The organism is Agromyces sp. GXQ0307 (assembly GCF_044769845.1).
Classification (GTDB): domain Bacteria; phylum Actinomycetota; class Actinomycetes; order Actinomycetales; family Microbacteriaceae; genus Agromyces.
The window spans coordinates 961783-1002207 of sequence record NZ_JBIZVY010000002.1 but is presented as its reverse complement, the minus strand read 5'-3'; the positions used below and the strand labels follow the sequence as shown (position 1 = coordinate 1002207).

General features: G+C 69.7%; 38 protein-coding genes and 2 tRNA genes (1 of these 40 only partly in view). 22 read left to right on the top strand and 18 right to left on the bottom strand.

Annotated elements, in window-relative coordinates:
- Nucleotides 1-290 precede the first annotated feature (290 nt).
- The 4 genes from ACIQH8_RS09970 to ACIQH8_RS09955 all read right to left on the bottom strand — a co-directional run bounded on the left by ACIQH8_RS09970 (nt 291) and on the right by ACIQH8_RS09955 (nt 2138).
- A tRNA-Gly gene (locus ACIQH8_RS09970) sits at nt 291-362 on the bottom strand.
- Between the two features lie 253 nt (nt 363-615).
- On the bottom strand, nt 616-1074 hold the full coding sequence (locus tag ACIQH8_RS09965) for a hypothetical protein (RefSeq protein ID WP_400997832.1): 459 nt from the start codon (nt 1072-1074) through the stop codon (nt 616-618).
- Nucleotides 1075-1463: 389 nt separating this feature from the next.
- Nucleotides 1464-1898, bottom strand: coding sequence for a hypothetical protein (locus tag ACIQH8_RS09960; RefSeq protein WP_400997829.1), 435 nt, complete (start codon nt 1896-1898; stop codon nt 1464-1466).
- 105 nt (nt 1899-2003) lie between these two features.
- Nucleotides 2004-2138, bottom strand: coding sequence for a hypothetical protein (locus tag ACIQH8_RS09955; protein ID WP_400997826.1), 135 nt, complete (start codon nt 2136-2138; stop codon nt 2004-2006).
- Nucleotides 2139-2379: 241 nt separating this feature from the next.
- On the opposite strand from ACIQH8_RS09955, the gene ACIQH8_RS09950 reads away from it, so the two are divergent.
- Together ACIQH8_RS09950 and ACIQH8_RS09945 are read left to right on the top strand one after the other, a co-directional pair.
- Nucleotides 2380-2895 (top strand): RNA polymerase sigma factor, encoded by a 516-nt coding sequence (locus tag ACIQH8_RS09950; RefSeq protein ID WP_400997823.1) that lies wholly within the window; start codon nt 2380-2382, stop codon nt 2893-2895.
- Complete coding sequence (locus ACIQH8_RS09945) at nt 2877-3851, top strand: hypothetical protein (protein WP_400997820.1); 975 nt, start codon at nt 2877-2879, stop codon at nt 3849-3851. Before ACIQH8_RS09950 ends, ACIQH8_RS09945 begins: the two co-directional genes overlap by 19 nt.
- A gap of 63 nt (nt 3852-3914) precedes the next feature.
- On the opposite strand, the gene ACIQH8_RS09940 is transcribed toward ACIQH8_RS09945, so the two are convergent.
- Entirely contained in the window at nt 3915-4037 is a 123-nt protein-coding gene (locus tag ACIQH8_RS09940; RefSeq protein ID WP_400997816.1) for a hypothetical protein, read from the bottom strand.
- A gap of 277 nt (nt 4038-4314) precedes the next feature.
- Between ACIQH8_RS09940 and ACIQH8_RS09935 the strand changes: the two genes are divergently transcribed.
- Nucleotides 4315-4755 carry a hypothetical protein gene (locus tag ACIQH8_RS09935; RefSeq protein WP_400997813.1) on the top strand — a complete coding sequence of 147 codons (441 nt, stop codon included), beginning with the start codon at nt 4315-4317 and terminating at the stop codon, nt 4753-4755.
- A 42-nt stretch (nt 4756-4797) separates the two neighbouring features.
- Here the strand turns inward: ACIQH8_RS09935 and ACIQH8_RS09930 are convergent, their stop codons facing one another.
- Entirely contained in the window at nt 4798-5073 is a 276-nt protein-coding gene (locus tag ACIQH8_RS09930; protein ID WP_400997810.1) for a hypothetical protein, read from the bottom strand.
- Between the two features lie 108 nt (nt 5074-5181).
- Here ACIQH8_RS09930 and ACIQH8_RS09925 point away from each other — a divergent pair, with 108 nt between their 5' ends.
- From ACIQH8_RS09925 to ACIQH8_RS09910, 4 genes are all read left to right on the top strand, one after another.
- Nucleotides 5182-5514 carry a PadR family transcriptional regulator gene (locus ACIQH8_RS09925; protein ID WP_400997808.1) on the top strand — a complete coding sequence of 111 codons (333 nt, stop codon included), beginning with the start codon at nt 5182-5184 and terminating at the stop codon, nt 5512-5514.
- A 110-nt stretch (nt 5515-5624) separates the two neighbouring features.
- Complete coding sequence (locus ACIQH8_RS09920; protein ID WP_400997805.1) at nt 5625-6287, top strand: hypothetical protein; 663 nt, start codon at nt 5625-5627, stop codon at nt 6285-6287.
- A 95-nt stretch (nt 6288-6382) separates the two neighbouring features.
- The gene (locus tag ACIQH8_RS09915) at nt 6383-6895 is read left to right on the top strand and encodes a hypothetical protein (protein ID WP_336573425.1); all 513 of its coding nucleotides are present in this window, start codon (nt 6383-6385) and stop codon (nt 6893-6895) included.
- A gap of 132 nt (nt 6896-7027) precedes the next feature.
- On the top strand, nt 7028-7669 hold the full coding sequence (locus ACIQH8_RS09910) for a DUF6226 family protein (RefSeq protein WP_400997914.1): 642 nt from the start codon (nt 7028-7030) through the stop codon (nt 7667-7669).
- Nucleotides 7670-8314: 645 nt separating this feature from the next.
- Here ACIQH8_RS09910 and ACIQH8_RS09905 read toward each other — a convergent pair.
- Nucleotides 8315-9328 (bottom strand): LacI family DNA-binding transcriptional regulator, encoded by a 1014-nt coding sequence (locus ACIQH8_RS09905; RefSeq protein WP_400997800.1) that lies wholly within the window; start codon nt 9326-9328, stop codon nt 8315-8317.
- A 138-nt stretch (nt 9329-9466) separates the two neighbouring features.
- On the opposite strand from ACIQH8_RS09905, the gene ACIQH8_RS09900 reads away from it, so the two are divergent.
- The 5 genes from ACIQH8_RS09900 to ACIQH8_RS09880 are packed head-to-tail and all read left to right on the top strand — an operon-like array spanning nt 9467 to nt 20844.
- Complete coding sequence (locus ACIQH8_RS09900) at nt 9467-10816, top strand: MFS transporter (RefSeq protein WP_400997797.1); 1350 nt, start codon at nt 9467-9469, stop codon at nt 10814-10816.
- A gap of 54 nt (nt 10817-10870) precedes the next feature.
- Nucleotides 10871-16003 carry a family 78 glycoside hydrolase catalytic domain gene (locus ACIQH8_RS09895; protein ID WP_400997794.1) on the top strand — a complete coding sequence of 1711 codons (5133 nt, stop codon included), beginning with the start codon at nt 10871-10873 and terminating at the stop codon, nt 16001-16003.
- Complete coding sequence (locus ACIQH8_RS09890; protein WP_400997791.1) at nt 16000-16884, top strand: alpha/beta hydrolase; 885 nt, start codon at nt 16000-16002, stop codon at nt 16882-16884. The genes ACIQH8_RS09895 and ACIQH8_RS09890 overlap by 4 nt, the downstream gene beginning before the upstream one ends.
- A 43-nt stretch (nt 16885-16927) precedes the next feature.
- Entirely contained in the window at nt 16928-18379 is a 1452-nt protein-coding gene (locus ACIQH8_RS09885) for an NAD-dependent epimerase/dehydratase family protein (RefSeq protein ID WP_400997788.1), read from the top strand.
- On the top strand, nt 18376-20844 hold the full coding sequence (locus tag ACIQH8_RS09880; RefSeq protein ID WP_400997785.1) for a glycoside hydrolase family 2 TIM barrel-domain containing protein: 2469 nt from the start codon (nt 18376-18378) through the stop codon (nt 20842-20844). Before ACIQH8_RS09885 ends, ACIQH8_RS09880 begins: the two co-directional genes overlap by 4 nt.
- A gap of 567 nt (nt 20845-21411) precedes the next feature.
- On the opposite strand, the gene ACIQH8_RS09875 is transcribed toward ACIQH8_RS09880, so the two are convergent.
- Nucleotides 21412-21801: a hypothetical protein gene (locus ACIQH8_RS09875; RefSeq protein WP_400997781.1), complete on the bottom strand. Its 390-nt coding sequence runs from the start codon at nt 21799-21801 to the stop codon at nt 21412-21414.
- A gap of 562 nt (nt 21802-22363) precedes the next feature.
- On the opposite strand from ACIQH8_RS09875, the gene ACIQH8_RS09870 reads away from it, so the two are divergent.
- The gene (locus tag ACIQH8_RS09870; RefSeq protein WP_400997778.1) at nt 22364-22741 is read left to right on the top strand and encodes a hypothetical protein; all 378 of its coding nucleotides are present in this window, start codon (nt 22364-22366) and stop codon (nt 22739-22741) included.
- Between the two features lie 162 nt (nt 22742-22903).
- Here ACIQH8_RS09870 and ACIQH8_RS09865 read toward each other — a convergent pair whose 3' ends face one another.
- The 5 genes from ACIQH8_RS09865 to ACIQH8_RS09845 form a co-directional block, all read right to left on the bottom strand.
- Nucleotides 22904-23569 carry a thymidine kinase gene (locus ACIQH8_RS09865; protein WP_400997775.1) on the bottom strand — a complete coding sequence of 222 codons (666 nt, stop codon included), beginning with the start codon at nt 23567-23569 and terminating at the stop codon, nt 22904-22906.
- A gap of 129 nt (nt 23570-23698) precedes the next feature.
- Complete coding sequence (locus ACIQH8_RS09860) at nt 23699-24292, bottom strand: hypothetical protein (RefSeq protein WP_400997772.1); 594 nt, start codon at nt 24290-24292, stop codon at nt 23699-23701.
- Nucleotides 24293-24348: 56 nt separating this feature from the next.
- Nucleotides 24349-24564 (bottom strand): hypothetical protein, encoded by a 216-nt coding sequence (locus tag ACIQH8_RS09855; protein ID WP_400997769.1) that lies wholly within the window; start codon nt 24562-24564, stop codon nt 24349-24351.
- A gap of 312 nt (nt 24565-24876) precedes the next feature.
- A tRNA-Gly gene (locus ACIQH8_RS09850) sits at nt 24877-24947 on the bottom strand.
- A gap of 96 nt (nt 24948-25043) precedes the next feature.
- Nucleotides 25044-26438, bottom strand: a complete 1395-nt coding sequence (locus ACIQH8_RS09845) for a Coenzyme F420 hydrogenase/dehydrogenase, beta subunit C-terminal domain (RefSeq protein WP_400997766.1) — start codon at nt 26436-26438, stop codon at nt 25044-25046.
- 42 nt (nt 26439-26480) lie between these two features.
- Between ACIQH8_RS09845 and ACIQH8_RS09840 the strand changes: the two genes are divergently transcribed.
- The 7 genes from ACIQH8_RS09840 to ACIQH8_RS09810 all read left to right on the top strand — a co-directional run bounded on the left by ACIQH8_RS09840 (nt 26481) and on the right by ACIQH8_RS09810 (nt 33586).
- The gene (locus ACIQH8_RS09840; protein ID WP_400997763.1) at nt 26481-27632 is read left to right on the top strand and encodes a polysaccharide pyruvyl transferase family protein; all 1152 of its coding nucleotides are present in this window, start codon (nt 26481-26483) and stop codon (nt 27630-27632) included.
- 20 nt (nt 27633-27652) lie between these two features.
- Entirely contained in the window at nt 27653-28258 is a 606-nt protein-coding gene (dcd, locus tag ACIQH8_RS09835) for a dCTP deaminase (protein WP_400997760.1), read from the top strand.
- Between the two features lie 6 nt (nt 28259-28264).
- On the top strand, nt 28265-29482 hold the full coding sequence (locus ACIQH8_RS09830) for a hypothetical protein (protein WP_400997757.1): 1218 nt from the start codon (nt 28265-28267) through the stop codon (nt 29480-29482).
- Nucleotides 29479-30546, top strand: coding sequence for a glycosyltransferase (locus ACIQH8_RS09825; protein WP_400997754.1), 1068 nt, complete (start codon nt 29479-29481; stop codon nt 30544-30546). Before ACIQH8_RS09830 ends, ACIQH8_RS09825 begins: the two co-directional genes overlap by 4 nt.
- Nucleotides 30543-31424, top strand: a complete 882-nt coding sequence (locus tag ACIQH8_RS09820) for a 2-nitropropane dioxygenase (protein ID WP_400997751.1) — start codon at nt 30543-30545, stop codon at nt 31422-31424. Before ACIQH8_RS09825 ends, ACIQH8_RS09820 begins: the two co-directional genes overlap by 4 nt.
- On the top strand, nt 31424-31687 hold the full coding sequence (locus ACIQH8_RS09815) for a PqqD family peptide modification chaperone (RefSeq protein WP_400997748.1): 264 nt from the start codon (nt 31424-31426) through the stop codon (nt 31685-31687). The genes ACIQH8_RS09820 and ACIQH8_RS09815 overlap by 1 nt, the downstream gene beginning before the upstream one ends.
- A 90-nt stretch (nt 31688-31777) precedes the next feature.
- Entirely contained in the window at nt 31778-33586 is a 1809-nt protein-coding gene (locus ACIQH8_RS09810) for an ABC transporter ATP-binding protein (protein WP_400997745.1), read from the top strand.
- Here ACIQH8_RS09810 and ACIQH8_RS09805 read toward each other — a convergent pair whose 3' ends face one another.
- Genes ACIQH8_RS09805 through ACIQH8_RS09795 form a run of 3 tightly spaced genes read right to left on the bottom strand, consistent with a single transcriptional unit; the run spans nt 33587 to nt 36726 of the window.
- Nucleotides 33587-34462 carry a hypothetical protein gene (locus ACIQH8_RS09805; RefSeq protein ID WP_400997742.1) on the bottom strand — a complete coding sequence of 292 codons (876 nt, stop codon included), beginning with the start codon at nt 34460-34462 and terminating at the stop codon, nt 33587-33589. It abuts the gene before it with no gap.
- Nucleotides 34463-34508: 46 nt separating this feature from the next.
- On the bottom strand, nt 34509-35675 hold the full coding sequence (locus ACIQH8_RS09800; RefSeq protein WP_400997739.1) for a hypothetical protein: 1167 nt from the start codon (nt 35673-35675) through the stop codon (nt 34509-34511).
- A 43-nt stretch (nt 35676-35718) separates the two neighbouring features.
- Nucleotides 35719-36726, bottom strand: a complete 1008-nt coding sequence (locus tag ACIQH8_RS09795; protein WP_400997736.1) for a beta-1,6-N-acetylglucosaminyltransferase — start codon at nt 36724-36726, stop codon at nt 35719-35721.
- A 69-nt stretch (nt 36727-36795) separates the two neighbouring features.
- Between ACIQH8_RS09795 and ACIQH8_RS09790 the strand changes: the two genes are divergently transcribed.
- On the top strand, nt 36796-37767 hold the full coding sequence (locus ACIQH8_RS09790; RefSeq protein ID WP_400997733.1) for a glycosyltransferase family 2 protein: 972 nt from the start codon (nt 36796-36798) through the stop codon (nt 37765-37767).
- Between the two features lie 39 nt (nt 37768-37806).
- On the opposite strand, the gene ACIQH8_RS09785 is transcribed toward ACIQH8_RS09790, so the two are convergent.
- Nucleotides 37807-38814: a glycosyltransferase family 2 protein gene (locus ACIQH8_RS09785; protein ID WP_400997730.1), complete on the bottom strand. Its 1008-nt coding sequence runs from the start codon at nt 38812-38814 to the stop codon at nt 37807-37809.
- A 61-nt stretch (nt 38815-38875) separates the two neighbouring features.
- Here ACIQH8_RS09785 and ACIQH8_RS09780 point away from each other — a divergent pair, with 61 nt between their 5' ends.
- Nucleotides 38876-39874, top strand: coding sequence for a glycosyltransferase family 2 protein (locus ACIQH8_RS09780; protein WP_400997727.1), 999 nt, complete (start codon nt 38876-38878; stop codon nt 39872-39874).
- On the opposite strand, the gene ACIQH8_RS09775 is transcribed toward ACIQH8_RS09780, so the two are convergent.
- On the bottom strand, nt 39871-40425 hold the 3' portion of the coding sequence (locus ACIQH8_RS09775; protein ID WP_400997724.1) for a polysaccharide pyruvyl transferase family protein. 585 nt of this gene lie beyond the right edge of the window; 555 of the gene's 1140 nt are visible here — the last part of the coding sequence; its start codon lies beyond the right edge, outside the window; the stop codon is at nt 39871-39873. The genes ACIQH8_RS09780 and ACIQH8_RS09775 overlap by 4 nt on opposite strands.

Sequence of the window (40425 nt, the reverse complement as noted above, 5' to 3'; positions counted from 1 at the left end):
GAGTTCGAGACCATCATGACCAACAACCTGGCCCTCGCGGCCTAAACCAACCTGTCACCTATTCGTGCAGCAGACCCATAAGTCGTAGGGTCCGCTCGAATTTGTGACTATTAAGTGACTACGAGAGCCGGTTTGCAATCGAGAGTTTCGGCTCGGTTGTAGTCGAAATCCCTGATCAGCGCCGTGAACCTATCGAGGTGCATCCGCGTGGACTGTTTCCGTGCGATATGTGGGATTGCACGCCTGCTCTTGGAGCATGGAAAGTGCGTCTGATCACGGGATTTGCGAAGAGCCGATGACGGGAATCGAACCCGCGCTGTCTGCTTGGGAAGCAGAAGTTATCCAGTAGTGATTCACTCGGCTTCACTCGGGCTCACGAGCCCCGGAATCACGGGGAGGTGTGAACTCCAGTGAGTCAACGTGATCTCGATTTTGTGACCATTAAGTGACTACGAGGCGACGTCCAGCGTTCCGAGGATGCATGCGCACCAAGTTCGTTCCCGCGCTGAACCGCGGGACCCAGATTGCACCCATCGTCCCATAATGGCCACGCTGAAAGGCGCACTGTTCGCGTATCGAACGGTCGGATAAATTAAAGATCGGTTCGCCAGCCGATCAATCCTCGGCATCTGCAACGGTGAGCTCGGATGCCGTGCGCCTCAGAGCGACCGCACCTACAACGACGGCGAGGGAGGCGAGCAGGCCGAGGAACATTGGCGGGCCACCGACGCGTGCAATGGATCCGGCGTGGATGAAGGTACCTGCCAACACCACGCCCGAAGAAGCGAGGGCGATGGTCAAGATCAACGCCCACCGTTTCCGTCGCGGAGGGCGTTGGTCTGTGGTCGAGGCAGACAATACTTGCCACGCGGCAAGGAGGGCGAGCTCGAACAATGCGAGCGCGACTCCGGTGGCGATGACATAAGGGCGCTCGAGGTACGCATACTCCGGGTAGTCGATTGCAGCCCGGGCAGCAGCGCTAGGTATGACCCAGAACTGCAGCAGGAGGGCGAGGACGAACAGGGCAAGCAGTGTGAAGCGCACTGTGGGAACGTGCTGCCCGGATATGACCATCGGAGAACTCTCTGATCGTGAGCGTCCCGGTTGCGGATCGGCCTGCGCTGCCCGACGGACCGCTACCGGTCAGGTGTCAGGACGGTTCGTCCGCCGGGTTGGGCAGGTAGGCCGTGATGTCGATCGGCTCGGTGAGAGCGAGTTCGATGTCTGCGGGGTCGGTCGGGGCGGTCATGGTGCTCCTTCTTGCAGTTGTCGGCATGGCGCACGGGGGCGCGGTGGCGGCCTTCGCTTCAGCCCTCACAGGCTTGTACTGGGGACATTTCCGACAAAGGCCAGTCCGTTACGCCCTGGACACCGGACCCTGAGACGCGCTCAGGGGCGAACCCGCGCCCAGCGTGGCCGAGATGCCGATGGCCGCCTGCCGGCGTGGGCGGGAGGGTGGCATGTCAGCCGCCGTACCAGCCGGTCAGTTCGAGCGGTTCGCCGTTCGACTCGCAGAGCTCGACGACCGCTCCGACGGAATCGGTGAATGCGTCCTGCGTCGCGCTGTCGCCGGGCGAGAGCGCGCCAGTGGCGGTTGCGGTCGCCTCAACGATTACGCGGAGATGCGAGCCTGGCTCGGTCGTCTCGGCGATGGCGGTGAGCTCTTTGCTCGCAGATCGGACCATGCCATCACGGGTCTCGATACTGGCCTCGCCCTCGGGCGCGGCGATCGCGTTCCAAGCGATGGTCAGCGGGAACGCGAGGTCGAGGCAGGTCTGGCTGGTCGACGCGGAGGAGGATTCAGGCGCCGTAGTCTCGGCCGCCGCCGCAGTGCAGCCAGCCAAGGCGAACGTGGCTGCGACTGCGAGCGGGACGGCAGCGGTGCGGACGAGTTGCATGTGCCAGGTACCTTTCGATCGGTGCTCTCAGTGTGCTCGACTGCGCGGCCCGGCAGACCTGCCCCGCAGAGCTCAGCGAACGTGGGTGTCGCCGGGGCGGCTACGTTACGCGGTCGGTTCGCTGTCGGGTGCGGGCAGGTACGCGGTGATGTCGATCGAGACGATCGACGGCATCCGGACCGCGGACGGGTCGGCGGTCGCTTGGCGGGGGTCGGGAAGGGTCGGGTCGTGCGGAGTCATGTCATCTCGTTCCAGTTCGGCCTCGGCTGCGATGCGGCACTGCACCCTGCCGGGGCGGGGTCGCCTGGGCGACCGTACTCGGGATGTTTCCGCCTGACCGCCGAGCGTTACGCAAGGCGATGGTCCTCACTTTGCAGGCTCACCAGAACGAGACGACGCGAGCCGGTAACGCTCAGCGGTCATCTGGAAACAGTTGAGAATGTGAGGGTGTTCTCCGCTGCTGTGCCGACGTCAGGTCGGCATGGTTGACGGCGCGTTCCAGGAGCTGTTCCGTACGTATCATCCGGTGATCGTGGCGGCGGCGTTCAACCGGTTGAGCGACGTGTCCGACGCCCAGGACGCGGCCGCGGAGGTGTTCGCCCAGGCATGGCGGCGGCGAGACGCGGCCGACCACGTGTTCACGATCGAATGGTTGTACGTCACCCTCCGCAACGTCGTGGGCAACCACTACCGGAGCCGCGCACGACACCTGCGGCGCATCGAACAAGCCGGCAGGCACCACCCCACCCTGGTGGATGGGGCGTCGGACGCGGTGCTGGATGTGCGAGCGGCGGTGAACCGGTTGGAGCTGGCGGATCGGGAGTTGATCTGGATGGCGTACTGGGAGGACCTCTCCCGGGAGGAGATCGCCCGGATCCTCGGCTGCACCCCGGCGACGTTGCGGGTGCGGTTGCACCGGGCACGCAAGAAGCTGCAGGACGCCCTCAGCGAGGACGCAACGAACCCGGAGGAGGTGTCGTGGACGAGTTCGAACTGACCAGACGCCTCGAGCAGGCCCGCCCGGCCCTGCCTCGCCGCGGCGACCCACTCACCCCGGTGGCAGCATCGACCATGCAGGAGATCATGACGGGCCGTGTGCGACCGCAGCGGCCGCGGCGGTCACCGATCTACCTCTCGGTCGCGGCGGCGATCGCGGTTCTCTTGGCCGTCGCGGTCGGGATGCTCACGGCGCGGTCGGCGCCGGTCTATGCCACCGCGACCCCGCCACTGCTCACGGTCACTCCCGTCGAGGGGACGTCGAAGGACCTGCTCATGCGTCTCAGCGAGGAACTGCCCGACACCCCAGCGGCCGAGTCGATCCGGTTCCAGTCCTGGGCTCTGGCGCTGACCATCGGAGAAGAAGGGGTGGTTCAGTCGGTCGCCGTCGAACCCGAGGTCCGCGTCGTCGAGCACCGGCCGGAAGGTTCCCGGATCGAGGTGCGCCGCGGCGAACCCTACGACTCGGACGGCAACAAGACCGAGGTCGACGGGTACCAGGTCGGGGAACTGATCTGGGAGCAGGACTTCCCGCCCGGTGAGTTCCCGTACGTGTTCGCCGAGCCGCCGACGGATGCTGCCGCCTACCCCGAGTTCCTCCAGGCCGGCTCGGTGGTGCCCGACCCGGCCACCGGGGATTACCTGAACCTCGTGCGTGACCTGCTCGGTGAGCGTGCTCTGACCGGTGCGCAGACCCGGGCAACGCTCGAGTTCCTCGCCACGCTGCCCGAGCTCGAGGTCGAGGGACGTGTGACCGATCGGCTCGGACGGACCGGGATCTCCTTCACCACCGACAGCCGAGCCCCCGGCGAGTACGTCGATCGGATCATCATCTCCGACACCGGACTGGGCATCCTCTCCTCCGAGACCACCTACGTGGGAAAGGACCGCACGGACATCCAGGCACCCGCGGTCGTCAGCTACACAGCCTGGGAAACCGGGCAGAACGGAGATTGACCCGCTGCCAGACCCGCGTCTGGCCAAGGCCGTGCGCCGCATTGAGGAATTTCTGCGCTGGGCTTAGAGCAGCTGCGGCAGGAAGACGGCCGCGAGCACCGCGATCGGTATGAGCGCGAGCAGGAGCAGGGCGCGATGGATGCGCCGCCGGCTCACGGTGCCCTTCTCGAGTGAGGAGCGGCTCATCTTGTCGAACTCTGGAAGGAGCGCTTGGTAGGGCGGCTCGGGCTTATTCGAGATTCGTTCGGGCGTTCGGGTGGAGTCGTCTTCGTCTCCCATGCGACCAACTTAGTCACGTCGAACGGGACGACCGACGAGGCCCACCGCCGCGAGGATCCGGCGCGATCGGGCCTGGCCTTCCGCATCGGATGTGTAACGGACCCATGCCCGCTGTCGCGGGGAGGCGTTGTCGAGACACCATCTCGATATGAGGGCGTCACGTTGGAACCACGGTCGGAAGCGAGTGACGCAGGTGGCGGCGGGCGGCCTTGCGGTCGCAGGGTTGTTGACGCTCGCTGGCTGCGGAGCCGGTCTCCCAGGCAGCGGCTTCTTCGGTGACGGGTCGCGAGCCGACCGAGTGGTCAAGGGCACGTTGCCGGGATGGGATGGCCCGGATCCGGACCCCCTCAACGGTCGACCGGTCGTCGGCTGGGTGAGCGAGACCGAGTTCGGGGTGATCACCATGGGTAGCAGCAGCTGTCCGGCTGTCGCCGGCGAGCTGGAAGTGCTCGACGCAGACGAGGTCCAGATCGAGTTCGGTCCGTCACCGCGCAACCCCTGCACGGCAGACATGGCGCCAACGTCTCATGTATTCCAGCTGCCGTCTGCGGTGGACGGACGGCCGGTCACGGTCACGGTGCAGTTCGCAGACTACGAGACGGATTACGTTCTCGAGCTGGAGTAGCGCATCCCTACGCAGCCCAGGCTCGTATCGGTGAGGGGTCGTCTACTCGGCCCCGCGACGGCGACGGCCGAGGGCGAAGCCAACGACGGCAGCAAGTCCGATGAGGCCCACGATCGCCAGGACCGCGCCGACAATGGCTGCCTGCGTTAGGACGATGAACCCGCCGGGGACGAACACCGCGTCGGAGAGCGGCTGGTAGGCGAACCATCCGAAGGACGCTGATGCCTGAGGCGCAAGGAGTATCACCAACGCACCGGTGACTACGAGAACGCCCGAAAGGATGAGTGCGACGAGTAGGGGCGCTGGCATTCGCTGCATGGCGCCACAGTACTGAGCATCGCCGCCTGCACGCTCGCAGTGAGGGATCGCCTGTCGGTTCGTGGGCCAGGGTTCCCTTATTCCAATGAGTGGAGTATTCTCGCTGTCATGAGGTCTGAGATGCGAGAACCGACGTTCTGGACGTTGGTTTCCCTGAGCGGCGGACGCCGGCACGGCTACGCGCTGCTGCAAGAGGTCCGCGACGCCTCGGACGGGCGCGTGGAGCTCAAAGTGGCGACGCTGTACGCGGTCCTTGAGCGCCTGCAGCGCGAGGGGCTCGTGGCCGCGGACGGTGACGAAGCGGTCGACGGTCGGCTGCGCCGATACTTCCGCATCACTGAGCTCGGTGAGCAGGCCGTGGCGGCTGAGCTGGAACGCATGGAGACCGCCGCGCGACTTGCCCGGATCCGGTTGGGCTTGAGATCGGCAACAGCGCAATGAACTCGGCTGGCACGAACGGAAGTAGACGAATGGGTGAGACGGGGCGGGCTGAACGGTACCGGCGGATGCTGCGGTGGTACCCCGCCGATTGGCGCGCCGAGCATGAGGCGGTGGTCGTCGGCATCCTGCTCGACCAGGCCGACGCGCGCGGCGACGTCCGCCCGCGGCTCGGCGACCGGCTTGCGCTGGCCATCGGTGGCCTCCGACACCGGTTCGGCGTGGCAGAGGGCCGGCGGGCTGCCGTGATGGTCCCGCTCGTGCTCGCGGTCGCGTTCCTGCTGTTCTACGTGTCGGTGATCGCCTGGTCGCCCGGGGTCGTCTACCCAGGAGCGTTGGGACCCTTCAGTAATCCGACCGTGATCGTCGCCGGGCTCTTCGTCGTGGCGCTTGCCGCAGCAGCAACAGGGCGCAACGCTGCCGCGCGCTGGATAGCACTCGGCGCCGTTGGCACGCAGAGCTTCCTCTCCCTGCTGGCGGCGCTGTTCGGCTGGCTCGGACCGAGCCTGCCCACGACCGTGCTGATCGTCGGCTTCGGCGTGATCGCCGCCCTGCCCTGGCAAACGCCCCTCGCCACCGCTATCTCACTCAGTGCGCTACTCGCGCTGTTCGGCTACATGCTGATCGGCGACATCGCCGCGGCAGCCCTGCCGATCCCCGGAGCCGACATAGGCATTGCATTCGCGCAGGTGGCAGTGCTCGTCGCCGTCATCGCGGTGATCGCGATCGCAGCCCGACACGCCCGCAGACTCGAGCCGCAAGCGAAGCCATCGTGAGACCTACTCGACGGTGGCTCGTTGAGGGATCGTCCTTGCGCCGACTTCATCGTGTTCGTCGGGCCCTGCGAGCCGAGTGCCACCTAGGGTGATCCATGATGGTCCACCCGATTTCCAAGTCTGCCGTGACAATCGCCATCGTGGGCTTCGTGATCGTGGCCGCATACGCCGTCTTGGGTGCGCTGCAGATTCTCGTGCTCAACCCCATGGCGGCCGCGCCGGACCTCACTCTTGCGGAGATTCAGGCTGCCGTGGCCGAGGCAGGTGAATCGTTGCCGCCCTTCCCGGTCGTCGTTTTCGTCAGTCTCGGTCTCCTCCTTGCAGCCCTCGTCATGCTCTACGCCATCACGGCGCCGGGCCCGCGGCCAGGGGTCGTCGCGGTCATGATGCTGGTCATCGTCGCTCTCGGTGCTCCCGCCTACTTCGCTGCGTCATTCCCTGCCGGTATGGCCCTCGCCGATACCTTCATGATCTCCGGCGGGGACCATTCGCGCTGGTCGGCGTTGCTCTTCCTGACCAGCGCGACTGCCCTCGTTTCCGCGATCGCTCTCGCGATCGTTCTCGCGCTTCGAGCGCGCCGCGCCGCACCTGCTGCCCGCGACCATTGACGCGGCCCGCTGAGAGATCGCCGGCGAGCAGACCGAGTTACGGGGCTTGAACCCGAAACTCACTCCGTGGAGAGATCCTCTCCGGCCGCGATCCGGCGCCGAGCCAACTGAGCCGCGTACCGTCGAGGTGTGATGGGCTACGAGCGACCCGAGCTCCCGGCGAGTGTGTATGTCGATGAGGATGGCGCTCCGATCGAGTACGGCAGGCGGTGGGGCGTGAACGGGCCTCCTGAGGACGCCTACTCGCGCACCAGCAACCTCGATCGCTTCGCGGGCCTGCACACCGTCGCGCGTGCAGTGATCGAGTGGCTGCGGACCGTGTTCGATGTCGAGGTCGAGACCGGCCCGCAGGTGGTAGCGGATCTGCTGCTGCAACCGGGCGATCCGATTCACTCGGTGCGATTGACGCCCAGGTCGACTGAGTCTGCGACGCTGACGTTCGTGCTGACCTCATTCCCCGGTGTTTACCTGCACGCGGGGGTGCTGCACGACTTCCACTTCCCGGTGTGCGGGTGCGACGCCTGCGATGACGATGTCCTTTCCCTCGCCGACGAGCTCGAGTGGACGGTCCGAATGGTCGTCACTGGCCGCTACAGCGAGTCGGTGGAACCGCATGCGAGCGGTTGGCTCGGATACCGCTTGGAAGAACCCGGCGTCCGCACCAACTCGGGTCAATCTCGAACAGACGAAGTACCGGTCGAGCGCCTCGAACGCGCCCGCCACCTCGCTCCCGCCGATGGGCTGTGGCACCCGTGGCCGGCGCTGGCGCGCTGACCAACCTTCGATCACTCAAATCGTCCGCTGCCGGCGACGGCGGTGGACCGAACCGTCGCACCGAGCTCGTCACACGGTCGATTAACCGTGCTCGAGCCGGTGGACACGACGGTGTTGTCAGCTCCGCTGAGGCGAGGGTCCGCTCGAATTTGTGACTATTAAGTGACTACAAGAGCGATTTTGCAATCGAGAGGCGCGGCGCCGTTGTAGTCGAAATCCCTGATCAGCCCCCATGAACCTATCGAGGTGGATCCGCGTGGACTGTTTCCGTGCGTTCTGTGGGATTGCACGCCTGCTGCGGGAGCATGGAAAGTGCATCTGATCAGGGAATTTCCGAAGAGCCGATGACGGGAATCGAGCCCGCGCTGTCTGCTTGGGAAGCAGAAGTTCCTAAGTGGCGGTTCACGGTGGTTCACTCGGGTTCACGAGCGGCGGAATCACGCGGAAAGTGAACTCGAGTGAGTCCGGGTGAGCTCGGCAAAACCGTGAGTTAACCGTGAGCGGCTCCAGGCTCGGGAGCTCCGGCGCTCGTCCGCCGACAAGGCGCACCTGACTTGCGGCGCGAACACTGGTGCCGCCGTCCACCGTGTCGGTCGGCGGGTTTGAGCTCGGCGATCCGCACGCCGCTCCCTGACGACTCAAGCATTACGCGAGCGATACCGCGCCGCGCGGCGCCGTGGATGCGCGCTCGACCAGCGTCGCGCGCAGCTCGGGGGCGACACTCGGCGCGGGGCGCCCCTCGACCGCGCTGAGCGCGAGGTCGGCGAAGAAGCGGCCGAGGCCAGCCGTATCCACACGGATCGTGGACAGGGTCGGCTCCAGCATCGACGCGAGGGGGGTGTCGTCGTGGCCGATGACGGAGAGTTCGCCGGGCACGGAGAGCCCCGTGCGAAGCGCGGCGCCTACCAGGGCGCCGCCCACATCGTCGTTGTACGCCGCCACGGCCGTGACCCCCTGAGCGCGCCAGGTGCTGAGCGCAGCACGGGCCGAGGCATCCGTCAACTCCAGGTCGTCGGTGGGCAGCGCATCGAGGCCGAGCGAGTCCGCGGCCTGCTCGGCGGCACGTCGCCGCAGCCGTACGAGGTCCGCGACGCGCGGGTCGGCTGAGCCGGCGAACGCGATCGTGCGGTGCCCGAGGTCGTACAGGTGGCGGATCTGAAGGCTGGGCCCGTCCTCCGTCCACTCCTCAACGGTCGCATGTTCGGGGTCCGGGATGATGCGTGCGACTCCGGCCGCTCGGATCGCGGCCGCCTGCCCGGGAGCCCAGGGTGTCATCGACATGACCAGGTCGGGTTGCAGGGTCTCCCAGAGCGGGCGGGCGTGGCCCGTGGGATGCGCCGTGTAGGTGATGAGCGCGTAGCCGGCCTCGTCGAGTGCGAGCGAAGCCTCTTCGATATTGCGCCGGAGGTTGAAGTCGAGTGGCCAGTCAGGCAGCACGAGCAGCACGATGCGCGAGCGTCCGCTGGCGAGGGCGCGGGCCGCGATGTTGGTGCGGTAGCCCAGCCGCTTGGCCTCATCAAGCACGCGGGTGCGGGTCGCCTCCGAGATGGTCTGGCCGGGCGTGTCGTTCAGGACGAAGCCCACCGTCGCGCGGGAGATGCCGAGGGAGCGGGCGATATCGGCTGCCGTGACCCGGCGTTGACTGGTCGTCTGCGACATCGGCAACCTCCTACTGACACGATACTTGCGCGCGCTAGTCCCTCAATGTAGCATCGGCTCCACGCACTAGCACGCGCTAGTAGCCAGTCAAGCGAATTTCACAGACACTGTCCCCACTCACCTGACAACGGAGTCCTGATGAATCCCATCGACCGCGACGACGAGCCCATCGTCACCCCGGTGCCCTCCCCGCTGCCCACCGCGACCGTCGACCCCGAGGCGATCGCAGAGGAACACGATGCCGAGCAGCGGCATGACGCCGCGGGCGACCTGCCCAAGGTGAACGCTCGGTACATCTGGTTCATGGTGCTGGCGCAGTTCGGCGTCTTCATGGCCTTCATCACCCCGCTGGCGATCTCGCTGTCGATCCGGCTGAACGAGCTCGCCCCCGGTCGCGAGGAACTCCTCGGCTACATCACCGGCGCCGGCGCGCTCTTCGTCATGCTCACCGCGCCGTTCATGGGCGTGTGGAGCGACCGCACCCGAACGGCCATCGGCCGTCGCCGACCGTTCATGATCGGTGGCATGGTCGTCGGCGTCATCTCGCTCGTCGTGATGGCGCTCGCGCCGAACGTGTTCGTGCTCGGCCTCGGCTGGGTGCTCGCGCAGTGGGGCTGGGGCACGGTGCTGGGTAACCTCCAGAACTCGACGGCCGACCGGCTGCCCGAGGAGCAGCGCGGCAAGGTCGCCGGGCTCACCGGCTTCGCCACGCAGGTCGCGCCCGTCTTCGGCGTGATCCTCACCGTCGGCTTCACCGGCGATGCGCTGCTGCTGTTCCTCATCCCCGGCGCCGTCGGCGTCGTGCTCGTCACGCTCGTGCACGAGGACGACAGCCGGGGTCTGCCGAAGGATGCGCTGACCGTCGTCGGCCTGCTGCGCAAGTACGTGTACGACCCGCGCCGCTACCCCGACTTCTCGTGGAACTGGCTGGGCCGCTTCCTCTTCTACTTCGGCCTCACGCTGAACACCACGTTCACGGCGTTCTTCTTCGCGAACCGCCTCGGCGTCGACGTCACCGAGGTGGCCGGCATCATCGCCACCCTCGGCGGCGTCGGCGTGCTCGCCGTGACCGCGGGCGCACTCGGCGGCGGGTTCCTCTCCGACCGGTTCCGTCGCCGGAAGGTCTTCGTCGTCACTGGTGGTGCGCTCATGGCCGTCGGCATGGTGCTCATGGCGGTGTCGTCCGACCTTCCGCTGCTCATCGCCGGGTCGCTCATCGTCTCGACGGGCATCGGCATGTTCTCGGCCGTCGACCAGGCGCTCCTGCTGGACGTGCTGCCCGAGAAGACCACCGACGCCGGCCGGTTCATGGGCATCACCGGCTTCGCCACCTCGATCCCGCAGTCCGCCGGCCCGCTCGTCGCCTCTGCGATCCTCCTCGTGGGGGTCACGGGCGGCGACAAGAACTACTCGCTCCTCTTCATCGTCGCCGCGGCGCTCGTGCTCGCCGGCGGCCTCGTCATCCTCCGCATCCGCTCGGTGCGCTGAGCCGCACCGCCGGCCGGCCGCCATCGCCTCGATCCACCCACCGAAGGACCCCTCGTGAACATCACCATCACTCCCGTCCGCTTCGAGCACCACCGCGACGCGCTCGGCATCGGCGAGGCCGAGCCTCGCCTCAGCTGGATCGTCGAGTCGGCACCCGCCGGGTGGCGTCAGGCGCGCTACGAGGTCGAGTCGAGGGCGACGGATGGTGCGGCGCCGGCCTCGCACGCCGTCGACAGCGCCGATTCGGTGCTCATGCCGTGGCCGTTCGCCCCGCTGGCATCCCGCGAGCGGCGCGAGGTGCGGGTCCGAGTGACCGGGGAAGGCGGCGCGGCGTCGGAATGGAGCGAATGGTCCGCGGTCGAGGCCGGCCTGCTCGAGCCGTCGGACTGGCAGGCGCGGATGGTCGGTCCGGACCCCGAAGGCGCGTTCGCGGGGGAGCGATCGCCGCTGGTGCGCGGCATCGCCGACCTCGACGACGTGCCGATCGTCCGGGCGCGCCTCTACGCGACCGCGCACGGGCTGGTCGAGCTCGAGGTGAACGGCGCCCGCGTCGGCGACCACGAGCTGACGCCGGGATGGTCGGCGTACGAGTCGCGCCTTCGATACGCGACGTTCGACGTGACCGACCTGCTGCGTCCGGGTCGCAACGTGCTCGGTGCGTGGCTCGGCGACGGCTGGTGGCGTGGGCGCCTCGGCTGGGACGGCCGCAACGCGTTCTACGGCGACCGGCTCGGCGTGCTCGCGCAGCTCGAGGTCGAGTACGCCGACGGGCGGCGGCAGGTCGTGGCATCCGGCACCGACTGGAAGGTCGGCGTGAGTGCGATCCGGGCGTCCGACCTCTACGACGGCGAGGACTTCGACGCACGCGCTCACGAGGCGGCGTGGTCGACGGCCGACGTCGACGACGCGGGCTGGGAGGCATCCGTCGCCCAGGATCGCGACCCCGCCACGCTCGTCGCGCCCGACGGCCCGCCGGTGCGCGTGGTCGAGACGCTGCCCGTGCGCGAGGTGATCACGAGCCCGTCGGGCAAGCGAATCCTGGACTTCGGGCAGAACCTCGTCGGTCGCCTCCGCATCACGGTCTCGGGCGAGGCCGGCGCGGTCGTGACGCTCCGTCACGCCGAGGTGCTCGAGCACGGCGAGCTCGCGACCGGGCCGCTGCGCACTGCGAAGGCGACCGACCGCTACACGCTCCGCGGCGACGGAGAGGAGACCTGGGCGCCGCGGTTCACCTTCCACGGGTTCCGGTATGCCGAGGTCGACGGCTGGCCGGGCGAGTTCGACCCCGCCGCGATCGTCGCCGAGGTGCTCAGCAGCGACCTGGAGCGCACCGGCGAGTTCGCGGCATCCGACCCGCTCGTCGAGCGCCTGCACGAGAACGTCGTGTGGAGCATGCGCGGCAACTTCGTCGACGTGCCCACCGACTGCCCGCAGCGCGATGAGCGACTCGGGTGGACCGGCGACCTGCAGGTCTTCGCGCCGACCGCGTCCTTCCTCGCCGACGCGTCGGGATTCCTCGCATCGTGGCTGCGCGACCTGGCAGCCGAGCAGACCAGGTATGGCGGCGTGCCGATGATCGTGCCGGCGATCACGGTCGGCAATACCGGGCCCACGGCGGGTTGGGCGGATGCCGCGACCGTGGTCCCCTGGACGATGTACGAGCGCTTCGGCGACCTCGGCGTGCTCGAGCATCAGTTCGACAGCATGGCGGCGTGGGTAGACCAAGTCGAGGCGGCCGCGGGCGAGGACCGCATCTGGAGCGCCGGGTTCCAGTTCGGCGACTGGCTCGACCCGCTCGCGCCTGCCGGCCGGCCCGAGGCCGCGCAGACCTATCCCGAGATCGTGGCGACCGCCTACTTCGCCCGGTCGGCGCGCATCGTGGCGGATGCCGCGGCGCTCCTCGGGCGTGACGCCGACGCCGCGCACTACGGCGCACTCGCCGACGAGGTGCGCGCCGCGTTCCACCGCGAGTACGTCGCGCGGTCGGGCCGCCTGCTCTCGGACTCGGCGACCGCCTACGCGCTCGCACTCCAGTTCGACCTGATTCCCGACGCCGGGGAGCGCCGCCACGCCGCCGACCAGCTCGCCGACATCGTGCGCGGCAACGGATTCCGCATCGCGACCGGCTTCATCGGCACCCCGCTGATCACCGACGCGCTGAGCGCCAACGGCCACGCGGATGTCGCGTACCGCCTGTTGCTGCAGACCGAGGCGCCGTCGTGGCTGTACGCCGTGAAGCAGGGCGCGACCACCATCTGGGAGCGCTGGGACTCGATGCTGCCGGACGGCACCGTGAACCCCGCAGGGATGACGTCATTCAACCACTATGCGTTCGGCGCGGTGGGCGACTGGCTGCACCGGGTCGTCGCGGGACTCGCGCCGGACGCCCCGGGGTACCGCCGGATCCGGTTCGCACCGCAGCCGCCCCGCCGTGGACTCACCTCGGCGTCGGCGAAGCTGCGCACGCCGTACGGAACGGCGTCGAGCGCCTGGCGGCTCGCCGACGGCGCGCTCCAGCTCGAGGTGACCGTGCCGGTCGGCGCGACCGCGGATGTCGTGCTGCCCTCGGGCAGCGAGCACCTCGGCCTCGAGCACGGCACGTACGCGTTCACCGAGTCGTTCGAGGTCGAGTCAGTGGAGCGAGCCGTCGTCACGGTCGACACCTCGCTGGGCGACCTCATCGACGACACCGCCGCGCTCAGTGTGTTGACGGGCGTAATCACCAAGTACGTGCCCGAGGCCGCCGAGCACATGTCGGCCGGATTCCGGGGACAGGACGAGCTCACGCCCCGGCAGATCGCGGCGCTGCTGCCCCATCCCGATTCCGTGCTCGCCGACCTCGAGCGCGGGTTCGCCGCCGTCTCGGCGGGCGAAGAGGTGCCGGCCGACGTGCTCACCGCGCCCGAGCCCACGGATGAGGAGGCAGCGGCGGCCGAGGCCGACCTCGCCGAGCAGGCCGCGCTGCTGAGCGGCGCGAGCTTCTGGGCGACGCGCGAAGGACGCGGCATCCGTTCGCTCACGCTCGTCGACGGGCCGCACGGCATCCGCCTGCAGCGCGAGGGCGAAGATCACCTCGGCCTCAACGCGAGCGTGCCGGCGACGTGCTTCCCGCCCGGGGTCGCGCTCGGCTCGAGCTGGGATCCGGCGCTCGCCCGTGAGATCGGCGAGGCCATCGGCCGCGAGGCCCGCGCGCTCGGCGTCGACGTCGTGCTCGGGCCCGGCATCAACATCAAGCGCTCGCCGCTCGGCGGCCGTACGTTCGAGTACCTCTCCGAGGACCCACGGCTGACGGGCGTGCTCGCGACGGAGTGGGTGCGCGGCCTGCAGTCGACCGGCGTCGGCGCGTCGCTCAAGCACTTCGCCGTGAACAGCCAGGAGACCGACCGCATGCGCGTGAGCGCCGAGGTCGACGAGCGCACGCTGCGCGAGATCTACCTGCCCGCGTTCGAGCGGGTCGTGAAGGATGCCGCGCCGGCGACGGTCATGAGCGCGTACAACGCGATCAACGGCGTGTTCTCGTCGGAGAATCGATGGCTGCTGACCGAGCTGCTGCGCGACGAATGGGGTTTCGACGGCCTCGTCGTCTCGGACTGGGGCGCGATCAAGGACCGCGTCGAGGCACTCGCCGCGGGACTCGACCTCGAGATGCCCAGCACCGGCGACGAGGGGACCGACGCGATCCTCGCGGCGGTGCGCGACGGGCGGATCGACCGGTCGGTGGTCGAGGCGAGCGTCGAGCGGCTGCGGCGTCTGGCCGAGCAGACGGCTCCGTCCACGGATGTCGCGGACGCACGCTCCGCGTTCGACGTCGACGCGCACCACGTGCTCGCCCGCCGTGCCGCCGCGGCGTCGGTGGTGCTGCTCCGCAACGAGGACGCCACCCTCCCGCTGCGCGCCGGCCAGCGCGTCGCCGTGATCGGCGAGCTCGCGGTGGACCCGCAGTACCAGGGCGGGGGCAGCTCGCACGTGAACCCGACCCACGTCGACGTTCCGCTCGACGAGCTTCGCCGCGCGCTCGGCGAGGAGCAGGTCGACTACGCGGCCGGGTACGCGCGTGGAGCCGGCGACGAGACCGCCGACGCGCTGCTCGCCGAGGCGCGCGCCGCCGCGGCATCCGCCGACGTCGCCGTCGTGTTCGCCGGGCTGTACGAGATCGACCAATCGGAGGGCTTCGACCGCGAGCACCTCGACCTGCCCGCCGCGCAGGTCGCCGCGATCCAGGCGGTCGCCGCCGTCGTGAAGCGCACCGTCGTGGTCCTGTCCAACGGCGGCGTGGTCTCGCTCGAGCCCTGGCACGACGACGTCGACGCGATCGTCGAGGGCTGGGCGCTCGGCCAAGCCGTCGGCGGCGCGCTCGCCGACGTGCTCACCGGTGCGGTGAACCCATCGGGCCGGCTCGCCGAGACCATCCCGCTCGCGCTCGCCGACACCCCGGGGTACCTGAACTTCCCCGGTGAGCAGGAGGTCGTGCGGCACGGCGAGGGCGTGTTCGTCGGGTACCGCTACTACACGAGCGCCGACCGTGCCGTGCGGTACCCGTTCGGACACGGCTTGAGCTATACCGGCTTCGAGGTCGAGTCGTTCGACATCGAGGCGACCGCGTCCGACACCGCCGTGGCGCGGGTCACCGTGCGGAACACCGGTGACGTTGCCGGCGCCGAGGTCGTGCAGCTCTACGTCGCGCCCGCGTCCTCGGAGGTCCGCCGCCCGGTCCGTGAACTGGGCGCCTTCGCGAAGGTCGAGCTCGCTGCCGGCGAGGCGACCACCGTCTCGCTCGAACTCGAACGACGTGCGTTCGCGCACTGGGATGCGCGCGGCTCCCGCTGGTGGGTCGCCCCCGGCACCTACCGCCTCGAGCTCGGCCGCTCGGCGAGCGACATCGTCGCGGCACGCGACCTCGCCCTCGACGGCGACGTCGACCGGCCCGCGGCGCTCAGCCTCGACTCGACGGTCAAGGAGTGGTTCGGCCACCCCGTCGTCGGGCCCGCGCTCATGCAGGGCATGATGGCGAACGCCACGGCCGAGCAACAGGCCGCCGCCGAGGCGAACGCGAACGCCCTGAAGATGGTCGAATCGATGCCGATGGGCCAGTTCGCACGGTTCCCCGGCGTCGACCTCGCCGACGACGTGCTCGACCGGTTCATCGCGCTGAGCCTCGCCGCGGCCCAGCCGGAGCCGGTCGCGTGAACCGCGCGGCCGCGTCGGCCACCGCTCCGGGCTCGGTGACGGCCTGGGACGACGTGCTCCCGGGTCGTCACGGCCCGATCCCGGTGCGCCGGTACCAGCCGCAGGCCGCCATCGCCGGTCCGGGCCGCGCCGCCGGGCTCGTGATCTGGCTGCACGGCGGCGCGTTCTCGCACGGCGGGCTCGACCAGCTCGAGTCGCACGCCGTCGGGCTCGCGCTGGCCGCAGCCGGGCACCCGGTCGTCGCGGTCGACTACCGCCGGGTGCCGCCGTGGAGCTGGTGGCGGCGTCCGCGCCCCGGCGTGCTCGAGGGCATCCGGTACCCGGTTCCGCTGGAGGACGTGATCGATGCGGTCGCCACGCTGCGCCGTGAGGCGGATGATGCGGGCCGCGAGCTCGTGCTCGGCGGCGCGAGCGCCGGCGCATGCCTCGCCGCGGCGGCCGCGCTGCGGCTCGGCGCCGAGCGCGGGCCCCGCCCCGACGGGCTGCTGCTCGTGTACGGGACGTTCCACGCGGCGCTGCCGCCGATCTCCCGCGCGCTGCGCGCCCGCATCCGCGGACCTCACTCGCTCATGCAGTTCCGGCCCTCGACGGTGGAGCGCATGAACCGCAACTACGCGGGCAGCCCCGAGGCGATGGAGGACCCATGGGCGTTCCCCGGCGGGCACGACCTGAGCGGGATGCCGCCGACGCTCGTGCTCGACGCCGACCGCGATTCGCTGCGCGCGTCGGGCGACGCATTCGTTGCAGAGCTCGCGAAGGCCGGGGTCGACGTGACGAACGGGATCGTGCCGGAGTCCGTGCATGGATTCCTCGACCGGCCGGGGACGCCCGCCTTCGAGCGCGGCATCGGCCGTGCCATCCGCTGGCTCGACCGCCACTGACACCGAGACGGCTCGATGCCGTCGAGCCCTGGAGGCATCCGCCATGAATGAAACGTTCAATCAGCGAGGTCGACGCCGCGTGCTGCTCACCGGCGCGGCCGGAAACTGGGGTCGCGCCACGCTCCGCGAGCTCCGTGATCGCGCCGACCGCATCGACGTCGTCGCGCTCGCGCTGCCCGGCGAGCGCGACCGCGCGGCACTCGCCGAGTTCGACGAGATGCCGAACCTCGAGGTGGTCTGGGGCGACCTCACCGACGCCGCGACCGTCGCCGCCTGCGTCGCCCGCGTCGACGTCGTGCTGCACGTCGGCGCGGTGGTCTCGCCGCTCGCCGACGAACGCCCCGAACTCGCGCACCGCGTGAACGTAGGCAGCATCCGCAACATCGTCGAGGCCGTGCGCGCCCTGCCCGACCCGGCCTCGGTCGCGATCGTCGGCGTCGGCTCGGTCGCACAGACCGGCAGCCGCAATCCGCCGCACCACTGGGGACGTGTCGGCGACCCGATCCGGGTCTCGCAGTACGACGAGTACGGGCAGAGCAAGGTCGTCGCCGAGCGCATCCTCGTCGACTCCGGACTGCCCAAGTGGGTGCAGCTCCGGCAGACCGGCATCTTCCACCCCGGCATGCTCGAGATCCGCGACCCGATCATGACGCACTCGCCCTTCGGCGGGGTCATGGAGTGGGCGAGCGCCGAGGACTCGGCCCGACTGCTCGCGAACCTCTGCGAAGCCGACGTGCCCGACGAGGTCTGGGGCGGCGTCTTCAACATCGGCGGCGGCGAGGGATGGCGGCTCACGAACTGGGAGCTGCAGACCGCGATCGGGCGGGCGATGGGGGTCCGCGACATCCGCCGCTGGTACGACCGCGACTGGTTCGCCACCCGCAACTTCCACGGCCAGTGGTACGCCGACAGCGACCGGCTGGACGAGCTCGTGCCGTTCCGCCGTGACACGTTCGACGACGCCCTCGCCCGGACCATCGCCGCGGCGCCCGCCTCGGTGCGCTCGGCCGGGCGCGTGCCGGCCTGGATCGTGAAGCACCTCGTCATGAAGCCGCTGACGCGCAAGCCGCGCGGCACCATGGCCGCGATCCGGCGCGGCGACGACGCCGAGATCACGGCGCACTTCGGCTCGCGCGCCGAATGGGCGGCGATCGGCGACTGGTCGACTTTCGAGCCGCCGACCCCCTCGCGCGTTCCGGCGTACCTCGACCACGGGTACGACGAGTCGAAGCCCGCGGGCGAGTGGTCGGCGCTCGACTACCTCGAGGTCGCGGCCCACCGCGGCGGGCAGCTGCTCAGCACCGACGTCGTGCGCGGCGACGTTGCGACGCCGATCGCGTGGGCGTGCGCGTTCGGGCACGAGTTCAGTGCCAGCCCGCGACTCGTGCTCACCGCGGGCCACTGGTGCCCCGTCTGCGTGACGGATGCCGGGGGGTACGCGACGCAGGCCGAGCGGAACGCATTCCTCGCGCAGGTGACCGGGGAGGCGACGTGACCGGCGACGCGATGGGGTCGGGCCGCAGGGTCGTTCCATTCACGGATGGCTGGACCGTCGACTCCACGGGCCAGCCCAGTCGCGCGGTCGATCTCCCTCACGATGCGATGCTGGCCGAGCCCCGTTCGGCGACGGCGCCGTCCGGCTCGCACGGCGCCTACTTCCCCGGCGGCCGCTACCGGTACCGCAAGGTCTGGCAGGCGCCGGCGGATGTCGCCGCGCAGCGGCTCTCGCTGCGCTTCGAGGGGGTCGCCGGTCGCACCCGGGTGCGCGTGAACGACGTCGATGCCGCCACATGGGACAGCACCTACCGAGAGGTCGAGGTGCCGCTCGGCGGACTCGTCCGGGCCGGTGCCGAGAACGTCATCGAGGTCGACGTCGACAACTCGGCCCAGCCGAACTCGCGCTGGTACACCGGCAGCGGCATCTACCGGATGGTCTGGCTGGAGGCGGTGCCGGCCATCCATGTCGACCGTCACGGGATCACGCTCACGACACACCGCTCCGGGTCGGATGCGACAGTCCGCGTCGGGGTCCCGGTTCTCGGGGACTCTGAGGACGGCGACGTCGTCTCGGCGGCCCTGTTCGATGCGGGTGTGACCGTGGCGAGGGCGACCGGATCGGTCGCGCACGGTGTGGCGCACCTCGAGCTGGTCGTTCCCCAGGCGACTTTCTGGTCGGCCGAGCGCCCTCACCTGTACGAGCTCGCCCTGCGGCTCGCCCGGCACGGCCGTGAACTCGACGCAGTGACGCTGCGCACCGGCCTGCGCGCCATCGAGATCGGCCCCGAGTTCGGACTCCGTGTCAACGACGAGACGGTCCTGCTGCGTGGCGCCTGCGTGCACCACGACAACGGCGTACTCGGTGCGGCGACGTTCCGGGCGGCGGAGTTCCGTCGGGCGAGACTGCTCAAGGACGCCGGGTACAATGCCGTCCGCAGCGCCCACAACCCGCTCTCACGCGACTTCCTCGACGCCTGCGACGAGATCGGCTTGTACGTCGTCGATGAGCTCACCGATGTGTGGTTCCGACCGAAGACCGCGTTCGACGGTGCCGACCGCTTCGCCGAAACCTGGCGCGCTGACGCACGTTCGATGGTGCGCAAGGATCGCCTGCACCCGAGCGTGATCATGTACTCGATCGGCAACGAGAACGCCGAAACCTCCACCGCCGACGGCGTCGCAGTGGCCCGCGACCTCCGTGCCTTCGTCCACGATCTCGATGCCGACCGGGCGGTGACCGCCGGGGTCAACTTCATGCTGAACGCCATGGCGGCGCGCACCGGCATGAATGCCGACACGACACCGCCGAAGGCGGACGGAGCTCAGAACCGGCCCTCGTGGATCTCGAGCACGATGATCAACGCGATCGCAAATCGGCTGGGGAGGCTCACGCAGCTCCTGTCGCGACTGCCCGGCGCCGATCGCGCGACGCGCGATGTCATGGCCGAGCTCGACGTCGCGGGCTACAACTACGCTTGGTCCCGCTATGAGGCCGACGGCGGGCGGTATCCGACGCGCGTGATCCTCGGCACCGAGTCGCTCTTCGGCGAGCTGCCCGAGATCTGGTCGCGCGTCGAACGGCTGCCGCAGGTGATCGGCGACTTCGCGTGGACCGGATGGGACTACCTCGGCGAGACCGGCATCGGCACCTGGGAGTACGACGCGGGGCGACGCTCGTCTCTGCTCGCGAAGCCCTACCCGGCCCTCGTTGCGGGCTCCGGCGCGTTCGACATCACTGGAGTGCCGGGCGCGCCGCTCGCCCTCCAGCGAGCGGTTTGGGGCCTCGCATCAGTCCCGGCGATCATGGTGCGTCCGGTGGACCTGACCGGCGCGAAGGTCCAACGCACCTCATGGCGCAGCTCGGATGCCGTCGCGAGTTGGTCGTGGTCGGGCTGCGAAGGTCGCGTTGCTGAGATCGAGGTGTACTCGGCAGACGAGTCGGTCGAGCTGCTCCTCAACGGCCGGCGCGTCGGCCGACGTCCCGCGGGCCCCCGCGCTGGGTTCGTGGCGCGCTTCCGGGTGCCCTACGAGCCGGGTGAGCTCGTGGCGGTCGGGTACCGCGACGGCCGCGAGACCGGCCGGTCCTCCTTGCGTTCCGCGGGAGCGGTATCGCTGCGCTTGCGCAGCGAGGCGGCGGCGATCGAAGCCGACGGAGATGACCTCGCATTCGTCTGGCTGGAGCTGGCCGACGAACACGGTGAAGTCGAGATGTGCGCGACGGACACGGTCTCGCTCACGGTCACCGGGTCGGCTCGACTCGCGGGCTTCGGTTCGGCCGCGCCCGCCACCGAGGAATCGTTCGCGGATGCCGAGCACACGACGTACCGCGGTCGTGCACTCGCGATCCTGCGTGCGGGACGCGGCACCGGTGAAACGGAGATCGAGGCGACGGGTGCGCACTTCGGTTCCGATCGGCTGCTGGTCCAGGTGATCGAGCCCCATCAGATCAGGGCCCTCGGCTGAGTCCCCGTGTCGCGGCGATCGACAGGCCAGCAGGCGGATCGAGTGTTGAGCCGGGTCCCCCGACCAAAACAATTCGAATCATTAACCGTGAGTAAACCGTGACATGACGAAAACAAATCGAATCGATGATCGTCGATATCGCGACAAAAAGCGGCCCTGATCAGGTTATATTTACGAAGAGCCGATGACGGGAATCGAACCCGCGCTGTCTGCTTGGGAAGCAGAAGTTATCCAGTAGTGATTCACTCGACTTCACCCGGGCTCACGAGGCCCGGAATCACGGGGGAGTGTGAACTCGAGTGAATCAACGTGATCTCGATTTTGTGACTATTAAGTGACTACGAGGGTGCCTCCGGCGCCGCGATTGCGGGATCGGAGTCGATCCCCCAGTGTTCTCGACGAGTCTCGCACGGCGCCGGCAATTGACGCCACGCAGCGCCTGAGCGTGACGCGAATCGGGGGCCCTCTCCGGGCACTTCATCGGACAGGGCTTCTGCGAACGACGCTGCGTCCCGGTGAGCCGCCCCGGCGCCGGCGGCCGGCTCAGGAGCCTCACAGATCGACCGGTTATCGGACGTCGAGCGCGGGAGCGTTTTGGGGGTCGCCGGGTGGCGCGACGTATACGACTCCGATGAGATGTGTGAGGTCTTCGGTGAGGAACACCAGGGCGAACTCACCTGTCCCTTCCACGGTGCATCCCGAAACACGCGCCGAGCCCAACCGGGCCAGCGTCTGAGTGAGGCGATCGAGCCCGAGGACCTTGGCTCCCCGCTCTGCCGCCATTGAGTACTTGAAGCGCAACGTCTCTGCCGTCGGACCCGCGGACTGCAATGCGACGGCGAGACGCGAGCCTGGATCGAACCCCGACGCGATCCGTCTCGCGCGCGAGCTCGGTTCGCCCTCAGCCGATGCCTCGAGCACACGAATCAGTTCGCCCACCTCGATCTGCCCGAGCACACGCTCAACCTATCGGGAGGTTCGTGCGGGGCATCGTGCGTGAGTCATCCCCGGACCGGCTACCGGACGAGCGTCGCTTTCGTGATCCTCGTTGAATCACCCGCGAAGCGACCGGGCGTTATGCGCGCCCACGCCAGCCCTCCCAAGCGATGAAAATCAGGATCCACACCATGAATCCGAACGCACCGACCCGAGTAGTCCCGCGAACCCGAACAGTGCGAGAAGGACCAGAGTCGGTAGGCCGGCAAGACGCCCTTCAGCGAGGGGAACAAGGACGTCACCATCGACAGAGGCAAAGATGTAGGCCGCGAGCCACCACATCCCTACGCCGATCGCGAGAGCTCCGACACCACCCAGCACAACGCCGAAGAGCGATCTGTCCTCTTCATCGCGCCGGCGAAAACCCATCTGATCATCGTAATCACGCGACCCAATGACCATGACACCCTACTTACGCTCAGCGACGGTCGTCGGTGGACCGCCTATTGGGCGGCCGCTTCGCTGGGTGAAGTCATGGCCGCGATGAGATACGGGAGCGCGACAGCCGACCTAGGATGATGCGGTGTCCCGCATGCTGCTTGTACTGTGCCTGGGTTTCGGCCTAGGCGCGCTCGTATGTGCGATTCAGTACGTTCTGATCCACGCCGGACGATTTCCTCGGAATCCCTACATCGGGCTGCCCGGCTATGCGCGCGAATCCGACGAGGTGTGGGCACGCGCGCATCAAGCAGCATTGCCGTGGATCGGTCGCGCCGGCGTTCTTGCTGCGATCACAGCCGCAATCGGAGGGATTGGTCTAGCCGTCGGCGCAGGCGTCGAAGGCTGGGATCCTCTCAGCGTCGCCTGCGGTATCAGCGGCGCTGTGGCAGCAGGGCTCTATCTGTTCGGTGCGAACGGCGCTGCTGACGAGGCCACTAAGCGGATGGCCAGGCGTCGATGAGCTCGGCTGACCGCTGAGGGATCCGATATGAGGCGACAACTGTCGCGTTCGACGACGTGTGTTGACGCGAACGAAGTTGGCATGAGTGCATGCGCGCCGACGGTCACTCGCTCCTCTTCCCCGAGCTCAGCGACCGCGAGCACGAGGTAGTCGGGCACCTGGTCAGGGGACTCGCCAACACAAGATCGCCTCTTCCTCTCCGAGAAGACCGTGCGCAACCAACTGGTCCCGATCCTCGATTACGCGGAGCGACCGCCTTCGCTGAAGTGCTGCCTGCAGCGTGCCTGGTACGACTCGATGCCGCCCACGTGCTCGGCGGTCGCGACCCGTGCGTCCGCGACTTCGTCGGCGAGGACGCGCTGATGAAACGAGGCGTCCTGCCCCGCAGACAGCGCACACCGCTGTGAGCTTCGTCACGTCCTCGGCAAGCGCCATAAGCGACGGGAGGGGCTCGAAAGGGCGGCCGTCGAACGTCACGCACAGACCGGCGACGACCACCGACATCCCGCTGAGTGCCAGCCTGCTCACCGCCGGGACGAGCTCCGGCCCGAAGAACTGGGCCTCGTCGATCCCCAGCAGGTCAAGCTCGCGATCGCCGACCAGCTCAACCAGCGACTCGACGTCCAGCACTGATCGGGACGCGATGCTGAGCCCCGAGTGCGAGGCCACCCGGCCCGCGGCGTGCCGATCGTCAAGCGCGTGATTGACGACCTCGACGGCCAGTCCGGCAAGTTGCGCACGGCGCACCCGCCGCAGCAGCTCCTCGGACTTGCCGGCGAACATCGGCCCACAGACGACCTGGAGCCGGCCGTTCGGGTTCCCGGGCATGGGTCAGAGCCTAAATCAGGCCTTCGTCAGTTGGAACGGAAAGGATGCCAGCCCTGCACCTCGCAGCCGACGAGTTCGCAGAGGGATCGTCTGAGCGCACGGCGAGTTTCTCGGCAGGTCGCTGTCGACTCAGCCGAGGAGTGCACTCAGCCGTTCGATGTCTTGGGTGCGCTGAGATGAGCCTGACCCTGCGGACAGGAGTCCGAGGCTGCCGAAGTCCGGGTTCCGCCGCTCATCGTGAAGCAATGACTGTATCGCCTGTCGCGGGTCGTCGAGACGGTCGATGAATGGCACGCCCTGAGCCAGCACGGCTGCAACGGCGTCCTCTACGACCTCGTCGAGGTTGCTCCCGTCCTCCAGCACGTACCAGACATCAGCTCGGTCACTTCCGTCGCTGATCCCGTACGGATGGAAGTACGGCTGTCGGATGGTCTTTCCCAGCATCCCGCGGAAGGTCAACTGGTAATCCCGCGGCCACTCGACGCGCGCCCCGTCATCCAGTGCGGGGTAGTAGACGCCGGCCGCACCGCTGAACGAGTACGTCGTGCAGCCGACACCTGCGGCGACGTACGCGTTCATCGAGGGGAACGAAACCAGGCCGACGGTGAGGTCGGTGCGCCGCCAGACGTTCCGTCCCTGGAATCGATGGAATCCGTGCTCGCGCAGGATGGGACGGAGCCGCTTGGCGAGGGCTTGTCCGACAACGCGACCGTCGAGATCCATGGCGGAAGTCTGGCATGCGACCGAACTTGGGTTGATCGTTGAGGGATCCGGCGGGCTCAGAGCAGCTGCGGAAGGAAGACGGCCGCGAGCACCACGATCGGTATCAGCGCCAGCAGGAGCACGGCGCGATTGATTCGCTGCCGGCTCACGGTGCCCTTCTCGAACGATGACCGGCTCATCTTGTCGAACTCCGGAAGGAGCGCTTGGTAGGGCGGCTCGGGCTTGTTTGAGGTTCGCTCGGGGGGCCGGGTGGAGTCGTCTTCGTCTCCCATGCCACCAACCTAGTCACGTTGAACGGGACGACGGACGAGACCCACCGCCCAGTGCTCGAGCTCGTGATGACGATGGTGTTGCATGCTCCGCTGAGGCCAGGATCGGCTCGAATTTGTGACTATTAAGTGACTACGAGAGCGATTTTGCAATCGAGAGTCGCGGCTCACTCTTCGTCGAAACCCCTGATCAACCCATCGAACGCGTTGAGGCGTGTCGGCGTGGACTGTTTCCGCGTGATATCGGGCGACGAGCGGGATTGTCGCCCGCTCCGATGGTCTAGGAAAACCTGTCTGATCAGGGGATTTGCGAAGAGCCGATGACGGGAATCGAACCCGCGCTGTCTGCTTGGGAAGCAGAAGTTCTACCATTGAACTACATCGGCGCGTGGCATCCGGTGCCGATGACTCCGGGTGCGACGCAGTCAGCATAGCAAGCGCCACCCGCTCGAACGCACTCGTCGCGGCAGCCGCAGATGTCGCTATCGACGCAGCATGCGACGCGCCCGATGCACGACGGGTCGCGCGACGTGCCGGGCGAGCGCCTTCGTGCCCTGGGACCACGCGTCCAGCAGTCGGTACCGGCGGATGGCGCGCCGCATCGGCCGCGCGTACCGGTCGAAGTCGCCGTCCGCACGCGCCTCTGCGAAGGCCGTGAGCGAGAGACGCGAGATCCGCCGTCGCTGTCGAAGCACGGCGGCTCGCCGACGCGAGACGGCGTTCCGGTCGGGAGCGACGCGCTTGGCGGGCACGCTGAGGCCTGCGGCGAGGTCGTCGGCCAGTCGCAGGGCGAGGCCGTCGCGTCGGTGGCGGAATCCGCCGGCCTGAGACCGTGCGGCATCCCCGACCGACAGCGGCTCGAGTTCCACGTCGCCGCGCTCCGCGGCAGCGCGGAGCAGGGCACGCACGCGCTCGTCGCGGAGGATGACCGCGTTCGTGCCGTGCCAATCGGCGGCGTACTTGTGGAGCCAGGCGTCGGCGAAGGCGACATCCGCCCCTTCTGCGACGACGTCGTCGCAGAAGTTGCAGGCCTCCGGCTGGAACGCGCCGAATCCCCATCCGCCGTCGATGGTGTCGGCCGAGCGTCGCACGTGGTGCACGCCGTCGGCGTCGACGGCGTCGTAGTCGTAGTCCCACGCGTACCGACCGGGATTCTTCACGCGGAAGTCGATGCCCTCGAGCTCGGTGGGCGGCACGCCCGCCTGCCAGGCGAGCGACTCGGCGAAGAAGGTGGACTTCAGGTGCCCGCAGACGAGCCCCACGTACACCCCGAACTGCGCGTCGAGGTCGGGCAGCTCGGAGGCGAGGAGGCGCAGGGCCTTGATGAAGCAGGGGACGCCCACCACCGCGTAGGTGCGGCCGTCGCCCCTGATGTCCGCGACGACGTCGGCGAGCGTCGTCGCCGAGTACATGGACTTGCGGTTCTGCTCGATCTCCTCGGGCGAGGTCGAGACGGTGTAGGAGAAGCGCGGGTCGCCGGCCGACCGGCCGACGTGGAGGACGCCGTCGACGAGCCCGGCGCGCAGCAGCTCCTCGAGCAGCAGCGACGTGAGGCCGCCCGAGCTGCTGCCGATGATCTCCTGCTCCGAGGTGCGGCGCCCGGCGAGGACCTCGAGGTGCGCTCCGATCCGATCGTCCTTCGGGAGGTCGGGGAATCGCTCGCGCGTGAGCGCGTCCTCGTTCCGTGCCTCGTCGGAGAACGGGCAGACGCGGCTCGCGGCGCGGAGCGCGTCCGGCGCGATGGCGTCGCCGAGCCGCGCCTCGTAGACGCCGTGGCGCCCGATCGTCACCGGGATCGCTCCCGACGTCCGGACAGAGCAGGCGCCGCAGCCGATGCACATGCCTCGTTCGACGACCTGTTCGATGCCGTGCGTCATGCCACTCCCTGCCCCGGGCGGCGGCGCTGCTACCGTCGTCCCGTGTCTCGAAGGGTACTGATCAAGACGCTGCCCCTCCACACCAACTACGGCGGCATCGTCCAGGCGTACGCCCTGCAGCGCGCCATCCGTGACCTGGGGCACCAGGCGTTCGTCGACACCGGCGATCCGATCGCACTCCGGCGTCGGGTCCTGCACCGTGTCTGGGCGGTGCGACGGGCGGTGCGGATGCTGCTTCCCGCACGCTTCGACTGGCGCTGGCGCGCGCCGCGCGAGGTGCTCGCCGCGCAGCAGCGTTTCGTCCGGAAGCACCTCGCGACCTCGTCGGCGGTCGAGCGGGCGGACACGGCGCGCGGACGCGCCCGGCTCGCGCGCCGGTTCGACACGTTCGTCGTCGGCAGCGACCAGGTGTGGCGCGCGGCCTACGCCGAGATCCCCGAGGAGTTCCTCGAGGTGATCGAGGAGTTCGACGGCGAACGGCCGCGACGGATCTCGTACGCGGCATCCTTCGGCCGCGACGACATCGACGAGTACAGCGAGGCCGAGCGTGCGCGATCGACGGAGCTGATCCAGAGGTTCGACGCGGTCTCGGTGCGCGAGGAGTCGGGCATCCGCATCTGCGCGGAGGAGTTCGGGGTCCACGCCGAGCGGCACCTCGACCCGACCATGCTGCTCACGCCGGCGCACTACCGCGGGCTCATCGCCCGTTCCGGCACAGCGCCCGCCCCGGCGGCGGGCCGGACGCTCATCTACCGCCTCGATGCGACCGACGACATGCTCCGCGCCGAGCGTGCCATCGCCGAGCGGGTCGGGGCGCCCCCGATGGAACTCCTCCCGACGCAGACCCCGGGCTCGTACGCCGAGTACGCCGCGGACCGCGCCCGATTCGACCGGCCCTCCGTCGAGCATTGGCTGGCGAGCATCGCGTCCGCCGACTTCGTCGTGACCGACTCGTACCACGGCTGCGTCTTCTCCATCCTGTTCAATCGGCCGTTCCTCGTGCACGCCAACGCGCGGCGCGGGGCGGCGCGGTTCGACTCGCTGCTCGGCGTCTTCGGCCTCGAGCACCACCGTGCCGGGGCATCCGCCGACGGCCTCGACGAACGGATCTTCGCGCCGGACTGGGACCGGGTGAATCGGGTGCTCGACGCGGAGCGCGAGCGGGCGACCGCCTACCTCGTCGCGAACCTCTGACGCCTCGGTACGCTGAGGGCATGCTGCTCTCGGATCGCGACATCAGGGCCGAACTCGATCGCGAGCGCATCCGGCTCGACCCGTACGACCCCGCGATGATCCAGCCGTCGTCGATCGACGTGCGCCTCGACCGGTACTTCCGGCTGTTCGACAACCACAAGTACCCCTTCATCGATCCGGCGGAGGACCAGCCCGAGCTGACGCACCTCATCGACGTGCGGCCCGACGAGGCGTTCGTGCTCCATCCGGGCGAGTTCGTCTTGGCGTCGACCTTCGAGGCGGTCACCCTCCCCGACGACGTGGCTGCGCGGCTGGAGGGCAAGAGCTCGCTCGGCCGGCTCGGCCTGCTGACGCACTCGACGGCGGGCTTCATCGACCCCGGCTTCACCGGGCACGTCACGCTCGAGCTGAGCAACGTGGCGACGCTACCGATCAAGCTCTGGCCCGGCATGAAGATCGGGCAGCTCTGCTTCTTCCGGCTCTCGTCGCCGAGCGAGCGTCCCTACGGGTCGGCCGAGTACTCGTCGCGTTACCAGGGGCAGCGCGGCCCGACCGCGTCGCGCTCGTTCCAGAACTTCAGCCGGGCGGATGTCGGCGTCACCGACGCCGGCGCCCCGGGGAGCTAGGCGCGCATGAAGATCGTCATCGGGGCGCCGGTCGTCGAAACCGGCGGAGGCCGCACCGTCTATGCGGTCGACGTCACCGGCCTCGACGGCATCGACCGGCTCCGGTTCTCGATGCCCGAGTCGGCGGCCGGTTTCGTCAATCCGAGAGCGGATGCCGCGCTGGTGGCCGTGCTCATGCCCGCGATGCGGCTGCGGCGCGACGTCGTCGTGGAGGGACCGGTGACCGACGAACTCGTGTGGAACCTGCGGCACGACGTCCCGGCGATCCTCCGCGGAGTCCGACCGGAGCTCTCGAGCCTCACCATCGATGCCCTCGACGCGGTGCCGCCGTCGGAGCCCGGCCATGCCGTGGCGACGGCGTACTCCGCGGGCGTGGATTCGTACGGGACGCTGGCTCGACACCACTTCGCCGCAGACGTGCCGGACGCGCTCCGCGTCACGCACCTCCTCTTCAATGACGTCGGCTCGCACGGCCGTGGCGAACGCGGGCGGGAGCTCTACCGGCGGCGCCTCGAACGACGCCGGGAGGGCGCCGAGACCATGGGGCTGCCGCTCATCGACGTGGATTCGAATCTCGACGCCGCCTACGCCGCCCCCGGGCTCGGCTTCCAGCAGACCCACACCATGCGCAACGCCGCGGTGGCGCACCTCCTCGCGGGCGGCCTGCGCCACTTCCTCTATGCCTCGTCCGTGCCGTACCGCGACGTCACGGCCACCCCGATCTACGACCTCTCGTACGCCGACCCCATGCTCCTCCCGACGCTCTCGACCGGATCGCTGACCCTGCGGTCGTCCGGAGCCGACCTCGACCGGGCGCAGAAGACCGCCCTCGTCGCGCAGGTGCCGCATTCGTACGACCGCCTCGACGTCTGCACCGAGTCGGTCGACGGCACGAACTGCTCGACGTGCTGGAAGTGCCGGCGCACGATGCTGACGCTCGACCTGCTCGGGGCCCTCGACCGCTATCGGGGCGTCTTCGCCATCCCGAACGACCCGCGGTGGCGGGAGGCGGTCCTGCGCGAGGGGCTCGACCGGACGCTCCAGCCGAGGTCCCAGCCCAGCACGCGGGGCGTCGTCGAGCTCTACGACGAGCGCGTCGGGATCCCCCGGGCGTGGTGGGTTTCTGCTCGCGGCGGGGCGACCGTGGCGGCCGCCCGGCGCGCGGCCCGGTCGGCGTCGCGGGGCGCGGTGCGGATCGTGCGCTCGCGAAGGAGGACCCCGTGACCGAACTCGTCCTCGCCCACGACTACCTCGTGCAGGTCGGCGGCGCCGAGCGGGTCGTCGCCGAGTGGGCGGCCGGCTTCGGGGCGACGCAGATCGTCGCGCTCGCCTATCGCCCCGAGAAGACGTTCGAGGCGTTCCGCGACCTCGAGGTGCGCGCGAGCATCCCGGTCGCGATGTCGGGACAGGTCGAGCGGATGCTCCCGGCGCTGCCGGCCATCGCGGCTCGGACGACGGTCTCCGGCGGCGACGTCGCGCTCGCGTCGTCGAGCGGTTGGGCGCACCGCTTCCGCTACGAGATGCCGCACGTCGTCTACGTGCACAGCCCGGCGCGCTGGCTCTATGCGGCCGACGACTACCGGCTGCGGCTCAGCAGGGTCCGACGGGCCGGACTCGCGCTCAGCACTCCGGTGCTCCGGCGCGGCGACGCCGAGGCGATGGCTCGGGCGACCGCCGTCGTCGCGAACTCGGAGGTGACGCGCGAGCGCATCCGCGCTGCCTACGGCCTCGACTCGATCGTCGTGCACCCGCCGGTCGAGCCGGTGGCGACCGACGCAGCGCCGCCGACGCGCGACCTTCCCGACGGGTTCGCCGTGGTGGTCGCCCGGGACCGCGGCTACAAGAACGTGCGCCTCGCCGTCGACGCCGCCCGCGAGGCCGGGCTCGCGATCGTCGCCATCGGCGCGGGGTCCGAGGCGATCGACGACCCGAAGTCTGGTGTGCACGGCCTCGGCCGCGTCAGCGATGCGGAGCTCTGCTGGGTGTACCGCCACGCGTCCGTGGTGCTCGGCGCCGGCCGGGAGGACTTCGGCCTCACCGTGCTCGAGGCGGCGCTCGAGGGCACGCCGGCCGCCACGATCGCGGCCGGTGGCTACCTCGAGACGGTGCGGCCCGGCGTGAGCGGCGTGTACGCGACGTCCGGCACGGCCTCGGACCTCGCGGAGGCGATCGGGTTCGCGCGCGCGCTCGATCCCGCGGTCGTCCGGGAATGGGGCCAGCGGTTCCGGAGGGACGCGCACGTCGCGCGGCTCGACCGGCTGATCCACGAGGTGGTGCAGCGGGCATGAGCGAGTCCCAGGTGACGGTGCCGCTCCGGGTGCGCCTGCAGTTCGGGCACGCCGCGGTGCAACTCGTGGCGGCGGAAGCGGGCGTCGACCTGCTCCATATCAAGGGGGCGGCCGTCGATCCGGAGCTGCGCCCGACCGGCTACGCGGGCAGCGACGTGGATGTGCTCGTACGGCCGTCGCAGGTCGACGACCTGGACCGCGCGCTCCGCGCCCGCGGCTGGACCCTGTACAGCAGCTTCGAGCACGGATCGCCATTCGGTCACGCCCAGACGTATCTGCACGAATCGTGGGGATACGTCGACATCCACCGGTACTTCCCTGGCATCCGGCTCGACGCGGCGCAGGCGTTCGAGCGGTTCGCATCAGACGGCCACGGCATCGAGATCGCGGGCGTCGAATGCCGCGTGCCGAGCCTGGCCGGGCAATCGCTGCTGCTCGTGCTCAACGCGGCACGTTCCGCCAAGGGCCTCCGCGGTGACGTCCTCAACGTCTGGAACGACGCTCCTGAAGCCCGACGTGCGGAGATCACCGCGCTCGTCGCAGCGCTTCAGGCGCACGTGGCGTTCGCGGCGGCCACCGGCGACCTCGAGCGATACCGGCACGACAAGGAGTACCGGCTCTGGAAGGTGGTCTCCGGCGACGGCTCCCGCGCCGCGGAGTGGTGGGCACGTGCCAGCGCGGCGCCGACCGTCCGGGACGGCCTCCGGATCCTCCTGCAGGCCCCCCGCGTCAACACGGAGCACCTCTCGCATCGACTCGGGCGGACGCCGACGGGTTGGGATGTGACGATCGAGTTCGTCCGGCGGCCGCTCAGTGCCGTCGGCGGGGCGTTCCGTTCGCTCTACCGGAGATTCGGCCCGAGGAAGGTGGTGCGGTGATGGTTCGGTTGCGGGTCGCGGATGCGGTGGGCGTCGTCGAGCAGGATGACGTCCTCTACCTGGCTCACCTCCCCGGCGGGCCGATCCTGGTGCTGGACGGACCGGGCGCGCTGATCTGGACGGAGGCCTGCGCTGGTCCCCGGGAGACCGTCGTCGAGCGCGTCGCCGAGGCAGCGGGCGCACCGACCGACCTCGTGCGCGACGATGTCGAGCGACTCGTCGCCGATCTGGTGGCGCGGGGCGTGCTCGCCGTCGAAGCGTAGGGGCCGCGACGTTCTCGATCGCACGCGACTCGAAGATAGGATGCGGAGGGCCCGGCCGCCCGAGATCGGGGGCGAGGCGCGGAGGAGACCATGGCACGAATCACGCGCGAGCGGAGCCTGACGGCGCAGCTGCGCATGATGCTCGAGATGGCCGGCGCCGACCCCAAGCGGTGGGTGCTCGGCACGATCGGGGCGTCGCTGATCCTCGCGGCCCTCGACACGCTGGGCGTCGCCGCGATGGTCCCCTTGACCCAGCTCTTCGCGGGCGAGACGGACAACTGGTTCATCGACTGGATCTCCGGGGTGGTCGGCACGACCGAGCTGTCGACCCTCATCCCGGTGGTCGCCGGCCTGATCACCCTCATCTTCATCGTGAAGAGCATCGGCGCGATCGCGTTCCGCTGGTGGCTGCTCGGCCGGACCACGAAGATCTCCGCGCTCTCCGCCGCCGAGCTCGCGCGGCGCTATGCGCTCGCGCCGTACGCCGATCATCGGTCGCGACGGATCAGCGAGATCTACCGCAACATCAACGACGCGACCGGCCAGGCGTCGGCTGTACTGCTCAACGTGGTCAGCCTCGTCTCCGACATCGTCGTCCTGGTCGGCATCGTGATCGTCCTCCTCTTCACCTCGGTCGCGGTCACGCTCTTCGCGATCGTGCTGTTCGGCGTGCTCGTGTTCGGCGTCCAGATGCTGCTCCGACGACGCCAGTACCGCATCGGCGAGGAGGTCGCGGCGGCCGGTCTCGAGGCGTGGCAGTTCCTCCTGCCCGGGCTCGACGGCTTCCGCGAGGCGCGCCTGACCTCGAGCGCGAACGCCTTCATCGACGGCTTCCGCGAGGCGCGGCTGCGGCGCGCGAGGGCGGCGCGGGTCATGGGGATCCTCTCCGACGCGCCCCGCTACCTCCTCGAGATCGGGTTCGTCGTCGCGATCCTCGGCATCTCCGTCATCCTCTTCACGACCGGCACGCCCGCCGAGGCCCTGACGGTGCTGGGCGTGTTCGCCGCGGCATCCCTTCGCGCGCTCCCGGGCCTCAACCGGATCGGCGCCGGCCTCGCGACGATCCGCACCGGGCGCGCGGGCCTCGACATCATCTCCAAGGCCGTCGACGAGCTCGCGGTCGGCGGCGTGCACGACGAGCGCCCGCGGAGCACCGAACGGTTCTCCGGCGACATCGTGCTGAGGGACCTGGGCTTCCACTATCCGGACTCCGAGGAGCACGTCCTCAAGGGGATCTCGCTCGAGATCTCCGAGAACCGGACGACGGCGTTCGTCGGCTCGAGCGGCGCGGGCAAGAGCACGCTGCTCGACATCGTGCTCGGCCTCCTCCAGCCCACCGAGGGCGAGGTGCTCGTCGGCGGCCGCTCGATCGCCGCCGACCCCGCGAGCTGGTACGCCGAGCTCGGCGTCGTGCCGCAGGACGTCTTCCTGCTGAACTCCACCCTCACGACGAACATCGCCTTCGGGGTCCCGGCCGTCGACGTCGACGTCGACCGGGTGCGCGAGGTCATCCGGATGGCGCAGCTCGAGGGCCTCGTCGGCGACCTGCCCGAGGGCCTCGACACCGTGGTGGGCGAGCGCGGCGTCCGTCTGTCTGGGGGGCAGCGACAGCGCATCGGCCTCGCCCGCGCTCTCTACCGGCGGCCGCGTGTGCTCGTGCTCGACGAAGCGACCTCGGCGCTCGACAACGTCACCGAACACGAGATCGCCCAGACCCTCGGCGCACTGCAGGGCTCGCTGACGATCCTGATCGTCGCCCACCGCCTCTCCACCGTGCGGCATGCCGACACGCTGGTCTTCCTCAAGGGCGGCCACGTCGACGCCGAGGGGACCTTCGACGAGGTGCGCGCGACGAACGCCGACTTCGCCCGCCTCGTAGAACTCGGCGAGCTCGACTGATCAGATGCGGGGCGGCGCGGCGCCGCGACCGGCGCGGGTGACGATCGAGTGGAGCTTCGGCATCCGCTCGAGCGCCCGACGGCTCGGCATGACCGACCGGAACAGGCCGGCCGGTGTGAGTCGGGTGGCGGGCACTCCGAACTCGGATGCGACGGCGCGCCCGATCGGCCGTCCGAAGCCGCCGAGTGAGACGCCCGAGTGGTTCTCGCCTGTGCCCACGCGGTAGAGCACGGCCGGGAACCCGACGGGGCGCAGGGGATGTCCCGCCGCCGCGAGGTCGTCGCTCAGGTGGCGATGCGATCCGATCTGACGGAAGAGACGCTCGCCGAAGGCGTCGCGGAGGTCGTCCTGGCTCGCGTCCACGCCGAGTCCGTCCGGCACGCCGTAGAGGTCGCGCCGTACGACGAACGCGGTGCCGCAATGGCGGTGGAACTCCGGCTGCCGGCGGATCGAGCGCCGTTCGCTCGACCACCGCCAGCCCTCCACCACGCGCCAGCCGTCGGCGTCCGGCTCGGCGGCCGACAGGCCGGCGAGGCGCTTCGAGACCATGTCGTCGGCGTCGAACAGCATCACGTGGTCGGGCCGCGCCGCCGCTGCGGCGATCAGGCCTACGGCGAGCTTCGTCCCCTTGTCGAGCAGTACGGCCTCGACGCCGGTCTGCGGTCCGCGACGCCCACTCGGCGGAGGGAAGTCGACCTGCACCCAGTTCACCGTCTCCGGAAGTTCCGTCGGGCGTCGGTTCCCGACCACCCACACGCTGAAATCCGGATCGTCCTGGCGCAGCACCGAGCGGAGCGAATCCGCAAGCAGCGTCTCCACCTCGCGGTAGTCGGCGCTGTTGTGCGGATGCCGCAGCGACGTGATGAATGCCAGCACGGTGCCAAACGTAACGGACGCGCGGGAGGGTCGCCGACCCTGCGGGTCATCCGCCCGCGAGTCGACCGCGCAGCGCGCCGGACTTGCGCTCGAGGCGGCGCAGGCGGTGGCGGATGAATCCGACCCCGGCCGTCGGGAGAAGGAGCCCACGTTCACGCGCGAACTCCCGAAGTTCCACCAGGTGCGGATCCCGGGAGCTGGCCACCTCGTCGAGGAACGCCGGTCTGCGCTGGACGTACCGCTCCAGGTCGAACACGCGCTCGTATGCCTCGAGCTGCCCGATGAGCTCGAGGGTCAACTGGGTCCGCAGGCACTTCCGGCACGTCGAGCAGTTGCGGCCGTCGGCGGTGAGGGTGGTGCAGACGTGCAGGCTCTCGTGCGACTCGCTCAGGCCCGCGACGATGGCGGTCTTCTCAGCGCGCGTGTACTGGCTGCCATGGAAGCGCGGACGGAACGCCCGAGTCTTCAGGAGCGGCGTCGAGATCGGATCGGAGAACGCCGTGCTGTGCGAAGCGCCGATGGAGACGCGGGTGAACGGATGTGTGCTGGCGATGAGGTATCGACTCACACCGCCCTGCAGCAGCGACGCCGCGCTGAGGTTCCGGGGGCCGTGGGTCTGGACGAACCCGGCGAACGGGTAGAAGTCGTCGAGATTCGAGTCGATCGGGACGAAGGGCAAGCCGAGGCGCGCCGCCACCGGGGCGAGCAGCGTCTGCATGCGGGTGAAGCGACGACGACCCGCCTCGCCGCCCGTCATTGCGCCGACGTTGAAGAAGGACAGGTGGGTGAGCCGCAGTCTGCCCGGTACGTCCGGGCCGAGGTGCTCCGCGATGACGCAGAAGCTGTCGATTCCACCCGAGAACCCCGTGGCGACGCCGGGAGCCGGGTCCTTCGCCGGCGTGGGGGCCTCGGCGCGGATCTCAATGCGTCGGAGGCCCGGGATCACTGCCTCCATCACGTGGTCGTAGCCATGGGTCAGCCCGAACACGAGCTCGTCGGTCACGGGCCCGTCGATGGTCATCCCGGCGCCCGCGTGCATGGCGGGCACCAGGAGGCCGATCACCGCCGGATCGGCCAGATCGGTGAAGAGTTCGGCGTGTTCGCCTGGAACTGTGAACCAGAGCCGAGCCGGGGAGCCCGGCAGCCCCGTGACCGGCACCGACCAGGTTGCGCGATCGTCGTCGTGTTCGACCACGGGCACTCCGATGTGCACCCCGGACTCCTCTCGACGGAGCATTCGCTTGGACGCCTGGATATTACTCCTCGGCCGCGGCCGCAGGGATGCGCCGGTCGAGCGCGTCCATCAGGTCGGCGCTGGCGACCGGGTCGACCTTGCGGCAGAACGCCGAGCCCGACGACTCGAGCCGGTCGAGGTCGTCGAGCGTTCGGACCGTCGGCTGGTCGAGTTCGGCGTCCCACGAGACATCCGTCACGGGTGCCCGGTCGGCAGGCGGTGAACGCCAGGCGAGCGGGGTGACGATGGCGGACTCGTCGGGGATGATCGTGCGCCGGTAGAAGCGGCGGAGGCGCGAGCCGGGCGCGAGGTCCTCGTCGAGGAGCCGATCGAGTTCGGGTCGGCAGATCGCCAGCCACTGGCTCCCCGAATGGCACGGGCGCTCGGCCGAGAACGGGGTCGGGCGACGGATGCCCCAGTGCACGCCTCGACCGCGGCGGACGACCCGCACGCTGAGCACGGGCTCGAGGCGGAGGGCGATCGCGCCGCGCACGCGCCGCAGCGCGGCTCCCGCCCGGCCGCCGACGCGGAATCCGAGACGCGCGAGCGGGGTGCGGAACCATCGGTAGGCGTATCGCGTCAGTTCGTCCTGTCCCTCGCCGCGCGTACGCCCCCAGTGCGCCGTATAGTGCAGCGCCTCGGCGCGCCCGACCCAGCCGCCGGCGGCGAGCACATCGGCCTCCCACTCGGCGAGCGGTCGGATCGGGTAGTCCTGGCCCGACACGAGCACCACCATCGAGGGATCGGCGCGCCGGCGCACCTCGTCGAACGCGCGCAGCGTCGCCTCGACAAGTTCCCACGATCCCCAGTCGGTGTCGAGACCGTGGACGAACACCTGCACGCGAGGATCGTCGGTCTCAGTCGGGAACGCGGTGGTGCGGTCGTCGTGCGCGATGAGGACGAACGCCTCGGGGCTCGACGAACGGATGGCGCGGGCCAGCCGCTGCACCTGCGGCCAGTCCCGGTGGGTGAGCACGACGTAGGCCGCACCTCCGGGCGCGGGGTGCCCGCGCGACTGCTCGCCAGCCATGACCGAAGCCTACGAGCCGGCCGCATCGCGTGGATAGAATCACCCGGTATCGGCGGAGGGCGGGAGACCATGAGCGATGCACCGATGCTGAGCGTGTGCATCGTGACCTACGAGCGACCCGAGTTCCTCGAGCGCTGCCTGCGCTCGCTCGACGCCGGGCTCTCGGGCGATGTCGAGGTCGTGGTGGTGGATGCCTCGGCCGCCGACCGTCGCGACATCGCGGACGCCTTCGCCAGGCCGATCGTCTACGTGCACGCCCCCGAACTGGCGGGTTGGATGACGCGGTCGCGCAACGCCGCCCTGCGGGTCGCCCGCGGCGCGATCGTGAGCTTCCTCGACGACGACGTGGTGCTCCGGCCCGGGTGGCAGGCCGCACTGCTCGACGCCTTCGCGGATCCCGCGGTGTCGGCTGTGTCGGGCCGCACGTGCAACGGCCAGCCGGGCGAGGAGACGTACGACAAGCCGATCGGCCGGCTCCTCCCGGACGGGACCCTGACCGACGGGTTCGCCTCGATCCCGGACGGAGTCGTGGTCGTCGATCACGGCATCGGCGCGAACATGTCCTTCCGCAGGTCGATTCTCGCCGAGCTCGGCGGGTTCCGCGACGACTACCCCGGCACCGCGCTCCGCGAGGACACTGACATCTTCCTCAGGGTCCGAGCGGTCGGCGGTCGGGCGATCTTCGCGCCCGACGCCGCGGTCGACCACCTTCCCGCACCGCACGTGCGCGGCGCCCGGTTCGACACTCGCTACAAGCTCTACGGGCGCAGGAACCACATGGTCCTGCTCGCCCGCGACGGCGGCATCCGGTCGCCGCTCCTGCGCCGCTGGGTCGTCGTGCAGTTCAGAGCGGTCGGCCGCGCGGGCGGACTCGGGGCGAGGCTTCGGCGCTTCGGCGTCACGGTCGTCGGCGTCGGGTGGGGTGCACTGGCGATGCTCCGGTCGGCGCGCTGGACGCCGCTCGACCCGCGCCGCGGGGACGCGCGCGGGCGCGACCTCCGCGCGATCCTCGGCGGGCGCGCGGAAGGCGTCTCCCCCTGATTGAGGGCGACCCCCGGTGCGTGATGTGAGGCGGATGCCTCAGCGCCGCTGCATGCCGACCAGGGCGGCGGCGCGGGACATCCCGCCGCGCACCCATCCCGGCATCGCCGCACGGAGCCGGTCGCTGCGGTGCGGAAGGATGTCGCGGGCGATCGCGAGCGCCTCGCGATACGACCGGAAGTCCCGCGCACGACGGCATGCCAGGAGCGCCCACCCGAGCACGTGCCGGTAGTTCGCGCGGTAGGCGTCGAGCGGCCGGTGCGGGGGAGTCGGCAATGACGTCGGCTGCCAGAACGACCGGATGGCACGGAGCGCGGTCAGGCCCTTCTGCGGTGACCCGGTGCGCGTGATCGAGTCGGGCAGGTCGCGGAAGAACGCGAGGCGATCGGAGATGAGGCGCCACTCGGTCAGTCGCGCGACGTTGACGTACATGACCCAGTCCTGTGCGGTGATGAACCCGTGCGGGAATCCACCGGCTGCGTCCAGTACGTCCCGCCTGACCGCCGTAGTGCTCATCGAACCGCGCATCCGCTCGAGGAGCAGGTCGAAGCTCCGGCCCTCGATCTCGAGGTACGAGAGGTCGCGCTTCGGCGTCGCGTTCGCGATCGCCTCGAGGCACTCGTCGAGCGTGCTCGCCGCGAACTCGTCGTCGGGGCCGGCTTCCGGGGCGAAGCTCCAGTAGGCGGTGTTCATCGCTGCGACTCCGGGTGAGCCGAGCACCTCGGACTCGACGCGGGCGAGGTAGTCGGGGTGGAGGAGGTCGTCGTCGTCGAGGAAGCACACCCAGTCGGTGCGCGCCTGCGTGCGCCCCGCGTTGCGAGCGGCGGCCACGCCCGCCTTCTCGATCGGCACCACGTCGACGGGCGACTCGGAGAGCGCATCGATCGCCGGGTCGTCGAGACCGTCGGGCACGACGATCAGCTGGTCGAACGGTCGCGTCTGGCGGAGCGCGCTGTCGACCGCCTGCAGGACGAGGTCGGGTCGACGGTACGTGGGGATGACCAGCGCGAACGTCGGCTTCGCGGCATCCTGCTGTCGTTCCTGCACGCGGTCATGCTAGCGGGGCATCAGGACCGGGCGGGCGAGCCGGCTGTGCGATGCTGCTCGCATGACGCCGCTCGAGGACCACCCCGCCGAGGGGCCGCTGGTGACCGTCGTGATCCCGCTCTACAACGGCGGCACCTACGTCGGGGAGACGCTGCGCTCGGTGCTCGCACAGTCGTTCGCGCGATTCGAGGTGATCGTCGTGGACGACGGCTCGACCGACGACGGCCCGGACGTGGTGCGGTCGTTCGAATCGGATCCCCGCGTGCGGCTCGTGACGGGGGCCCATCTGGGCGTCGCGGCGGCCCGGAACGACGGTGCTGGGCGGGCGTCGACCGGCACCCCGTACCTGGCCTTCCTCGACGCGGACGACGTGTGGCACCCCGAGCTGCTCGCGACACTCGTCGGGGCGCTCGAGGGCAGAGCGGATGCCGCGGGCGCGTTCGTGCTCGCCGAGTACATCGACGCCGACGGCGCGGTGCTGCACGCGGGCGACTTTCCGCGGCACATGCGCGGTCGGCTCGACCTCCGGGACGGCAAGCTCGTCTCGCGCGACGTGCACGCCGATGTCGGGCCGGAACACCTCTTCCTCTCGAACCTCGTGTATCCGCCGAGTTGCCTGCTGCTGCGCCGCATCGCGTTCGATGCGGTCGGTGGTTTCGACGACCGGTTCCTCGCCGAGGATTGGGAGTTCGTCCTCCGACTCGCCGGGCGGGGTCCGCTCGTGCCCGTCGACCGGGTCATGGTCGGCTATCGGCGGCACACCGCGAATGCATCAGGCGACCGCGCCCGCAACGTGCGCGGGGCACGACAGGTGTGGGCGTCGGTGTTCCACCGCCCGCACGCATCGGTCGAAACCCGACGGCGCCTCCGCGCCGTCTGGCGGGCCCACCAGTCGCGGACCACCGCGCGGAAGGTCGCGGAGGGGCGCGCGCTGCTGGCGCGCGGTCGGATCATCCCGGGTGCGGGGCGGATCGTGGACGGTCTTGCGCATACGATGCTTCGTCGACCCCTTCGGGTGTGGGCGCCGTCCTCCCGCCCCGACAGCGACCGTGGGGACTAACCGGGCGCGCCGACCGAGCCGTCCAGCGCGGCGGTGAGGAACGCCATCGACGAGGCCCGGAGCCGCTCGCGACGCGCGTCCACCTCGCTCCAGTCCACGTCCGCGACCACGCGGAGGCCATCGACACCGGTCCCTCCCGCCAAGAGCCCGTGCTGTGCGAGGAGCTCCTCCTGCCGCACATCGCTGGCATAGCGCCTGCCGAGGACGAGCGGGCGGCGATAGAGCAACGAGAACGTCGCCGCGTGGAAGGAGTCCGTGTACACCGCGTCCGCTCGGGCGATCGCCGCGACGAAGCCGAGCGGATCCACGTCGGCGAACCGCTCCTGGTCGAGGGCGTGCAGGTCGACGACCTCCAGGCGGCGGCGGGCGGCATCGTGCGTCATCCACTCATCCTGGGCTGCCGTCGGCCGACCGAGGAAGTAGCGGACCGCGTACGTTCCGTCGACCGGTCGCGACCGGTCCTCGATCAGCGCGTCCCACTCCGTCCGGGGAAGCAGGGCGGTCGGGTCGAGCACGACCGGAGCAGCGCGGCCGGTCAGGTCCGCGACGAT

Bases quoted from the DNA above. Each gene is read 5' to 3' on its own strand.
- ACIQH8_RS09965 (WP_400997832.1), bottom strand. From the start codon at position 1,074: ATGGTCATATCCGGGCAGCACGTTCCCACAGTGCGCTTCACACTGCTT.
- ACIQH8_RS09960 (WP_400997829.1), bottom strand. From the start codon at position 1,898: ATGCAACTCGTCCGCACCGCTGCCGTCCCGCTCGCAGTCGCAGCCACG.
- ACIQH8_RS09955 (WP_400997826.1), bottom strand. From the start codon at position 2,138: ATGACTCCGCACGACCCGACCCTTCCCGACCCCCGCCAAGCGACCGCC.
- ACIQH8_RS09950 (WP_400997823.1), top strand. From the start codon at position 2,380: ATGGTTGACGGCGCGTTCCAGGAGCTGTTCCGTACGTATCATCCGGTG.
- ACIQH8_RS09940 (WP_400997816.1), bottom strand. From the start codon at position 4,037: ATGAGCCGCTCCTCACTCGAGAAGGGCACCGTGAGCCGGCGGCGCATC.
- ACIQH8_RS09930 (WP_400997810.1), bottom strand. From the start codon at position 5,073: ATGCAGCGAATGCCAGCGCCCCTACTCGTCGCACTCATCCTTTCGGGC.
- ACIQH8_RS09925 (WP_400997808.1), top strand. From the start codon at position 5,182: ATGAGGTCTGAGATGCGAGAACCGACGTTCTGGACGTTGGTTTCCCTG.
- ACIQH8_RS09915 (WP_336573425.1), top strand. From the start codon at position 6,383: ATGATGGTCCACCCGATTTCCAAGTCTGCCGTGACAATCGCCATCGTG.
- ACIQH8_RS09910 (WP_400997914.1), top strand. From the start codon at position 7,028: ATGGGCTACGAGCGACCCGAGCTCCCGGCGAGTGTGTATGTCGATGAG.
- ACIQH8_RS09905 (WP_400997800.1), bottom strand. From the start codon at position 9,328: ATGTCGCAGACGACCAGTCAACGCCGGGTCACGGCAGCCGATATCGCC.
- ACIQH8_RS09900 (WP_400997797.1), top strand. From the start codon at position 9,467: ATGAATCCCATCGACCGCGACGACGAGCCCATCGTCACCCCGGTGCCC.
- ACIQH8_RS09885 (WP_400997788.1), top strand. From the start codon at position 16,928: ATGAATGAAACGTTCAATCAGCGAGGTCGACGCCGCGTGCTGCTCACC.
- ACIQH8_RS09865 (WP_400997775.1), bottom strand. From the start codon at position 23,569: ATGCCCGGGAACCCGAACGGCCGGCTCCAGGTCGTCTGTGGGCCGATG.
- ACIQH8_RS09860 (WP_400997772.1), bottom strand. From the start codon at position 24,292: ATGGATCTCGACGGTCGCGTTGTCGGACAAGCCCTCGCCAAGCGGCTC.
- ACIQH8_RS09855 (WP_400997769.1), bottom strand. From the start codon at position 24,564: ATGGGAGACGAAGACGACTCCACCCGGCCCCCCGAGCGAACCTCAAAC.
- ACIQH8_RS09845 (WP_400997766.1), bottom strand. From the start codon at position 26,438: ATGACGCACGGCATCGAACAGGTCGTCGAACGAGGCATGTGCATCGGC.
- dcd (WP_400997760.1), top strand. From the start codon at position 27,653: ATGCTGCTCTCGGATCGCGACATCAGGGCCGAACTCGATCGCGAGCGC.
- ACIQH8_RS09830 (WP_400997757.1), top strand. From the start codon at position 28,265: ATGAAGATCGTCATCGGGGCGCCGGTCGTCGAAACCGGCGGAGGCCGC.
- ACIQH8_RS09820 (WP_400997751.1), top strand. From the start codon at position 30,543: ATGAGCGAGTCCCAGGTGACGGTGCCGCTCCGGGTGCGCCTGCAGTTC.
- ACIQH8_RS09815 (WP_400997748.1), top strand. From the start codon at position 31,424: ATGGTTCGGTTGCGGGTCGCGGATGCGGTGGGCGTCGTCGAGCAGGAT.
- ACIQH8_RS09810 (WP_400997745.1), top strand. From the start codon at position 31,778: ATGGCACGAATCACGCGCGAGCGGAGCCTGACGGCGCAGCTGCGCATG.
- ACIQH8_RS09795 (WP_400997736.1), bottom strand. From the start codon at position 36,726: ATGGCTGGCGAGCAGTCGCGCGGGCACCCCGCGCCCGGAGGTGCGGCC.
- ACIQH8_RS09790 (WP_400997733.1), top strand. From the start codon at position 36,796: ATGAGCGATGCACCGATGCTGAGCGTGTGCATCGTGACCTACGAGCGA.
- ACIQH8_RS09780 (WP_400997727.1), top strand. From the start codon at position 38,876: ATGACGCCGCTCGAGGACCACCCCGCCGAGGGGCCGCTGGTGACCGTC.